Here is a 57671-nt window from a genome sequence, read left to right as displayed (position 1 = left end):
ATAACTTACATTTTGTACCTTAGCTACCAATTGTATGGTACTATAAAAAATGTAAGTAATGACCAAAATAAAGGAAACATCCACCAATTTCTCTAATAAAAAGGTTCTTGCTAGCGAATGTCCGGAAGTCTATACTTCTAATCTTATTGGCGGGCAATGGACCTTGGCCATCTGCTGTTACCTGATTAATGGGAAATTGAGATTTGGAGAGCTCAGAAAAAAGCTTCCTAACATCACCGAACGTATGCTTACCCTTCAGCTTCGCCGGTTGGAAGAAGACAAAATTATCACCAGAACGATCTTTGCAGAAGTTCCTCCACGAGTAGAATATGAACTTACAGAGATCGGATATAAATTAAAACCTATTATTCTTGCGTTTGAAAAATGGGGAAGAGAACATCAATCACTTGTTGAAAAAGATAACAACAAAACTGATTGATTTTGACCACAAAACTTTTGTGGCTTATTTCATATCATGTAAACTTAAAAACTTATTTCGCTTCCTTTTCTTTCCACAAAGGTTTTTGGGCCAATACTTTCGTGTGAATCGGACAACTTTCGGCATGAGCCCCTCTAAGATATCCCGTACTCATCAGAAATTCATTAACAATTTCACCACCGGTAAATTTGAAGGTCTTTTTGAAAAGCTTCATCCACTCTTGCAGTGTTTTGGGATGATGATGTTCCAGCCATTTTTCAAAGGATCCGAATTCTTCTTGAAGTTCAACAATTGTTTTAGCGTTTTCAATGGCTGCATTTACCTTTAGTTTATTTCTGATAATCCCACTATCGTTCAAAAGTCTTTCACGATCTTCTTCCGTATATGCAGCAATTTTTTGAATATTGAAATTATGATAAGCTTTCCTAAAACTTTCTTCTTTTTTTAAAACAGTTTCCCAACTTAAACCTGCCTGATTGATTTCTAAAATCAACCTTCCAAACAATTCATTATCATCATGAATAGGAAATCCATAATAGTTATCATGATATCTTTTGTGTAGTTCCTTTCTGCTTTCGGGTTGCATTCCGTCGATGGCTAAACAATAACTCATTTTAATATCTGTTTTATTAATGGGATAAAGATAAGACAGGATTTTGACAACAGTTAGTCAGTAGTCTGTTTTATTTTTCCGAAAAGAAAGATATGAAATTAGCTTATTTCTTTCCATTAAATTCACATCCTTACTATTTTCCCTTCTATCCGTTAAAGAATATTCAGTAGCTTAGAGGCTGTAAAACTAATGCTATGAAATCATTATTCTGCACGCTTTTTCTTATACTTTTTATTTCTTTTCATGCACAGGATATTTATTCTAAAGCTTATGGAAATCAAAAGAATCCTTCCGTTATTTTTATTCATGGCGGACCAAGTGGAAATGCTACTTTATTTGAAGGGACCACAGCACAACAACTTGCTGATAAGGGATTTTATGTAATTGTCTATGACCGACGCGGAGAAGGAAGATCTAAGGATGAAAACGCAACGATGACCTTTAAAGAAAGTTTTGATGATTTACAACAAATTTATCAAAACTACCACATTAAAAAAGCAAACATTATTGCCCATAGTTTTGGAGGAATTATAGGAACACTCTTTACGAATCAGTTTCCGGAAAGAGTACGCTCCCTGACTTTAGCCGGAGCATTATTTACTCAACAAGAAACCTATGATCATATTCTGAAACAGGCCAAAGAACATTTCAAAAATGATCCTGCCGAACTTAAATTAATTACTGAAATAGAAAATTTAGATAAAAATTCTGCTTCTTACCGAAAAAGATGTTACGAAACAGCCGGCAAACTCAATTTTTTTGATATGCCCTCTCCTACTCCTGAAAGCAAAGGTTTAAGGGCTCAATATGAAGCCGGTGAATTTTACAAAAACAACATCCGAAATCCTAATTCTCCTATTAAATTTTACCAAAATGAACCTCTTAATAACTTGGATAATACCTCTGCTTTAAAAGAAATTAGAAAGAAAAAAATTCCTCTTTTTGCTATTTACGGTAAAAATGACGGAATATTTTCCAAGAAGCAATTGAGTGATCTTAAAAATATGGTTGGCGAGGAAAATTTTAAACTGGTTGATAATTGTTCTCATTATTTATTTGTGGATCAACAGGATGAATTTTTAAAGTTTATTAAGCTGAAATTAAAATAAAATGTAGTTTTGTAGAAATGTCAAACGTCAGATTCCATATGAAAACCTATAAAGCAATCATAATGATGCTTGTATTGGTATTTTCATTATCTCCGTGTTCTGTAAAAAGGGATGTTCTTGACATTTTTGACATTCAATATATCAGTGGTTTAAATAAAGTTAAAGCAACATCAGGTTTTTCTGTAAGCTGTGATGCCAACTCCAATACCTCATCCGGAATCTCTATTTCAAAAGCTGAAACTAAGCTAAAAAATAAGGATTTTCTCTATGTAAAACTGATTGTCAAAAGTCCTAAAAAAAAGACTTTCCTCAATGAATATTCAGGACATACGACCGGAAACAGTCCTCCGAAATATATTTTATTTAAAAGATTGAAACTAAGCATGGTTTAGCACGCCCTTACAATCAAACAGCATCAATCATTTTTAAATAAAAACATATCAAATTCAATGAAACATACCTTCAACAGCCAATCTTCTGATCTGGCCGGTTTATATACTTTATCCCTCCGTATGGTTATCGGATGGACTTACTTTTCAGCTTTTTGGCGCAGACTTATCCTTGAAAACAAATTAATCCCGGATGAAAAGGGATATATTGGGGAAAAATTCAATCATTTCCTCCCTAATGCTTTAGGAATAAAACCTGTCATCGAATATCTGGTTACCCATCCGGATGCTTTACAGAGATCGATGATGATCTTTACCATTATTGAAGCCATCGTTGGATTACTGATCATTTTAGGTTTATTTACCCGGTTAATGAGCATCGGAATCTTCAGTCTTGCATTGGGAATTCTTTTGGGGTCAGGTTGGCTGGGTACAACTTGTGTAGATGAATGGCAAATAGGAGTTCTCGGATTAGCAGGTGGATTTGTCCTGTTTCTTACCGGAAGCGGCCCTTATTCCCTGGATTATTTTTTCATAAAGAAGAATAAAAGCTTCACCCACAAAAATTGGTTTAAATGGTTAGGTTCCGGGAGCCTTCCTGTTTCCAATCCAAAAGATCTTGTATTAACCGGTTCTCTGGCTATTTTCGGACTTACGCTTTATACAAATCAATATTTCCATGGAGGAGTTTGGGGAACATTACACAATAAATCTGTAAAACCGAAGGTTGAAATTTCCCATATTTCACAAAGTCATTCTGATTTAAAATTTGAAATTTTCCGAACTGAAGGAGCAGATGTCTATGGTTCATTTCTCATCGGCATTCAAGTCTTAGATAAAAGTGGGAATATCATAAAAGAATTGAATCAAACGAAGCTTTCAAAATTTCCTAAGGAACATATTAAAAATCATTATGTGGCTAAGGTAAAATCCGGAAAACATAGTCTTATTATCCCTCTTGGAGCAAAAGCCGATATTAATATCGATATTCGGGATATTCTTCAAAAAAATGAGATTCATACCTTGAAACTTATCGACATTAGTGGTATTGAATGGACGGCAAAAGTTGAGTAAAATCAATAGTATTTTAAGTTTTGCTAAAGCTTAATGTAGAAAAATATAAAGAAAGAAGACTGTCTCCTATATTTGTATTGATGTAGGAGACAGCCTCTTCTATTGAAGTTTAATGAAAATCTTCTTAATTTCTTTTTGACAGCTTGACAAGATAAACACAAGAACTGTCTGGATTAAGTTCTAGTACTTCTATATTTAATAAAACATCCAGTCCCATAGTGTCGCATACTCCTTGCACAAAAGGTTTTATTACCGGCCATTTCAACAGTCCGGCAATTTCAAAACTTTGTGTAATTCTGTGGTAGCGGTCTACCCCTTTTATCAACATTTCAACTTTTTGATCATTTAATTCTTTAAATTCGAAACTATATTCGGGACTGGATGTAAAAATTGCTCCTATAAGTATTTTAGCGACTGTCGGAATTTCGAGTTGCAAATCAGGCTTTAGGCCAAGAGTTCTTAAGGTCATTTTACTTCCCAGATCATACATAAAAGCACTCGATAACTGCTCAATTGCTTCGGGCCCAAAAAGCTTACCTGATTGTTTAAGCAAACCTCCGTAAAACGCTCCTGTAATATCGGATAACCGTTGAACTAATTCTGTAAAAGTTCCGGGAAAGAAGTCTGAAATGATTTGATCCTGATCCATTTCAGGAAGATAAATATCTTTTTTTCTAAAATCGGACAATGCAATGAAAGTTTCCGGTAGTTGTAAATTATTATTCATTGTAAAAATTGGTGGTTTTCAAAGGTTCTTTAATTTCATAAAACACATATTGTTCATGGGCTGAATCAGAATCAAAATCCATTAACACATGTGATATAAACCTATAATTATTTACTGGTATTTCCTGATCATCTTCCGTTAGTATTGATGATGGAGAGAATATATTTTTATTGTTAATTCTATCCGATTCTGTACTATTTGATTCCGTAAAATTCTGATCCGGAATTGTATTATGAGTTCTTTTCATGGTATAAATTCATTAGTTTTTGATGGATAGGAGGAATAAACATTAATGTCGAAAGTCATCAGTAATGATCTGATCATCTCACTGATGTAGAATGTCAATATCCCGATATGATTTCGGGGAAAACAAAGTAGAATGTTTTTATTTTAATATAAAAACAAGTATACCGTCCAAGGAATGGTTACATTAAAATCGATGCAATCTTAAGAGCTGTGTCGATAAGAGATTGGTATTATGCTCCGGCTTTTTCCTTTGCACAAGGAATTATCTAGATGAGGGAAACTATTCATATTTTTTACATTTGGTAATGTAAAGCTAAAAAAAATAAACAAATTCTCCAACAAGTGAGATTAATTTTATTTTAAAAATATAAATAGTTCGTTATAAATATTTTATATCAAAAATAAATATTAGAATTCATAGAACATTCCCCTAATTGAATTAAAATAATTCATAAAAAATGGATCAAGCGCAAAAGTTGTGGGGCTTAGAATATTTAAATCTGTTTAATTATAAAATTTAACGCAAAGGATTTCTATTATCCTATGTTGTATTTTAGGAAGCAAAGACTGAATCAATTGTATTGATTCTTTCTAAGCGTATGCATATCTACATCGCTTCATCAGCGACCTTTGTCGCTTTCTTAGCTCCCTTATCAATAATCAATTGCATCTTGTCTTTGCGTTTAAATAAAATTTCAGTGTAAAGCTTAGAGAAGTAAAAAGATAATTCTTTTTTTCTTCAGATTAACTGATTTTTTACCTAGTCCCAAGTTTTGCACCTGATCCAAAAAAACCTCCGAAAATTTCGAAGGTTTACGTTTAAATTTAGTGCATGGCTTCACTCAAATCTATCTTTTCTTTACTCTTTCTTTCTTTAATGAATAAGATAAACGGAATACATATTAAAAATATAACCCCGAGATAAAGAAATACATCCATATAAGATAATACCGTTGCCTGTTTTGTTACAGATAAATCAAGCATTTTATAGGCGGCATTCAATGCGGCATCAGGAGTCATTCCCTTTGCTATAAAATTAGCCTTTAATGCATTTACCCTTTGTTGAACATCAAAACTGTTCGAATCCAGATGGGAAATTAAGTTGACCCTATACTTCTGGCTTGCATTCGCAATAAAAGTAGTAATGGCCGCGATCCCGAAAGATCCTCCCAACTGTCTCATCATCCCTGTAAAGGCTGCACCTTGTCCAATTTCCTGACCTTTCAGAGTACTTAATGATAGGGAAGTAATCGGAATAAATAATAATCCCAGACCGGCACCTCTCACAATCAACATCCAGAAAAATGCGTCTTTACTTGTATCCGGTGTCAAAATTTTGTACCCCCAGAAACTATAAATAAAGAAGATAAACAGCCCCAGAGAAACCAAAATCTGTTGTTTTGCCCCTTTTGATAATAATCTACCGATAATAGGCATCATGAAAGCAGTCGTTAAAGCAGCCGGAATCATCAATGCTCCGGATTGCAGGGCCGTCCATCCTAAGATACTCTGTGTATAAAGCGGAACGATAAAGGTCGACCCATACAACCCAAATCCTAATACAAACGACATTACCGTTCCGATTCTTAAGTTACCATTTTTTAATACTCTAAGCTCCACAATCGGATACTTGAAAGTAAGTTCTCTCCAAAGGAATAATATAAATCCTAAAACCGCTGCTACGGTAAACGCTACAATCATTCCACTGGCAAACCAGTCTTCTTCATGTCCTCTTTCCAAAATAAACTGTAGTGAGCCTACGGTAACGGCCAATAGAGCAATTCCAATCCAGTCTACGTCAGATACTTTTCGTTTCTCTGCATATTTCGGACTTCTTACAAATTGAAGCGTCATCAAAGTCGCCGCAATACCAATCGGAATATTGATATAGAAAATATATGGCCAGCTGAAATTATCAACGATATATCCTCCTAGCGGCGGACCTAATGTAGGGCCAATAATTACTCCAAGCCCATAAATCGCCTGAGCCATACTTCTCTTTTCAATCGGATAAGATTCCGTAATGATCGTCTGTGAAGTTACCAATAAGGCTCCTCCACCGATTCCCTGCATCAATCTGAAAAATACCAATTCCCAGATATTTGTGGCATTTCCACATAAAAATGAAAATACCGTGAATATAATAATGGAAGCCGCAAAGTAATTTCTACGTCCGAACTGCTGAGAAAGCCAACTCGTCATCGGTACGATAATTACGTTTCCGATGGCATAAGCCGTAATCACCCAACCTACTTCGGAAAGTGTAGCTCCCAGGTTACCCTTCATTTCGTTCAGGGCAACATTCACAATCGTGGAATCCACAATTTCAAGCAAAGCACAAAGGATCGCTGTAATCGTAATGATTACTCTTCGGGCTCCATATTCTACTAATGAATCTTGCATAAGTTTTTTTACGAGTTTGTATTAATGTAAAATGTACAATGTATTAATGATCTTAATAGGTTTGGGCTAAAGCCAATTGAAGTTTTCTCTTTTATTAAATGGGCTAAAGCCCATTTCTATTGATTCACCTGTCTGATTTTTATTTTCAAAATCAATTATTAATACATTTTACGTAAGTACATGAATACTATTTAAGTGAAACCTCTGCTTTCACGTTCATTCCTGTTCTTAATCTTTTTGCAATGTTTTTGTCAAGGTTTACAAAATCAATTTTTACAGGAAGTCTTTGAACCACTTTTACGAAGTTACCACTCGCATTATCCGGTGGAAGAATTGAAAAAGTTGCTCCTGTTGCAGGAGAGAATGAACTTACCACACCATCAAATTTCTGATCAGGGAAGGCATCAATCTCAATTTTCACTTTTTGTCCTTCTACCATTTTATCTACCTGTGTTTCTTTGAAATTGGCCACTACCCATTTCTGATCATTTTTAACCAAAGCAAACAATTGTGCTCCAGCTTGCAAATATTGACCGGCTTGTGTAGGTACTTTTCCTACATATCCGTCCTCAGGAGCTAAGATAACAGTGTATGATAAGTTCAATCTTGCATTTTCAACATCTACTTCTCTTTGTTTGGCCACGGAATTAGCGACACTGATCTGTTGAGAGCTAGCTGCTGTCTGTGAAGAAGCGATTGTCGTTTGTTGAGCAATTTGATTTCTTTGCTCCACCAATACCTGAAGCTGTTTGTCTGCAGACTGTTTAGCCGCTAAAGCTTGCTCGTATTGTTGTTCTGTGATAGAATGATCTTTTACAAGGTTAGCATATCTCTTCAAATCCTGAGAAGTTTTCCATACATTTACTTTTGCTGCTTCGATCTGAGCATTTGCCGTAGCTACAGCAGCCTCAGAGCTGTTGATATTTTTCGAAGTGGCAGTTGTTGTTGCTTCTGCAGTCGAGATATTGCTTCTTGCCGTTGATAAAGCGGCTTGTGATTGATCAAGAGCCATTTTCTGATCTCTGTTATCCAAAATCACTAGCGTATCACCTTTTTTTACGAACTGGTTATCTTTCACTTTTACTTCAGCAACGTATCCTGAAATTTTAGAAATTACCGGTGCCATATTGGAAGTAATCTGAGCATCATCAGTTTCTTCGTGATATTGTCCATAAGTATATGCTCTGTAACCATAGATTCCTCCTCCGATTACAACAGCTGCTAAAATGATAGGAAAAACTAAACTTTTTTTCTTTTTAGGTTCAGCTGCTTGTGTATTATTATTTTCCATTTTGGTTTCGATCTGATTATTTAATTGTTAAAGTTCCTGTTGTTTGTAATAGTTTTCTATAAGCTAAGGCAGCATCGGCTTTTGCATTGATTACGCCTACATTAGCTGCAATCTGAGCTGCATCTGCATCCAATAGTTCCGTCATGGTTGCAAGGCCGTTGTCATATTTGTTTTTTGTGATTCTGTAGTTTTCATTAGCCTGTTCAGCCGATTTTTCAAATACAGCAATCCTCTTTTTAGAATAATCTGTATTCTGATATTCTCTGTTGACATCAAGCTTGATGTTATCGTTCAAAAGCTCATCAGTAGCAGCCAATTGTTTTTCTCTGGCCTGAGACTGTCTCAAAGATGAGTTTTCTTTCCAGATGTTGGATAAATTGTAAGAAATACCTACTCCTACATTTATCGCGTTGTACACGGTAAGAAACTTAGGAATATCAGCGGCTACATATCCTCCTGTAAATGCTATTGACGGAAGATTTTCTGCTTTTGCCGATTTAGTTCCCAGCTCCGCAGCTTTTCTCTGTTGCGCTAAAGCTTGCAAATCCTTACGATTTTCTTTCGCTTCATTTACATAAAAATCGACAGGCTTTACGTCTGTGCCTTCATCGATATAATTTTGATCTACTTCAAGCGCTGTGGTTTCAGGAAGACCTAATAACAAATCCATATTGATGTTAGCAATATTATAATTATTTCTAGCCTCTAATAACTGTAATTCAATATTTGAAGTCTGAAGGTTTGCTTTTAATCTGTCATTTCTGGCAATCAATCCGTTATTTTCCATTTTAAGGAAAGTCTCATCTCTTTTTTGAGAAGCGACAAGGTTTTCTTCAAAAACTTTAATGGATTGATTAGCTTTAAATAAATTATTATAAGCCTGAGCTACATTATAAGCTATCGCAACTTTATCATTTTCTGTACTCAGCTTAGATGCTTCTACCAAATATTTTGCAGATTGAATTCCGTATTTAATTCTTCCTCCGCTATAGATGGGAACACTAAGGTTAGCCGAACCATAAAGAACCTGATGTACTTCCGGACCGCCTGCTCCACCAGAAAGTCCTGGTAGTTTTATATCAACATTCGGTTTTATGGGAAGGTACATATAGCTCCCGGACACTTTCAATTCGGGAAGTTGTCTGTTTTTAGCTTCCAAAAGATTAGCAGTCGCCTCTTCGATCTTGGCTGCGTCGATCTTAAGATTCTTGCTGTTCTGGATTCCCAGCTGCACAGCTTCGTCAAGAGAAAGTGTTTTTTTCTCCTGAGCATTTGCATTTGCTATTCCTACGAATAGTGATAATGCAATCACTGAGTTATTTATTCTCTTCATAACCTAAAAGGTCTTTTAGTAAATGTTTAATATGTTTATTAAGTTCTGTGTAATAGGTTGCATCAAAAACTTCCTCTTCATCGGTATCTTTGAGGAATTCTTTGTACATTTCTTTGGCATTGAAAGCGTAAAACAAAGTTCCGCTTACTGTTGCATGCAGTAGATAAATAGGAGGATTTTTGGTGAAGATACCATTCTTCAATCCGCTTTCCAATATTTGGGAATACATAGAGATGAATCCCATTTTTGTTTGTTTCAAAAATTCTACAATCTGTGGGTTTTCAGCATGAAGTTGCTCTCTCTGCATAATCCTGTAAAAACATTTCTGATCTCGAATTCTGCTGGAAAACTGGTCTATTATCTTAACAATCTTTTCCCATTCATTAAGGTCTGTTCTCTCCACGATATCTTTTGAGAAAAACTGTCCTTCATTCATTCTGTATTCAACTAATTTTTCATAAAGCTTTTCTTTAGATCCAAAATAGTAAGAGATCATAGAGATGTTTACATTCGCTGCTTTAGAAATTTCTCTGGTGGAAGTTCCTTCAAAACCTTTTTCAGCAAAAAGTTTTTCGGCAGCAAATAATATATTTTCTTCTTTTGAAATCATATCACTTCCATTTTCAGGGCGCAAATTTACATAAGTTTTTATTCAAATCAAACGATTGATTGATTTTTTAATATAGATTTAATTGATGATGCACAGAAGAAAATTTCTATCGAAAAACAATTTCAAAAAAAATATTACATTTACTTACTTTAAAAATTTTATGATCATGAAAAAACTCATCTCAATTTTAGCAATCGGCTTATTCTCACTAAACTACGCTCAGGAAACACCCAAAGAAGGAGGATGTTGTGCAGGCAAAGACAAGAAAGAATGTTCTGTAAAAGATAAAAAAGCATGTTCTGATGCTCATCATAAAGGCTGTGATGCAAAAACAAAAACTGCAGAAAACACATCTAAAATAAAGGATAAAAAAGCTGCAAAAGTGAAAAAAACAGCCTAAAAAGCTTTTAATTTTAAGACATTAAAAAACTTATAAGATCAAGATTAAGGCTATCTACTTAGTAATATACCTTATTGGTATTTGATGGGTTGGACACACATTCACCCACCTTGTCATCTCGTAGAGATCCAGGCAGCATTTTCACATTCTGTTTTTTAGAATGCCGTCTTCCAAGGGTCTGGATCCTTACAGGATGACAATCACAGTAGATCAGAACAGTAATGATAATGGACAAATCTCAAAATTTAAGAACAAAGCATAATTGAGCCCTCACTATAACAGATTAAGACTTTTACAATTGCACTTGATCTATCAACAAGTCTTATCTATGAATTTTTATGAATATACCTCGATAATTTAATTCCAAGATCCGTCCATACAATTTTAGGATTCCCGTTTCTTGTTAAATGCAGATCAGCAGCATTGATTTCTTCTAAAATACTTTCAATATTGGCCCCGCTGATAAATTTTGAAAATCCTGCCCAATTGAATCCATTTGCATTGATCTTTTTGTAGACCAAATTTTCAGACTGATAATTCTGAAGTAGTGCTAATCTGAAAATTTCTGAGCAGTAATTTAAGAAATTCTTTTGCTTTTCCCTGTTCCATCCTGCTATTTCTCTTGCCCAAAAAATAATACTTCTAAGGTATTCTGGTTTCTTTTTTACCATAAAGGCATCACGCACCCATTGTACAAAAAGCTTTTCAAACTCATTGGTTTTGTCTCCTGAATTCAACAGCTTTACGGCTTCATTAAGGTTCCCTTGAGCTTCATGCACAATTTCTCTGACCTTTTCCCCAGAAACAGAAAAATTATGTTTAAGATAAGTCTCAATATCTTCGTCATTAATTCTAGGAACTTCTACAATTTGTGTTCTGGATAGAATTGTTGGAAGCATATCATTGCTACTTTCAGCTGTAAGAAGGATAATGGTTTTCGCGGGAGGTTCTTCCAAAAACTTCAGAAACTTGTTGGAAGCGGCAATATTCATTTTATCGGCACGCCAAACGATGAGAATTTTGGTTCCTCCTTCAAAACTTTTTAAAGAGAATTTTTGGTTTTGATCATCAATCTCATCAGCAGAAATAAAAAGTTGTTTATTTTCTGACTCCAGGAAGGCTGTCCAGTCATCATAACTGGCATAGGGAGACGCAAGGATCATTTCCCTGAATTCTTCAAATTTATTTTTACTTAAAGAGTTTTTATTATCTGTAAAAACGGGAAAACTGAAATGCAGATCCAGGTGATTAAGATGCTCTACTTTTGATGCAGCATGTTCATTTTCCTGACTTAAAATTTCTCTGGCATAGGCCAATACCATAGGCAGTGTTCCATATCCTTCTTTTCCTACAAAAAGTTGGGCATGGCTTACTCTGTTTTCGGCAATGCTTTCTCTAAGAAGTTTTTTCAGGTTTTCCTGTCCGGCGATGTTCTCCCAATTCATGTTTCAAAGATAAGAAATCGGGAGTAAATTTTGGGTAAAGAAATTGATGAGTAATGTGGATTGTCAGTTTAGAATTCCATTAAGTTGAGGCAATGGTCAATTTTTGCTTCGCAAAGTCAATAGTGAATAGGTATCCGATAAAAATTCACGAGCAAGCGGATTGACTATTCACTATTCACATCACGTCCAGTAGTGAATTATAAGACTGAGCATCAAAGTTGACAAAACAAGGCAAATTTGTGATTCACAATTGAGATAAATAATATAGAATGATTAAAAATTCCCCATTATACAGCCCTTAACAAACTTTAACCACATATAATTTTTACAATTCATTAATATTTAAGATATTTGCGCATTGTTTTAAAAAGAAAGAATGAAAAAAATCTTTGTAGTATCATTCATATCAGTTGGATATTTTCTGAATGCACAGAGTCTAAGCAACTCTCCTTATGCGACATACGGAATTGGAGATGTAAAATATGATAATACGATCGAAACTGCTTCTATGGGAGGGATATCAACCGCTTTTATAAGTGACTTCACGAGTAGTTTCAATTTTGCTAACCCTGCAAACAACGCGAATTTCGAGCTTACAAGTATCAGACTGGAAGCAACCAACGAAAACAATTATTTCAAATCGAATTATAACGATATGAAATCTACAAAGCATTCTACGTATCTTTCTAATATTGCTTTGGCGTTTCCTTTATCTGCAAAGATGAAAATGGGGATTTCTTACCAGCCTTACAGTTCTAAAAGCTATGACGTGGTAACGAATACTACCTTCAAAGATGAAAATAATAATAACATTATCTATCAGAACGGATTTAAAGGAAGCGGTACATTAAATACGGCACAAGTAGCATTATCTTACAAAATCAATCAGGAATTTTCTGTAGGAGCAAAAGCTAACCTATATTTTGGAGATTTGTATGACCTTAATGAATTCCGTGCTTCAAATTCAGAATTCATCAATGGTTATGAAACGAAAAACAGAGTCAGAAATTTCAACTTTACACTTGGTACCAGCTATCAAAAACTGAATACCCGTACAGATAAGAAATTAACGATTGGTGCTACCGCTACTTTTGGTAATACCAGCAATATGACTACGGATTATACCAACAGTACTTATCGATATACTGATGCGGCAGGAACAAAAGCGAATGAGACGATTATCGAACAACAAAGTGTAAGTTCCAAAAACCTTCTTCCTCTACAGGCTTCTGTCGGGGTTGGATATGGAAGTGAAAACCACTGGTTCCTTTCCGGACAGATTGATTATAAAAAAGGAGAAAACATCTCTTACTTTGGAAAGACCTTCGACTTCCAGGATACTTACAGAATTTCCGCCGGAGGATGGTATCTTCCTAACTATAACAACTTCAGAAGTTATTTCTCAAGGGTAATTTACAGATATGGTGCCTTCTATGAAAGAGGAAATCTAAAATTAGACGGAAACAGCATCAACAAATTCGGTATTACTGCCGGAGTAATGCTTCCATTCAAGAACAGCAGTATTACAAGAATGAGCGGTCTTGAATTAGGTTTAGAAATTGGTAAAAGAGGAACTCTTAAGGATAACCTGATCAACCAGAACTATATCAATCTTAAAATCGGCTTTAATTTTGCTGATAAATGGTTCAGAAAGGCTCTTTATAACTAGAATGAAATTTTCAAAAAAAATATCATATAAAAATATAGCATACCTTTTTAGTTGTGCTATATTTTTTATATTGACTTCTTGTGAGGAAGATCTTACCAAAGCAAAAGGTAATCAAAGTAAAAATTTTCCCTCGCAAATCATTAATAACGCCAATATCATTCAAAGGGATTCCGGTTTTGTCACATTGAAAGCTAAAGCTCCCATCATTGAAAAATATGAATTGATTGATAGTCCGTATGTAGTGGCCAGAAAAGGGATCAATATTGAATTTTTCGATAAAAAGAAACCGAAAATTCCGGGAAAAATTACAGCCAAATATGCTCGTATTTTTGAATATAAAAAATTCTATGAAGCCAAAGGCGATGTAAGAATTACTACTAATGAAGGCCAGCGATTTGCCATGCAGAGCATCTACTGGGATCAGAAGAAAAACAGAATTTATACAAAAGATACAGTATATGTAACAATGGAAGACGGTTCTACATTGGTAGGAGCCAATGGGATGACTGCCAAAGATGACTTTTCCGAATATACTTTCTATAATAATTCAGGAAACTTTAATTCGAAAAGGATTTCCGAAAACAAAAAATAATTCCATAACGATGAAATTTCGAGTGATTGGGCTTATGTCCGGAACAAGTCTGGATGGTTTGGATATCTGCTTCGCAGAGTTTGAAAAGCTAGATCAATGGACTTTTCAGATTCTAAAAGCTGAAACCCTTCCCTACTCTAACGTTTGGGAAAATAAGCTTAGACATTCCATTCATTTATCTGCAGAAGAATTACTGGAATTGCATACCGAATATGGGTTTTACCTCGGAGAACAAGTTACAGATTTCATCCAAAAACACCGGCTTGACAACATCGACCTTATTGCATCGCACGGACATACGGTTTTCCACCAACCTCAAAAAAAATTCACCCTGCAAATTGGGGATGGCAGAGCAATCAAACTCGTTGCTAAACTACCTGTAGCCTTTGATTTCAGAAGTCAGGATGTACTCATGAACGGAAATGGAGCTCCTTTGGTTCCTATTGGAGATCAACTTCTTTTTTCCGACTATCACGCATGCCTTAATTTAGGTGGATTTTCTAATATTTCCTTAACATCTCAAGGTCAAAGAATAGCCTTCGATATTGCACCCGTCAATATTGTTTTGAATAGATTGGCTCAACAGCTCAATAAAAATTTTGATGAAAATGGTGATCTGGCCCGAAAAGGAAATATAAATGACGAATTATTACAACAACTTAATTCTCTGAACTTTTATCATCAGCCCCATCCAAAGTCTTTAGGTATAGAATGGTGCAATCAATATGTATTTCCATTGCTGGAAAACCAGGACCCTTTGGATTCATTGGCAACCTGTACAGAACATATTGCCCAACAGATTTCAAAAATTATCAATGAGCATAAAGTGAAAAATATTCTTTTCACCGGCGGCGGAGCATATAACACGTTTTTAGTTGATACCATAAGAGCCAAAACTGAAGCTGAAATTATAGTTCCTCACCAAGAAATCATCAATTATAAAGAAGCCCTTATTTTCGGCTTTATGGGTGTTTTAAAATTAAATAATGAAATCAATGTTCTTTCTTCCGCTACAGGAAGTACTCATGACCATTGCTCGGGATTGATGGCCTAGAGGATTTTAAACCAGACTTTATCCTATTATTTGCTGAAATCACATGAAAATATAAAAATAGGTTAGTCTCACCAAATAATGTGATACACACAAACATTGTCATTCCGAAGGAACCTAACCTTATATATTCTATCTTTTATTTTAAACCATTAAGAAGAAATTAAGAGGATAAGAATATTAAGAGAAGCTTCGCTTTAAGGCTACGGCTAAAGAAAATCTTTGATTTTCATCTTAACTATCCTTAATAACTTAATGGTTTTAAAAATATAGTTGAAGTACAATCATTTTTTAACACTTTAGTAATTTTAAGTGACAAGCTTTGCACATAGGAAGCACACTAAAGTTTTTTGAAAATCTTTGATTTTCTTCTTATGTGTACTTTGATACAGCATCATTTTAAACTAACTTAAGTGAACTAAAGTGTTTTAAATAAAAACTTTTGTGACTTTTGTGGTTAATTTTTCCCCACAGATAAAATCGATTTCCACAGATGTTTACGCATAATTTTTGGAGGGTAATTGCTCGTGTTTTTAATGCTTGCAAATAAAATGGGCCAGATTCTTATGGAATGATAATGTTTGTTTCTCCACATTATTTCTTGAAATCAACTTACTTTTGCCATAGAATTTTCCGATTCTATGACATATTTGCTTGCAAGTTAAAGTATCCGAGAGAATAAAATAAAAAACCTTCAAATTTTGAAGGTTTTCTTATTTATAGGCTTCGATTTTATCGGTCAAAGTATTGATAAAGTTCTGGAGTGGTTTTTCTACCATCATTTTGATGAACGGGTTAAATTTCCCTTCAAATAACATCTGAACTTCTGTTTGGTTTTCACCGATCGGATTCAAAGTCGCCGTTAATGAGAAATCTAAACTTGAACTTGCCGATCTCAAAACAGCTTTCTGATCGTCTACTTCATCTATTTTTAATGCGATTTCAGGCATTCCCTGTAATCCAAATTTAAAACCATTATCTCTTGTTTCAAATTTCTGAAGACCGTCCGGCATAAATTCTTTGTAATTTTCAGGAGATTTCAGTAATTCCGTAAGCTCTTTGGATGATTTATTGACAATAATTTTTCGTCCTTCTAAATTCATTTTTTATTTTTGTATTTAAATTCTTAATTCTTACAAATGTATAAAGTTTTTGTCAACGAAAAAAAATTATTACTATCTAAGCATCCTGAAGAACTTGAAAAAAAGCTTGGGTATGAAAGTTACATGACTTTAGAGATTGCATTGGATCTTTTAGAAAATACTTCTGTCCAGGAACTGAATGTTTTTGGTGAGAATATTGATGAAATCTGGCAGGAATTCCAGAAGCTTTTCAGAATCATAGAAGCTGCAGGAGGCGTCGTTAACAATCCGGAAGGTGATACGCTTTTCATCAAAAGACTAGGCAAATGGGACCTTCCAAAAGGAAAAATGGAAAAAGGAGAATCCAGAGAAGAATCTGCCGTAAGGGAAATTGAAGAGGAGACCGGTCTTAGAGATGTAGAACTGGTAAAGTTCATTAATACTACTTACCATATCTATGTAGAAAGAAACGGTGAAAAAATATTAAAATGTACCCACTGGTTTGAAATGAACTTTAATGGAAAGGATACTTCTAAACCTCAGATTGAAGAAGGTATCACAGAAGTTGCCTGGAAAAATGTTTCACAAATTGAGAACGAGGTCTTTCCAAGCACATTCCAAAATATTAAGCTTATTGTAAAAGAATTCTGGGATTCGAAGAAATAGTGCCCTGAGCTGGAAGCTGGAAGAATGAAGCCGGAAGTTATACTTGACGGTTTACTTCCAGTGATCATAATAATTTTAAAGGTGGACAAAAAAGATAGCTCTTCTTGATTCACCTTTAAGATTTCCCCCATCCCAAGCTTCATATTTCTATATGATAAAATTAAATCAAAAGACGACCGGCTACACTCTGCTCTCAAGAACTTCCATCCTCCAGCTCCCAGCTTCCTTTCTATATTCAAAAAACTAAAATTGAATCAAAAGAAAACCAGCTATACTCTGCTCTCAAGAACTTCCGTCCTCCAGCTCCCAGCTTCCTTTCTATATTCAAAAAACTAAAATTGAATCAAAAGAAAAACCAGCTATACTCTGCTCTCAAGAACTTCCTTCTTCCAGCTTCTAACTTCCCTTCACAATCAGATAAACTCAATCACCTTTTCCAAAGCCACTCCCCTGGATCCTTTCAGCAAAATATTATCCGTCTGAATGGTATTATGCTTCAGATATTCTATTAATGCACCAGTATCTTCAAAAGCAAGATGAGAAGAATTCACTGCTTTAAAGTGTTTACCTACCGTAATGATCTCGTCAAAATTGAGTTCTTGTGCCAGTTTTAAGATGTTTTGGTGCTCTTTCTCACTTTCTATACCCAATTCCAACATATCACCAATAATAATGGTTTTACGACCTTCAAAAGTAACAAAGTTATGCAATGAAGCTGTCATTGAACTTGGATTGGCATTATAAGTATCTAATACCAACGTTTTATTTTCTTTTTTAACAACCTGAGAACGCATATTGGTTGGGGTGTACTGTTCAATAGCGTGTTTTATTTTCGTAAAGTCGATTCCGAAATGAAGTCCGAGACTTGCCGCAGCACAAAGGTTGGTAAAATTATACTCCCCTGTCAGTTTTGAAACCGCTTTCACCCCCTGATAAGCCATTCCTACAAAATGATCTTCTGAGAAAGATTCAAAATTATAATCTGATCTTTCTTTTCCAAAACTAATGATAGGAGAATATCCTTTCGTTTTTTCAACCTGAATAGAATCCTTTTCATTGACAAGAATTGTCTGGTGATGGTTTTTAAGATAATCATACAGTTCAGATTTTCCTTTAATCACTCCTTCAAAACCTCCAAAACCTTCAAGATGCGCTTTTCCAAAATTGGTAATATATCCGAAATTAGGTTGGGAAATTGTACATAAGAATTCAATTTCCTTTTGATGGTTTGCTCCCATTTCTATCACCGCCATTTCATGTTCCGGTTTAATGGAGAGAATGGTTAAAGGAACTCCGATATGATTATTCAGATTTCCTGCGGTATATTGAACGTTAAATTTCTCCGAAAGCACAGCATGGATCAATTCTTTTGTTGTGGTTTTTCCATTACTTCCCGTAAGTCCGATAAAAGGAATCGTTAGCTTACTTCTATGGTAAATAGCCAATTCCTGCAAAAACTCAAGAGTGGAAGATACACAGAAAATATTTTTATCTTTATTTTCAAATTCAGGCTGCTCAACAATCGCTGCCAAAGCACCACCATCTATGGCTTTTTCTGCCAAGGTTGCCGCATTAAAGTTTTCTCCTGAAAAGGCAAAGAAAATATCATTCTCTGCTATTTTTCTGCTATCGATCGTTACTTTATTTGCCTGTAAAAATAAAGGATAAAAATGTTCTATATTCATTTGGAAATATATTTTTTAAGAGGTCACATGCAATCACCAAATTTACACGAGTGTTTTATACTTTTGGTCAAAGCGATTTCATGGTTCAAAAATAAAAAAACCTTCCGGAAATCCGGAAGGTTTTTTATAAGTATTTTTTGATAAATATTATCTTCTTGTTCTACTCTTATCGTTTGTTCTGGCATCCTGTGCAACACGGAAACCAATCCAACCATAAGCTTTGCCTTGATTTTTATATCTTCTTTGCCCCGGATCCAGCCAATATGCAGTATCTTGCCAAGAACCTCCTTTTACAACTCTGATGTCGTTAGACATTGCTGAAGTTCTGTCTTTAGAGTCTTTCTGCATTTTAACTCTACCGCTGCCATCTACGATAAATCTCTTTTTAGGAGAATTGTACATATCGAAAGATGAAGCAGAATCTGAAGCTCTGTAATATTCTAAAGAAGATTGTCTGTCACCGTCTCTGAAGTTTCTGTAGTCAGCGATTGTTTCTCTTTCGAATTGTCCAGGAAGGCCTTTATATACTAATCTTCCATCTGCCAGAGTATCATATTTAATAGTACCTTCATCGATCATTTTGTAAGTTCCGTCACCGTTTCTTACAATCGTCTGAGGCATATTTCCTCTATAATAGTTGAAGTCATTGTAATCTTCATCAATGATAGGTCTGTAAACATCTGCCGTCCATTCGGAAACGTTACCATACATACCATAGATTCCTAAATCGTTAGATGGATATTGTCTTACATCTGAAGTTTGTGCAGATCCGTCGTTTTTCCATCCTGCAATACCGGAATAATCTCCTTTACCCATTTTAAAGTTTTCAAGGAACATTCCTCTTTCTTTTCCTTTGGTACCTCTTAATCTTTCAATTTGAGGTTTCTTACCCAGGTATTGGTTGTATTCTCTGTTTTTAGCCATTCCAAGAGCAGCATATTCCCATTCAACTTCAGTAGGAAGTCTGAACTTCTGAACCATTGCAGCATTCGGAGCTCTGTTAGCAGATAATAATCTCTGGTTAGTAGTTTTCATACCAGATTTTTGCTGCATTCTTTTTTCATTGATATATCCTTGCATTTCAGGATCATTCGATTTGAATTTATCCATGTTAAATGCAGTTCCTCCCTGGTTGTTGGATTCGTTGATGTACAAATCCTTAGCAATAATACCTGCTTGCATCAAAGCTTTTTCGTTGGCTCTGTCTGTCAACCATTCGCAGTATCTGTTTGCTTGAGTCCAGGAAACTCCTACTACCGGATAGTAATCGAATTCCGGAGAACGCAGGTATGTTTCATTATAATCGTTTCTAGCTAATTTGTTGTCCCATAATAAGGTATCCGGCAAAGCACCGTTATAGATTTCCTTAAAGCTAGGGTCACTTGGTGGGAATACATACTTCAACCATGTAAGGTATTCGCGGTATTCGTAGTTAGTAATCTCAGTTTCTCCGATAAAGAATGAACTTACCTGCATTCTGCGAGGCGTGTTATTCCAATCATGCATAACATCATCTTTCACTAATCCCATTGTAAAAGTTCCACCTTCTACATATACCATTCCCGGCCAACCTTTCTGCTTCTGTTGCTTTCCTGCAAAAAACCAACCCTGTTTTTCGTTTGGTTTCCAACCTGTTTTACTGACAAATTTTTTGGTACCGCCACCTTTGCTGGTTCCTGATCCGCCACAGCTGGTTAATGCAAGTGTAGAACTTAATGCTATTAATGAAAACAACTTTAGTTTTTTCATAGTCGATATAAATATTTTCAAGAGTACAAAGAAAAAATAAATTATTCAATAAATCAAATAAAGATTTGATTTTTTTGAAAAACGTTAACAAATTAATTTTATTGTATCACAATTTAATTCTAAAATTTTCATTTATTTTGTAATTTAGCAATTTCAATAATAAACATGAGACGAAAAATAACGCTCCTATCCTTAATCGCCTTTACTTCAGCGCTTTACGCTCAAAGAAACACGATCGAATGGAACGGCTCAAAAATTCAAGACTTTGGTGACACAAAATTAAATCTTCCCATTTTCAAAAATGAAGGTTTTTCTTTCAGCCAAAATAACGTTTTTATAGCAACCAAGCAAAAAATCGGAGAAAAGCAATTGAAAGTTTCAGATCTTGCCTGGGAGACAGTTTCCAACAAAGATTTATTTGAATTGAGTAAAGAAACTTTACCTGATCATGATATTGCTGATGTTTCTTATTTTACTTTGGAAGGAGAAAGATATGCCGCCATCAATGTAGCATTATTTAAAAACATTAATGGACGTGTTCAAAGATTATCTTCTTTTAATATTACCGAATCTTCTGCCCCATTAAACACTTCAGGCGGAATCAATAAAATAGGAACAACAAACAATCCTCTATCCAGTGGTAATTTTTATAAAATAAAAGTTGACAAATCCGGGATATTTAAAATTACGTCTCAATTTTTAAGAGATAATGGAATTAATCCGTCTTCTGTAAATCCTAAAAATTTCAGAATTTATGGAAATGGAGGAATTATGCTTCCTGAATTTAACCAGGACCCAAGGTTTGATGCTTTACAGGAAAATGCCATTCAGGTAGTAGGTGAAGATGACGGGGTATGGAATGATAACGACTATGCTCTTTTCTACGCTCAAGGTCCGAACGGATATAATATTTATAGTACCACGAATGGAAATGGCTTCAAAAGAACAGATACCAGATCCGATAGAAGTAACAACGTAAAAAATATATACGAAGACTTTTCATATTATTATATTAACTTCGACAAAGGTCTGGGTAAAAGAGTTCAAACCATTGACGGTAACCTGCCCGCTCAGCTTATTACAAGATATGATGACTATCAAGTCATCAATAACGATCAGAAAAATCTCTTAAAAATAGGAAGAACATGGGTAGAAGATACCCCTTTTACAACTGAAAAGACCGTTACCTTTACTACCAAATCTCCGATACAAGCTACTGATGTCATCAGATATGGCACACGCGTAATAGGTTATACTGCACAACAAAATACACTTGAGTTCAAAATCAACGATCAAAACCCAACTACATTTACAGTCCCTGCAGATCAGTCTACCTATCAGTTTGTTTTCTATCCCATGAAATACCCCAGGACTGCGAATCAGATCACAAACCTGACAGGGAATCAAATTACATTTAAATATACCCCGAATATTTCTGTAAATCCTAACGGAACGTTTTATTTGGATTATGCTGAAGTACAGTATAAAGAAAACCTTGCCTTCAATGGTTCACAGATGAACTTCAGGGATTATTCCATTGTAAGTGGCAGTAATGAAAACTATGGATTCAGTATTTCCAATGCATCTAATATAGAACAGGTATGGGATGTTACCGATATTACCAATGCTAAAAGAACTGTTAATAAAGCAGGTGCAGGATCTTTCAATTTTGCTTATATCGCTGCTGATCAGAATTTTAATAATGAATTCGTAGCATTCCGGGCTGATGCGGCTTTCAGTCCACAATTTGTAGGCAGAATCGGTAATCAGAACCTTTCCGCTTTGCAAAATATAGATTATTTGATACTTACAGTTCCTGAAATGATGGGACAGGCACAAAGACTTGCCAATTATCATCAGAACAAAAACAATTATAAGGTAGAAGTTGTAGATGTTAATAAAATCTATGAAGAATTCGGAAGCGGAAGTAAAGACCTTACCGCTGTAAGAGATTTTGTCACCAAATTAAATGCTCCTCAAGGGAGGCTTAAATATGTGTTTATTCTTGGAGATGCGTCCTATGATTATAAAAACAGAATTTCTAACAACAATAATATTGTAAGCGGATACGAAAGTGAATATTCCAATGATCTTATATCTTCATTTATTACAGATGATTATATAGTCATGACCCAGCCACAAACTGCAGCTATTATTGAAAATAATTTACCAGATTTACCTGTAGGAAGGATTCCGGCAGCCAATGTTACTGAAGCAGGAGACATGATCAACAAAACACTGGCTTATTACAATGCACAACCGGGGCAATCCAGTCCATTTGGTGAATGGCGTATGAAACTGGATTTTGTGGTAGACGATGCAGCTGATGGAGGCGGTCCGTTTCATAATGTGGTAAACAGTACATTAGTAGATACATTTGAGCAGCCCGGGCAACAGGAACTTAAGGAATACAATGTAAAAAAACTTTACCTGGATGCTTTCCCTGCTCAGAGTACAGCTGCAGGACCAAGATATCCACAAGTCAATCAAGCCATTTCCAATGCAATCGGAAACAGCTTATATTTATTATATTTCGGACACGGAGGAATCAATGGGTGGGCTCAAGCCAGAGTATTAACAGCTACGGAAGTTCAAAACGTCAACAACTATTCTAACGTATACAGTAGATTCCCGTTTGTATCTACAATTACCTGTGACTTTACATTATGGGATGATCCGGCTATCAACTCAGTCGGTGAGCAATTTATTAAAACAAAACAAGGAGGTGCTACAACAATGATTACCTCCAGCCGGGCTATTGGTGTAGATTACGGACGAACTTTCACAGATTCTTATATCAAGAATATTTTTAAATTAACCAACGATGACTTCAGTTCTTTAGGATATTCTCATTTAAATGCAAAAAAACAATACGGAGCCAACAGTAATCACTTAAAAGTAAATCTTCTGGGAGATCCTGCTATGAAATTGAGCAGACCTCAAAGATTTTTGGTAATAGATAATATTGAAACTCCAGTTCCAGGTTTAATCAGAGGATTGGATTTTGTAAAAGTAAAAGGACATATCAACAACCCTAACGGGACATTAAACAATACTTTTAACGGAAGAGTTTCCATCAATATTTTTGATAAAAGATTAAACAAACAAACCTTAAACAACAATGGAGCCCTCTCTCCCGTATTAAGTTATACCGAAGAAGGAAGCCCGATTGTAAAAGCTGCCGGAACAGCAGTAAATGGAGTTTTCACTGCTGAATTCTATGTTCCAAAAGACATCAATTATGCTGTAGGACAAGGCAGGATATTAGCCTATGCCGATAACAAGGTGTCGGATGTTTTCAACAATCAGGCTGTACAGGTAGGTGATATCAATCCTAACGGAGTGAATGACAACCAACCTCCAAAAGTAAAATTATACATGAATAACACCAACTTTGCTGATGGTGGAATTACCAATCAAAACCCAATGCTTTTGGCATGTCTTACAGATGATACGGGAATTAACTCTACCGGATCAGGAGTTGGTCATGACATTACCACTTACTTGGATGGACAAATCATCAATACAGTTGTGTTAAATGATTTCTATTCTGCAGGGGAAGGAAACGGATGTTTAAATCCAAGTCTTGCCGACTATCAAAAAGGAAATGTAACCTACCCATTCAAAAATCTGGCAATTGGCCAACATCAGTTAACATTTAAAGTTTGGGATATAAACAATAATTCGACAACTGCTACGTTAAATTTTGAAGTTAAGGATGAATCCGATCAACACTTAGTGATCAACCGACCGTTGAACTGGCCAAATCCTTTTACAAATAAGACTTACATTCAGTTTGAGCATAACTGTGATGATATCCTGAATGTGAATGTACAGATTTATACAATTACCGGAAGATTGGTAAGAACATTATCACAACCCGTAGTTGCAGAACCATTCCTACAAGGCTTTAGAACCCCTCGACAAGCTATAGAATGGGATGGAAGAGATGATTTTGGGTCTACAGTAGCAAAAGGTACGTATATTTTTAAGATATTTGCAAAAAGTCAAAATCAAGAAAAATGCAAAGGAAGTGCTACAGCTGTAGAAAAAATGGTACTTTTGAAATAATTGAATAATACATAGACAATAAAATTAATAAAAAACTGATAATATATAAAAGACAACATATGAATTTAACTACTAAACTGCTTTTAGGATTTGGTTTAAGTGCTGGTTTTCTAGGCTATTCGCAAGATTTAGGTAAAGTTGGCCCAGTACTTACCGGAGCTCCTTTTCTAAGAATTGCACCGGATGCAAGATCTGGAGGTATGGGAGATCAAGGGGTAGTAACATCTCCGGATGCATTTTCACAATTCTGGAATGCTGCAAAATATCCTTTTAGCAGAACAAGTTCTTCCATAGGTCTTAACTATACACCTTATATGGGAAAACTTACCAATGACGTATTTTTACTTTATGGATCATTCCATAAATTCTTGGGGCAGGAAGAAAGGTCTACCATTTCCGCAAGTATCTATTATTTCAATATGGGGCAAGTGGATCTTACCCAGTTGGTAGGTACCGAAGTAGCTTCAATGGGTACATCAAAACCAAATGAATTCTCTATTGACGTTGCCTATGGTTTGAAACTTTCTGATTCCTACTCAATGGCTGTTACAGGTAGATTCATCCGTTCAGACTTAGCCGGTGGGTTCAATACAGATACAACACTTAAAGCTGCTAACTCTTTCGCAGTAGATGTTTCAGGATACTATACTTCACCAAGATTCTCAAGTATCGGAGGATATGACGGAAAAGTAAATGCAGGTTTTGCCATCCAGAACCTGGGTCCGAAATTGGATTATACTGGAAATGAAGAATCAAGATCCTATCTTCCGACTATGGCAAGATTAGGGGTTGGATATGATATGTATCTGGATGATATGAACAGAATCGGAATCAGCGTTGAAGGTTCAAAGCTTTTAGTTCCGGGAGCTGAATATGTAGGAATAAACCCTAATACAAGACAACCTGATTACCAGATTCCCAACGTAGGGGTAATGGCAGGTATTGGAAAATCTTTCAAAAATAAGAACAGTATCATGTATAGCGGCGCTATTGAATATTCATATGATAATGCTTTTTCCGTAAGAGGAGGTTACTTCAATGAAAGTGCAGAGCAAGGAGCAAGACAGTTTGCTACAGCTGGTATTGGCCTAAAATACCGTTCTTTCGGACTGGATCTTTCTTACCTGATTAATATGTCTAAGATCAATACTGCTCTAGACAATACACTTCGTTTCGGTCTTACATGGAACATCGGAGATGAAACATCAAACAATGATCGTTAAAATAACATCAATTATATAAAAGCCTCATCATCATGAGGCTTTTTTGTTGGAATCAAATAAAGCTTATGAAAAAACGTTCCATTATACTTTTGTTCTTTTTAAGCTGCTGTCAATACTACTTAGCACAGACCAATCTGGTTGGAAAAAGTTTTAGAGCCGTCATAGGAAGTGTATGTGAAGAAACGACAAAACCGGACCCGTGTGCCGGATATATGATTTACCTGGTATTAGATTTTCAAAAAAATCATGTGAACATCACCGAAAAAAATGTAAGATCCTGCAAGGAATTTATCAAATATCAGATTAATGCAACCTGGAAATTGAATTCAAACGGTGAAATTATATTCTCCTACTCTTCTCCACCTTCTAAAGAGAGTTTTTTACATGGATTCCGTTTACAACAAAAAGGGAATACCTTACTTGGATACAGAAAAGACTGGCAAGACGAAATGATTGAATATACCTTTGAAAAAGTTCAATAGATGAATGGTCAGTCTGCTTTGTCAGTTAATTTTCAATATCCCTTTACAGACAAAAGCCCGCCCATTAATAATTACAAAAAACAATTATTAAAAAAATATAACATTTAAGTGTATAAAAGTATCTTCTTTATAGGGCATTTTTTGTTTTCAATAGTTATTTTTGTAGTATGAACTATTCGGCGGAGCTAAAAAAATTTGTAACGAGTCAATATGTATATTCTGCCATCAGAATTACATTAGCCACCGTTCTGCCTTGTTTAGTCCTTGCCCACTTTGGAATTCTAAAGGAATACTTCCTTTTCCCGCTTGGAACCAGTTTTGTAGCCCTTACCGATCAACCCGGACCTTTCATTCGAAGAAGAAACGCCCTTGCTTTTGCTATTTGCTGTTTTGTTTTTGTCGCCACCATTGCCAGTCTGGTAATGAACTTCAAAATATTAGTTCTTCTTGAAATCGTTGCTTTTGGAATGTTCTTCTCGCTGATTGGTGTCTATGGCCAAAGATTGGCTGCTGTAGGGTCATTATCCCTGGTAGTACTTGCCATTTTTATTGACGGTCACCTTACAGGAAACAATATTTTAAAAAGTTTATTAATCTTCGCCAGCGGTTGTATATGGTTTTTACTTATCTTCCTTGTAGTAACCACTATCCGTCCATACAAACTGGCAGGACAAATGATTGGAGAAAATTATCTTCAACTCGCAGAGTTCTTAAAAATTAAAGCCAACTATTACCAAAAAAGCCCGGATTTCGATAAGCTTACAACGCAGGTTATTGCGAAACAAATAGAAATCAAAAATCTTCAGGAAGATACCAGAGAGACTGTTTTTAAAACCAGAACGATTGTCAATGAATCTACGACCACCAGTCGTCTATTAATGTTGATGTTTCTGAATTCTATGGACCTTCATGAGAAGCTGATGACTTCCGAAAGTGATTACCAAAAGCTACAACAGAGTTTTGAGGACAGCATGATTCTGGTCAACATCCACGATTACCTCAACCTTTTAGCCGAAGAAATTACCAATATCGGAATTGCCCTCCAAAGCGGAACCAGAGCAAAACCAATGTTCAATCTGGAACTTGAATTAAAGAATCTTAATTACAATTATTTCGAACTTAGAAATAAACAACTGTCTTCTGATAATCTGGAAAACTTCATGATCCTGCGTCAAATTCTGATGCGCATCAATGAAATTACCAAAGAGATCAATGAGATTTATAAAGTATTTTCTCAAAACGTAAAACTGGCAAAAAGTTTATCCACCGGATTAGACTTGAAAAAATTTATGCCCAATGAGCCTAAACTTAATGCCAAAGTTTTAAGAAATAATATATCACTGTCCTCCTCCCACTTTCGCCATGCGATAAGGATTACCACTGCTTTATTGCTAGGATATCTTTTCTCTATGTTTGACTTTCTGGGACTAGGCCACACCTATTGGATATTAATTACCATTACAGCGATCTTAAAACCCGCATACTCCATTACCAAACAACGAAACCTGCTTCGACTTTACGGAACAGTTACCGGGGCTACAATTGCTTATATCATCCTGCATTTCATACACATTAATAGTGTGTTATTAGCCATTCTCCTGATCAGTATGATCATGTGCTTCAGCTTTTTGAAAGGACGATATTTTTGGGCTGTATTATTCATGACCATCTATGTTTTCCTTAGTTTTAATTTCTTAAATCCGGGAAAAGTAAATATTATTTTCAAAGACAGAGTTCTAGATACAGCGATTGCCGGAATTATAGCTTTTGCTGTTTCTTATATTGTATTGCCGGTTTGGGAGCATACCCAGAACCTGGATCTGATGAAAAAGTCGGCTGAAGATAACCTCATCTATTTTCAGAGTGTGATTTCTAAATTCTTAAAAGGAAATTTCGATATTGAAGATTATAAAGTAAAGCGAAAGAATGCTATTATTTCTTTGGCCAATCTTTCGGATAATTTCCAAAGGATGATTTCGGATCCTAAAAACCAGCAAAAAAAATTAGAAGTTGTCCACCAGTTTGTAGCCACCTCACATCTTATTACAGCTTATACAGCTTCTCTTTCTCAATACTCTAAAAGCAATGAACAATACCCTGAAGTAGATGCAGAAAACTGGAGCAGAAAAATTGAAGCAGAAATGCAGCAAACCTCAACGTTATTAAATGGAGAGGACATCAGCGAAACCCTTAAAATGGAAAGCCGCCTGGAACCAGAAGATTCTTTCATTGAAGATATGCTCATGAAAAGAAAAACAGAGATCGAGGAAAATGATATCGTCGACAGAAGGGATCCGGATAAGATTTCACATTTAACAGAACTTAAAAATATCCTGGATATCCTCGAACTGATCTATGATGTTGCCAAAGAACAACGAAAAGTGATTGAAAAATATAGAAATGAGAAACACGCTACTCCTCCACAATCGTAAAACAGTAGTCGTCAAAAAATTCAACTCTCGCTTTAAATTCATCCGAAAACTGATCATCATAAACTCTGCAGCTTATTTTATGAAGATGCTTCAACTCAAAAGGCTTTACTTCATAATTTTTTTTCAAAGACCAGTATTTTGAGTGGTGAATCTTGTACATACTCTCCTTTACACTCCAGATAATGGTATAAAAAGTATCAGCCTTATCCTCAGGAATAAATCCACGCTCATTTTCATACGTGAATTTATCAATTACCCTCATAATTTTAGCGTTAAACTTTTCTACATCAATCCCAATTTTATTCCTGGAAATAGCAATTGCAGCAAAAGGAAAAGAATGAGTAATGGAAATTTCCGCATCTTTGGGAGAAAGAAAAGGTTCCCTTTCTTTGTATAAAATCTTAGAATTGGGCTTTAAACCCTTCAAAAGTTTACGCACCATCAATACCTCCAATAGCTTCTTAGGATGGTAATCCTTTACTTTTTCGGCATTTTCCGGCTCAAGAAGCTCATTGATATCAAGTTCGTCGCTCTCATCATACTTCCAAACAAGGATTGTGGCATTGTCATCTGAAAAATCTCGGTAAAGGGGCATATTTTTGGTCAGCAGGATTTTAGTTTGTAAATTTGCGAAAAATTTTTCAGATAGATGGAATCAACAACTCAATACCTTCCTTATAAAGTTAAGGATATCTCCCTAGCAGAATGGGGAAGAAAAGAAATTACTCTTGCAGAGGCTGAAATGCCCGGTCTAATGGCTATCCGTGAAGAATACGGACCGTCTCAACCCCTTAAAGGAGCAAGAATTGCGGGATGTCTTCACATGACAATCCAAACAGCGGTACTTATCGAGACATTAGTCGCTTTAGGAGCTGAAGTTACTTGGTCTTCTTGTAATATTTTCTCTACTCAGGATCACGCTGCTGCTGCTATCGCTGCTGCAGGAATTCCGGTTTACGCTTGGAAAGGTCTAAATGAAGAAGAATTTGACTGGTGTATTGAGCAGACTTTATTCTTCGGAGAAGACAGAAAACCATTAAACATGATCTTAGATGATGGTGGTGATTTGACAAACATGGTTTTTGACAGATACCCTCAATTCACTAAAGATATTAAAGGTCTTTCTGAAGAAACAACGACAGGAGTACACAGATTGTACGAAAGAATGAAGAATGGAACTTTAGTAATGCCTGCAATCAACGTAAACGATTCAGTAACTAAATCTAAGTTTGATAACAAATACGGATGTAAAGAATCTGCAGTAGATGCTGTAAGAAGAGCTACAGACGTAATGTTAGCAGGAAAAAGAGTGGTAGTTTGCGGATACGGAGACGTAGGTAAAGGTACTGCTGCATCTTTCAGAGGAGCAGGATCTATTGTTACGGTTACAGAAATCGACCCGATCTGTGCCCTTCAGGCTGCTATGGACGGTTATGAAGTAAAAAGATTGGATACTGTAGTAGATAACGCAGATATCATCATTACTACAACCGGTAACTTTAACATCGTAAGAGGAGAGCACTTCCTTAAAATGAAAGATAAAGCGATCGTTTGTAACATCGGACACTTCGATAATGAAATCGATATGGCTTGGTTAAACCAAAACTACGGTCACACTAAATCTGAAGTGAAGCCACAAGTAGACATCTACAACGTAGAAGGAAAAGAAGTAATCATCCTTGCAGAAGGAAGATTGGTAAACTTAGGATGTGCAACAGGACACCCAAGTTTCGTAATGTCTAACTCTTTCTCTAACCAGACTTTGGCTCAGATCGAATTATGGAACAACTCTGCTGCTTATAAAAACGAAGTATACATGCTTCCTAAGCACTTAGATGAAAAAGTAGCTGCTTTACACCTTAAGAAATTAAGCGTAGAGCTAGAAACTCTTTCTCCTGAACAAGCTGAGTACATTGGAGTAGATGTAAAAGGACCATTCAAACCTGAGTACTACAGATACTAAGATTTTTAATCTTTATAATACAAAAGACTTTTCAATATTTTGGAAAGTCTTTTATTTTCTTTAAGAAGCTATTCTCGCTATCCGCTCATACTCCTCGCTCCAAAGCTAACACCAAGACATGCTGCGGGGTAACCGCTACTATCGAGGCTAGGATGATGAGTAATGAGTAATGAATAATCATTGATAATTGATGAATGATGAGCGCTAGTGAATGAAAACAACAGCAGACATTCCATACAAAAAAGTAAACGTTGCATATCCGTAAACATCTGTGAAAATCTGTGTAATCCGTGGTTGATCTAAAATCATCAAAATAAATTTTCTCTACGCTTCTTTATTTTCCTCATACTCCTTTTCTATTATAAACATTGGAGGTTGTCTAAAAAGTCAAATAATTTTGGCTTTTGTCATTCTGACGTAGGAAAAATCTCATTGATTATCATTCATTTGAGATTCTTCACTCCACTTCATTTCGTTCAGAATGACACTTTTTAGACAGCCTCTCATTAAAAACAAAATTCCGTTGGCTTTAAACTTATGATAAAGTAACGATCCAGAGCACAATACGTTCACTTTTAAAGCTGTTGCTTCATCCGTATTTTACCCATATTTTCCCTTTATTATAGCTAAGTTTATAAAAAATGGATATATTTAGCCTTTTAAATAAAACATTAAATACATGAAAAAACAAAGAGTATCGAATGCATTCGTCGCAGCATCGTGGGTCGCATTAGGAGCAGGAATGATCGGCTATATTGTAGGTCTTGCAAGAGCTGAAATGCTGCTGAATGAAAAAGGTTATTATTTTACCATCCTCCTTTATGGCTTATTTGCCGTAGTTTCATTGCAGAAAGCCGTTCGTGATAAACTAGAGAATATTCAGGTAACAGATATTTATTATGGAATTTGCTGGTTTGCTACCTTATCTTCAATTGTTCTACTCGCTATCGGACTTTGGAATGCAACCATACTTCCAAGTGAAAAAGGATTCTATGCATTTGCATTTCTCCTCGCTCTTTTCGGAGCAATTGCCGTACAGAAAAATACACGAGACAATATGATTCAGGAATAATAAAAAACTCTCCATTTTTGGAGAGTTTTTTCATAATTTACTTCAAATTATTGATCAAAATGATTAGGGTGTTGATTTTTGATATCATCTACTGTCCCCAATACTTTATCTTTCAAAGAGTCCTGATATTTTTGAAGATTTTCAGCCACCTGAACATCTGCACTTCCTAAAATTTTAGCAGCTAAAATCCCTGCATTTAAAGCTCCGTTCAAAGCTACTGTGGCTACCGGAATTCCACCCGGCATCTGAAGAATAGACAAAACAGAATCCCATCCGTCAATAGAATTACTGGATAAAATAGGTACTCCGATTACGGGAAGCGTCGTACAGCTCGCTACCATCCCTGGAAGATGTGCAGCCCCTCCTGCTCCGGCAATAATCACTTTTAAGCCTCTTTCCTTAGCTGTTTTAGCATAATCGAACATTCTTTCCGGCGTTCTGTGTGCTGAAACAACAGTCAATTCATAAGGGATATCCAGGCTTTTTAGAAAATTTGCGGCCTGTTCCATGATCGGCAGATCACTCTGACTGCCCATAATAATTCCTACCATCTTCAATTTTATTAGATGTTCAAAGATAAAAAATTTAAAACTGACGTTAAAATTTAGTGTAAAAGTTTAAAATTTACATTAAAAATAATTTTTTCAACGTAAATAATAAACACCATTCACCACTGTACAATAAAAATCTACTTATCTACAATCTGTATCTGTGAAAAATAAACCATCTGCATCCATAACATTTATTTTAAAACAGGTAAATTTGCCTATTACACCACATTTTCCTTGAAAGATTATAAACTTATTTTTGCTGTTTTTACTGTTGCTATTGTCTGGGGAACCACATTTTTAGCTATCCGTATTGCTGTAGAAACCATCCCTGCATGGTTTGTTGCTGGAATCCGCCAGCTATTCGCTTCAATTATTATGCTTGTTATACTCCTTTCAAGAAAAGAGTTTAAATGGATTGGATGGAAAAATCTGAAATATCAGATTATTTTTTCTTCCCTTATGTTGATCATCGCTAACGGTATGGTTACAGTAGCCGAAGAAAGTGTATCCAGTAGTCTGGCATCACTCATCAGTGCCTGTGCTCCTATTTTAGTCTTTTTGGGAAGTCTTGCTATCGGATTACAAAAATTCAGTTTTCGCGCTATGTCCGGAGTACTAATATGTTTCAGTGGGGTACTTTTTGTTTTCTGGGACGGACTTAAAGATTTGGCCAACCCTGACTACAGAACAGGAATGCTTTTTCTTTTTTGTGCCATTTCAGGATGGGCATCGGGAACCATTTTTACTAAAAAATTGAATATCCAGAGTGGAAATATCACTTTAAACCTATTTTATCAGTTTTTATTTGCAGGAATTGTTCAGGTAATCTTTGCGTTTCTGTTTTCAGAGAATTACAATTTTGGAAACTGGACATTGAAAAGCATTTCTGCTATGCTATATCTTTCTGTATTTGGGTCTGTAACTGCATTTTTTGCATTTCATTATGCTTTAACTAAAATTTCACCGGTACAGGTTTCTATTCTTGCCTATATCAATACCATCATTGCAATATTTTTGGGTTGGCTTATTATGGATGAAAAGATTTCCTTTAAATTTATTCTTGCTACAGCATTAATTATTTGTGGAGTTTTCATTATCAATTACAAACCCGGAATGTTTAAAAGACAGAGCATCGAATAATTTCATATTCAATCTAGCACCCTGTTTTTTACAGCTAAATGCCCAAAGATGCTTGTATATTTTTTCGCTCGCTGATTAAGCAGATGCAGCAGATTCATAAAAAATCTTTGATTTTTAAAGCTTAAGTGAACTTCTATGCACAAAGCTTGTCACTTAAAAAACTTAAGTGTTCAGAAACTTTTGTCCCTTTTGCGGTTATTCTTTTCCCACAGATGCCACGGATTTACACAGATATTACCGCATAATTTGAGACTCGCAGATTAAACAGATAAAGCAGATCTACATAAAAATCCTTGATTTTTAAAGCTTAAGTGAACTTCTATGCACAAAGCTTGTCACTTAAAAAACTTAAGTGTTCAGAAACTTTTGTCCCTTTTGCGGTTATTCTTTTCCCACAGATGCCACGGATTTACACAGATATTACCGCATAATTTGAGACTCGCAGATTAAACAGATAAAGCAGATCTACATAAAAATCCTTGATTTTTAAAGCTTAAGTGAACTTCTATGCACAAAGCTTGTCACTTAAAAAACTTAAGTGTTCAGAAACTTTTGCGACTTTTGTGGTTAAATCTTTCCCACAGATAGTACAAATTTTCACAAATCTTCATACAAAAAACACATCACATCCCTTCCTTCAAAAAAAGATTTTAAGATCATGAATTATTCTATTTCTCCTCTTTTCAGAGAACGAAGGACAGGAACATCTGTACAGTCGTAATTTGCCTCATTTCCATTTTTTCCTTATATTGTATACTCAACCCATACAACATGCTAAAAAACACATTTTTTATTCTTCTTGCAGGCTCTTTTCTTTTGGTAAGCTGTGATTACAAAGAAAAAGAAAAGAATCTGACGGATAGAGAAAAACAACTCCTCGAGAAAGAACAATTATTTGCAAAAAAAGAATCCGAATATCAATCACTTTTAAAAATGAGAGACAGCATTTTTACCAAAAAAGATTCAGTGATTGCTACGGCTATATGGCCAACAGAAATTTCAGGAGCCTGGAATGGAAAAGTAATCTGCACAGAATCCAATTGTAGTGATTATGCTATAGGAGATCAGCGTACAGACATCTGGGAATTTGATAATGATTCCACTCAACCTATTGCCAAGATTATCAACAACAATAATCTTGTAAGGGTATATTCCGGTAAATTTGAAAATAACGAAATTAAACTTTCCTTTAAAACTGACTCTACGGCTAAAAAAAATGTAGAAATGAATGTTCTGCTGAATGATATTTCTGCCAACAAAATCAAAGGGACAAGAAGCGTTACCTCTGACGGCTGTACTGCTAAGTTCTCTGTTGAATTAGTACGTTCTACAAAATAAGCACATATGATTTTACTGAGTATACACAATCTGAGTCTTCCTATAGAAGATCCCGTACTAAAGTTCCTATTGGTACTGGTCATTATTCTTGCGGCTCCCCTACTGCTGAATAAAATTAAAGTTCCTCATTTACTTGGACTCATTATCGCCGGAGCCATTATAGGTCCCAATGGTTTTAATGTATTATCAAGAGACAGCAGCATTGTGGTAACCGGAACTACCGGGCTGCTTTACATCATGTTTCTGGCCGGACTGGAAATTGATATGGGTGATTTTAAAAAGAACAAATGGAAAAGCCTCACGTTTGGACTTTACACCTTTATTGTTCCTTTCGTTTTAGGATATTTAGGAGGATATTATATTTTGCATTTTTCAATGCTTACCTCGATCCTATTTGCCAGTCTTTTTTCTTCTCATACCTTAATTGCCTATCCGTTAGTCAGCAAGTTGGGAATTGCCAAAAATAAAGCTGTCAATATAACGGTTGGAGGTACAATGATCACCGATATCCTTGCTTTATTGGTTCTTGCGGTAATTGTAGGAATGTCTCAGGGAGATGTAGGTACGGAGTTTTGGGTAAAACTATCTGTTTCCTTTATTCTGTTTGCATTGATTGTATTAATTGTCTTTCCTATTATAGGCCGTTGGTTTTTCAAAAAAGTGGATGATAAAATTTCACAATATATTTTTGTATTGGTAATGATTTATCTGGCTGCCATGCTTGCCGAATTAGCAGGTGTAGAAGCCATTATTGGGGCCTTCTTCGCAGGACTGGCATTAAATAGACTTATTCCTCATACCTCATCTTTAATGAACAGGGTTGAATTTGTAGGAAATGCCATCTTTATTCCTTTTTTCCTGATTAGTGTAGGAATGCTAATCGACTTCAAAGTCTTTGTTCAAAGTTGGGAAACCCTTGAGGTAGCCGGAATTATGCTGGTAGCTTCTATCGGGGGAAAATATCTTTCTGCTGTGGCCACCCAAAAAACATTCAGATTAACCAAAGAAGAAGGAAAACTGATCTTTGGATTAAGTTCTGCTTCAGCCGCTGCCACCCTGGCTTCAGTAATGGTTGGCTACAACATTATTATTTCTGAGACCGAAACCGGAGAACCCGTAAGACTATTGAACGAACATGTACTGAACGGTAGTATTTTATTGATTTTAATTTCATGTACAATATCGTCATTCATTTCTATGGCTAGTGCTCAGAAAATTGCGGAAACCGACAATGAAGATACTGTTTCCGGCAACAGTCATGAAGAAGAAAGTATCTTATTGGCTATTAATCATGAAGAAACGGTGGAAAGAATGGTCAATCTGGGGATTCTGATCAAAGCCCATTCCAATACAGAAGATTTATTTGCATTGAATGTTATTAATGAAGATAAAAATGAATCTTCCGTAAAAAATGCGGAAAAGCTTCTTCATCAGGCAGCAGACGCCGCAGCCGCAGCCGATGTCAAATTACAATCACTCAAAAGATATGATAATGACGTCATCAACGGGGTAAACAATGTCATTAAAGAACAAAAAATCACAGATCTTATTATTGGACTAGAGGATGAAAAGGGATTCTCTCCGTCCTTTGTGTACAATTTGTACAATGGTTACCTTCAGAATGATGATGTAAATGTATTGGTATACCATGCTGCACAGCCATTATCTACCATTAAAAAATATGCGGTTATGATTCCGGAAAATGCCCATAAAGAGGCCGGGTTCTTCCACGCTCTTCTAAGAGTCTGGAACATTGCCAGAAATTCCGGAGCCACAGTAGTTTTTTATGCTCCTGAAAACATTCTGGACATTCTTCAGAAAATCATTAAAAAAGCCAATATAGAAGCAGAATTTATCGTTATGAATACCTGGCAGGATGGTGAACAAACCGCTGCCCAGCTTAAAGATGATGAAGCCCTTATCATTTTCATGGCTAAACGTGGAATGCAGTCTTATATTCCTAGAATGAGACTGATTCCGGAACTGCTGAACAGATATCTGAATGATAACAATTATTTACTGATTTTTCCATTCTCCGAATATGATAAAAACAGCCCTGAGATACGGTCTGTGGGTAATCATGGCGATTTTATGGAAATCGGAAATGTGATTCAGAAGATATTCAAGTAAGGAAGAAAGGGAGAAAGGAAACTGGAGGCTGGAAGTTATTGAATAGGATAAAGAATAAATGATTCTTATTTTGTTTATTTTTTTCTTAAGAAAATCGGGAGATAATTACCCGTCTATAAGTAACTTCCTGCCTCACTTTTCCAGTTTCCAGTCTTTTTACCTATTTTTATCCAAAATTAAAATTCATTGAAAACAAAGAAGATATTCCTTTTAACAGCCGCTTTAAGCGCACAATTATCATTTGCTCAGTTTGCAAAGATTGTAGATAAAGACGGCTACGTGAATCTAAGGGAAAATGCAGATGCAAAAAGTAAAGTTATAGGAAAGATCAATTCGGAAGAAATCGTTTATATCCTTGAACATGCCCCCTCTGATAAAAACTGGCTTAATGTAGACCATCATGAAACCGGAGGATACATCCACAATTCAAGAGTGAAATATATAGGATCTTATGAACCTGTTCCTCCCATTGTTCGTGATGGAAACAAAGCTATTTTTAAATCCGGAAATATAAAAGTAGATATTGCCTCTGGAAAATTTAATTTTAAGGAAAATGAAAAGGACTTTTCCTCTACATTACAGGGTGATTTTTATAAAGAACAGCAAATTTGGGGAATAGACGGAACGATTCCTAAAACTCATTATCTCTCCATCACTGCAAAAATTGGTAACAAAACGATCCAGATTCCCACAAAAGAAATCGAAAACCTGTTTGAAGTAAATAACAAATCGACCACCTGTTATTATGACCGCAAAAATGATACGTTGTATATCACAATGAACAATTCAGATGGAGCCGGTGCCTATGTTGCTCTTTTTAAAATTGAGAAAGGAGAATATAAAGAAAGGATTTTAAAGATTCCTTTTTAATGTTTGCTTCTCACAAGTTTAGCAGATTATAAAAATCAGAATAATCGCTCGCAGATTCTATAGATTAAGCAGATAAAATAATACACAAACATTTGCAAAATCTGAATCATCCGTAAGAGTCATAAGAGCATTTAAATACAAAAAGAGAGCTATTTCAAGATAGAAACAGCTCTCTTTTTGTATTTTTATAGCTTGATTATTCCGCAATCACTCTCACCATACCTTTCACCATCACAAGCTTCTCCATCAATTCTTCTCTGGAATCAGCAAGAACATTAATGTGTCCCATTTTTCTCCCTGGTTTGGTTTCTGTTTTTCCATATAAATGAATATATGTTTCAGGAAGTCTTAGCACATCTTCTATTCCTTCATATATTACTTTTCCGGCATATCCTTCTGCTCCTACCAGATTTAGCATTCCGCTGTAAGTGATGGCATCCGTATCTGCCAAAGGTAAATTCTTCACCACGCGATACATCTGCTCAAACTGTGAATTGGTGTTCCCTTCCTGGCTCTGATGCCCGGAATTGTGTAATCTTGGAGCCGTTTCGTTCACCCAAACCTTTCCTTCTTTATCTAAAAATAATTCGATAGCAAATAAGCCCGGAGAATTTACAGCGTTCAAAAACTTGGCTGTAATAGTATCAATTTGTTCTTGAACGTCTTCCGTCAGAAGAACCGGACAAACATTGAAGTCTAATAGATTCAATTTTGGATCGGCAACCATTTCAGTCACAGGAAAAGTATTGGTTTCCCCTCTTTCATTCCTGGCTACAATTACAGAAAGTTCTTTATCAATATCCACGAGACTTTCAATCACAGAAGCTTCTGTCCAAAGGTGCTGATAATCATCTTCAGTTTTGATGACCTGTACTCCCTTTCCGTCATATCCACCCGTATTCATTTTCTGAACAAATGGCAATGGCATCATGATCTTTTCATCACTATTCCATACCACCTGAAATTCCGGACTTGGGATATCATGAGCCTTATAAAACTCTTTCTGAAGAATTTTCTGCTGAATCGTTTTAATAATATTGGCATTGGGAACCACTCTTATTCCCTGTTTTTCAAGTTCAGCCAATGCATCGGCATTTACATGTTCAATTTCAATGGTAACCACATCTTTATCCTTCCCAAAGTTTAAAACGGTTTCATAATCATTGAAGTTTCCTTGTGTAAAATACGATATATTATGACATGGTGCATCAGAAGCAGGATCCAGAGTATAAAACTCATCATCATACTTCAAAGCACTCTGTATCAGCATTCTTCCCAGCTGTCCGCCTCCCAGAATTCCTATTTTCATTTTTATTTTTATTAGATTTATCTCTTATTGAATTTTATCAATTTTTAAATATCCAAGTCCCATTGGATTTACCTGATTTTCTGCATCAGACTTTTTAAGAACGATTGAATATTTTTCTTTCATTTTTTCGGGAAGAATATCATTCACATTGAAAATATCATCGATATCCACACCATGTTTATCATCAATATGGCTCACAGCTCCTTCAAATCCCATTGTTTTGTAAAACTCGGTAGCTTTTGCCCTCTTAATGATTTCTCCCATAGAAGGTCCCACCATTAAATGTTGCTCATGAAACTCTTCAAAAAAACCTGGTTTATAACCACCTAAATTGAGAAAAAACAACTGTTCTTCAGAAGAATTTTCGCCTTTCTCTACAATTTTCACTTCATAACCATCGGCAAATTTCACTTCCTGATGGCAATCTACGTGAATTTTTCCATCCGCCTCAGGCCAGAATTCTTTCATATTCGGAACCAAGTCTTTAAGACTTTCCGCAATTCCAAAAAACACATCGTGTTGCTCAATGTTTCGTCCTTTAGGTGTTGCCCCAAGGATAACATAAAATAATTTCATTTCACTTTTCATGCATACAAAAATACGTTAAATTTATCTTTTTCAAATGTTTGGCAGACTACTACAATAATTTTATATTTGTAACATTAATTGTATCATGTCAGAAATCATCATTCTCTTCCTTGGCGCAATTTCCGCCGGTCTTTTAGGATCACTTACAGGTTTAGGGGGGGGAGTTATTATCATTCCTTTATTAACCCTTGGGTTCGGTGTTCCAATGCATTATGCCATCGGAGCATCCTTAATCTCTGTTATCGGAACTTCTTCCGGTGCAGCAGTAGCTTTTGTTAAAGAAGGCTTTACCAATATGCGAATTGGAATGTTTCTCGAAATAGCTACTACAGCCGGAGCTATTATTGGCGCTCTTGTTTCGGGGATGCTTAATCCTAATACGATCGGAATTATTTTTGCGAGTATCCTTCTTTTAACTGTTGTTTTAAACCTTAAAGGGAAACCTGACCATCAGGAACCTTTAATAAAAGGAAGTCTGGAAGAAAAGCTTAAACTTTACGGCACTTTTCCGGACAAGGGAGTATTAAAAAGTTATTCTGCAAGAAATACAGTTCCGGGATTTTTAATGATGATGTTTGCCGGTGCCATGTCCGGGCTCTTAGGAATAGGTTCCGGAGCTTTAAAAGTATTGGCTATGGACAATATGATGAAGCTTCCTTTCAAAGTTTCTACCACGACAAGTAATTTTATGATCGGAGTAACAGCAGTGGCCAGTGCACTGATCTATTTCCAAAGAGGTGAGATTATCCCGGTAATCGTAGCCCCTGTTTTGATCGGTGTGGTTGTTGGAAGTTTTATCGGTTCTAAAACATTGATGGTATCTAAAACAAAAAAGTTAAAAGTCTTTTTTGCCATTGTGATCACGATTTTGTCAATTTATATGATGTATAATGGTATCAATAAAAGCTTCAGATAATGAAAAAGAATTTTACAGACGTTGATCTGAACCGTTCCGTAGGAAATCTTCTGAGACTAGGTGTTATTCTGTCTGTGGCAACTTCATTGATTGGATTTATCAAGCTATTTACCGAAGGTTTTGAAATGCCTAAAAAATACACTTCATTAGATGTAGGTTCTTCATCAGAAAAGGTATGGTCACACTTTTGGTATTCCCTATGTAAAGGGGAAGGTATGGCAATCATTCAATTGGGAATTCTTTTATTGATTTTCACTCCTTTAATGAGGATTATTTTCGCTTTAATAGGTTATTTAAAAGAAAAAGACTACGTATATGTAGTCATTTCTTCCATTGTTCTGACAATTATGGCTGTCAGTTTTTTCGCGGGTTACGCTCATTAATGATTACATTTCATAAAACTCCAGTGGTAACTGGTCGGGATCCTGAGTAAAGAAAAATTCTTTTCCGGTAAATTCGTCTATCCTGATGTCTTCACAGTGTAGTCCTTTTTTTACCAGCTCGTTTCTTTTCTCTGTGACATTCTCAACAGAAAAAGCCAGATGCCTTAAACCACAAGCTTCCGGGCGGGAAGGTCTATGAGGAGGGGCCGGAAAAGAAAACAACTCAATGACATAATGATCCCCAATAGCCAGATCAAGCTTATAAGATTGTCTTTCTTCACGATACACTTCACGAATGATATTCAATCCCAATACTTCTGTATAGAATTTTTTTGAAATTTTGTAATCTGAACAAATAATGGCAATATGATGGATTTTCATTTTAAAAATGGTTTGTTTTATAATGGGTTTCTTTATTTAATTTCTCTACACTTTTCCTTTCTTCTGGTATCAATGATATATTGGATCTTCCAGTCATTATTCTGTTGTACTAACTGAAAACTATTAGCACCACAATGCGACAATTTTCCCTTCAAATAAAAAGAGTAAGGAGTGAATACACTTGTCAGATTTCCATCGGTGTGTATAGCTTCTATCGTAATTCTCTCATCCAGATCTCCTTTTGAAAATTGGGAAACTGATGTTATAAAATCCTGTATACTATCAGTCTTCACTATTCCTTCTTTCGTTATGGTTTGGAGAATCGCATTTTCTGTAAATACAGATTTTAAAAGTTCAGCATCTGCATTTCTCATAGCAAGAAACAGGTTACGAATAGGTTTTTCTATTTCCTGATTCTGCTGCCCGAAACAAAAACCACTGAACAAGAGAAAACTTACTACTATTTTATTCATATACGTGGGTTTATAGGATAAAAATAAGGAAAATATGTTTTGGCTAAAGCCATGGGACTTTATTCTTCATAAAAAGGTGGGCTAAAGCCCACCTCTATTGAGTTCATTTTTATAACAATCAAAAAATCCCTGGTAAAAAATTACCAAGGATTACTTTATATTTTTTTCGTTTTAAAACCTCATCATATCTTTTACTACTCCATTCTTCTGGGTATGTTGTAGTAATTCTGCTTCGATAAATGATTGGATCTTCTCTCGAGAGCTATCATTCGGAAATAGAAGGTGTACGTTTGCTCCGGCATCCAGTGTAAAGAATAGAGGAAGTCCGGTTTCTTTTCTAAAATCCCAGATCTTATTGATGACTTCCAATGTTCCTGTTTTCATTAAAATAAAAGCAGGATCACTCATCATCATCATGGCATGGAGAGTAAGTGCTTCGTGTTCCACCAATTTCATGAAGCGTTCCATATCACCATTCTTCAGAATTTCTTTCATAGGAACAAAATTTTCTCTTGCTTCCTGAAATCTTCTTTCTGCATAAGGATTCGTTTTCATCAGGCCATGTCCTACTGTTGAAGAAACACTTTTTTGCCCTTCGTGAATTAATAAAACCCAATCGTTAAAATTCTTGAATACTTCATGTATTTCAGAATCGGGATATGGCACTGCAAACAGATCGGAACTTCCTTCAACCTCCGTAGTTTCTCCCCAGACAATAAGTCCGTTATATAAACTTCTGCAGGCACTTCCACTTCCTAATCTTGCTAAAAATGAAGCTTTTTTCAAAGTTTCTTCTTCAGAAACTTTTCCTGTAAAAGTTTCATCCAATTTCATCAGGCATTTTGCAATCGCTCCGAATCCTGAAGCAGAGCTCGCTATTCCTGAACTATGCGGAAAGGTATTTTCTGTTCTGATGATATATTTACCCTTTAAAATCCAAGGGAGGTATTGTTCAATATTTTTGAAATATTTTTCGATTTTTTCAGCAAATTTCACTTCTTCATTTCCAACCAGATAAGTTTGAACAGAAAAAGGCTCATCAGCTATAAATTCCATTGAAGTATTCGTTTTACAATGATTTAAAGTATAACTGATACTTGGATTTGCCGGAATCTGATAGTCATATTTGCCCCAATATTTAATCAAAGCAATATTAGACGGACAGCTTTCTGAAACCGTTTGTGTATGAACTGTAAAATTTTGTTTTCCTATAAATTGTGTTGTCATAGTTTGATTTAAGTGATAAAACTTCTTTTTAACCACCCCGTCAAAAATTCTTTGAATTTTTGCCACCCCTCCGGAGGAGGGGAATTTTCACACTTCAGTTGTAATGAAAGTGAAAACTGGAGATCAAAAAACTTTTAATACATCTTTTCTATAATATCTGCATATTTCTTAAGAACCACATTTCGCTTAACTTTCAATGTTGGGGTGATTTCTCCGGTATTGATATCAAATTCTGCAGGCATCAATGTGAATTTTTTCACTTTCTCATAATCAGCAAGGTGATTTTGTAGCTCTTTCACTTTTTCTTTATAAAAATTGATCACTTTATCATTTTTTACAATCTCTTCCCAATTGGTAAAAGCAATATTATTATTTTTGATAAAGTCATGCAAAAATTCGAAGTTAGGAACGATCAGGGCAGAAACAAATTGTCTACCTTCTGCAATCAGCATAATCTGCTGGATGAAATTATTATTGGTTAAAAGGTTTTCAATCTGTTGTGGAGCAATATATTTTCCATTGGAGGTCTTCATCAGATCTTTGATTCTGTCCGTAATGATCAGATTACCTTTTTCATCAAATTTACCGGCATCCCCTGTCTTGAACCATCCGTCTTCTGTAAAAACTTTTTGTGTTTCTTCAGGTCTATTGTAATACCCTTTCATAATCCCATTTCCTCTCGCCTGAATTTCATCACTTTCTCCGATACGAAGTTCTACTCCGGGTAGCGGTTTTCCACTGGTTCCATGTTCAAAATGAGTCAGAGGAAAAAGAGTTAAAGTAGCCGTTGTTTCTGTTAACCCATATCCTACTGTTACGTGAATTCCCACAGATTCAAAGAATCTGGTCACTTCAGGAGATAAAGAAGCTCCTCCGCAAGGTAAGAACCATAATCTCCCACCCATTTTCTCTTTGATCTTACTGAAGACCAACATATCGGCAATAGATTCTTTGAACTTTAATCCAAAAGAAATCGGCTTTTCATTTCTTCTCAATTCTGCGGTTTCCCATCCGGTTTTTAGAGCCCAATTAAAGATTTTTTTCTTCAATGAAGAACTTTCTTCTGCTTTTTCCAAAACTCCGGCATAAACTTTCTGGAAGAATCTAGGAACGGCACACATCGTTGTAGGCTTAACCTCTTCCAATGCTTTGGCCACATTTTTCGGATCTTCGAGGAAATAAACTCTTGCTCCACCATACAGGCAAAGTAAGCTCCAGCTTCTTTCAAAAACATGACTTAAAGGTAAAAATGCCAATGAAAGCTCTTCTTCAAAGTTTTTAAATTTAAAAAATTCAAAATGGGAATCAAAAGCTTTGATGAAGTTCCCATGAGTAAGCATTACTCCTTTAGGTGTCCCGGTTGTTCCGGAAGTATAAATTAACGTCGCTGTATCTTCGTATTCTTTTTTACAGATTTCCAATTTGGGAGAAGCTTTCGCTATAAAATCTTCAAGATAAAAGCTATTGAACTCTTTCTTGATCCAAACCGCTTTCTTAGAAACGACAATCGTTTCCAGATTATTTTCTTCTTTATGTAAAAACTCAAGGCAAGCATCGTATTGAACCTGATTTCCTACTAAAACAACTTTAGCTCCGGAATCGTTAATGATATATTCTGCCTGCTCAGCATTATTTGTGGAATAAATAGGGACCGTAATTGCTCCGACCGCCATAGTAGCCAAGTCAAAAATCATCCATTCCGAAGAATTATCCGAATAGATGGCCACTTTATCATCTTCCTGAACACCTGCATTTTTTAATGCATTGGCTGTTTTAAAAACAATTTCACTGAATTTTTTCCAGCTCAGCTCTTTCCAGGCTTCATCTTTCTTTTTAAATCCAATCGCAGCTTTTACTGGATGCTTTTCTACATTTTTAAGGATAATTGCCTCTGCAAGATTCATTTCTTCAGCTTTTTGTCGTTAATATAATTATTCAGGTGAAAGTCGATACTTTCTTTTACAGGAATAAACCGATAATTCAGTTTATTTTGGATTTTGTGATTGGAAATGGTGTTGAAGGTAGATATTGCTTCAATATTCGATTTGGTAATCATTCTTAATTTTGGAATCAACCACCCAAAGAGTGTATTGGCTATTCTTCCAATATTCAATTGAGACGATGTAAGAATTTTTGCATCCTTCAATCCCAGTCTCGTTCTGATCTGTTTTCCAAGTTCTGCATATCTTTTATTTTCGGAAACAATGATAAAACGCTCCCCAAAAATATTCTGCTCCAAAAGTTCTATGGCAATTTTGGCAACATCTCTGACATCTACGTAAGTAGAACCGCCAGCAAATGTAAAGCTATTGTCTTCAAAAGTAGAAAAAAGTTCTCCACTGCTTTGATTCCAATTTCCGCTTCCTACAATCATTCCCGGATTGATAATCGCCACATTTAATCCTTCCGCAGAGGCTCTCCAGGCTTCCATTTCAGACAAATGTTTAGAAATTGCATATGCAGAATGTTCCAATTTAGGATTAAAATCAGAATCTTCGTCCAATTCTCCTTTTTCGTTAAAGTTATCCAGAACGGCTACAGAACTTACATGCAGAAATTTTTTAACTCCCGATCCTTCACAGGCAAACAAAAGACTTTCTGTACCTTTGATATTGGTCTGGTACATTTCTTTCTCATCTTTAGGATGAAAACTTACTTTTGCGGCACAGTGATAAACCTCATCAATTCCTCTTAAGGCATTATCCAGAGAGTTTTGATCATCAAAATTGACATCCACCCATTCAATTTTATTAAAAAAATCATCAGGATTTTCCGTATAAAAACTGTATGAATGCCTTACTTCGTTTAAATTGCTGCCCGGTCTTTTGGAAGCTCGTACGTCTTTACCTCTCTTAAGAAGTTCCAACACAATGATCCTCCCCAGGATTCCGGTTGCACCCGTTACAAAAACCATTAATTATGTTACTTGATTGCTGACTAAAATATGACAATATTTTCTATCCGACAATTCTTCAAACTCTTATCAAAATTCTTTGAAAAACTGTTTTTGCAAATTTGCGATTTTTAAAGCATAATTCAACTTTATTTAACCAATATTATCATTCTGAAAACGAGAAAAGATGAATTTGAAGAACAAAAACTTTAATGGTCAACCACAAAAGGCACAAAAGTTTTTAAACACTTAAGTTTTTTAAGTTTAAAGCTTTGTGTTGAGAAGGTCACATAAGCTTTAAAAATCAAAGATTTTTAAGTAGGTCTGCTTGATCTGTTTTATCTGCAAGCAAAAATTTCTGTGAAGATTTGTGGCTTCTGTGGGAAAAACAAAAAAACAAAAGAAATAAAACACTTAAGTTTTTTGAAGTTAAAAAGCTTAGTGCTGAGAAGAACACATAAGTTTAAAAATCAAAGATTTTTAAGTAGATATGCTTAATCTGTTTTATCTGCGGGCGAAATTAAGATATCTGTGTAAATCCATGTATATAAAAGTCCTGAAAGAAATTAAACTTTCAGGACTTTCACGATATTAATTTTATTTTTAAGCCATCACCATATTGTTTCTTCTTGATGCCTTATCACAAAGAACATCTGCAATACTTTTAGAAATAAGATTTCCTTCTGTAAGATTATCCAACCAAAAGAATTCTCCTGCTGCATTGATCTCGATGAAATAATATTCATCTTCAGGAGAAACAATCATGTCTATCGCACCATAATCTACGTGATAGACATCCAAAAGTTCTAACAATTTTTCTTCAATATGACTTGGCAATTCTGTTCTGTTCCATTTATTGATCAGATTAATACCGTCTTTTCTCCAGTCAATTTTTGCGTCCTCAGACTGCTGGGAATCGATTTCAAAAGCGTAAACATCTCTCCCTACAATGGTAATACGGAGTTCTTTTTTCTTTTGAATCATTTGCTGGAACTGCATTGGACAATATAAAAGTGAATCCAGTTCTTCTAACTTATCTTCACTAACAACGTTTGTAAAAACCACATTTTCCACGCCGTCTTCATAAATAGCAAAGCCGGTTTGCATTTTAGCAACGACATTTTGATGTTTCACAATAAATTTTTTCGCTTCTTCAGGATTATTAGTGATACAGGTTGCCGGAATGGTCAAGCCTAATTTATCAGCGATTTTTAATTGCTCTTCCTTACTGTCAAGTCTCCTATAAATACTAGGTTTGCCTAATGAATAAGCATCCACCGATTCAAAAAAGCCAAAAAGGGTATTACGGATCTCTCCCATGGCTGCCCCGTAAAATTTTGAATCCATTTCATCTTTCAATCCTTTTCCAATGTTGTAGGCACGTCTGTACCAAATTGATGAAATATCATCCAAACGGTATTTAGTATTTGGAGTTTCAAGAATACTCACCCATTCTCCATTCTGGAAAACAGTTGACAAGTTGTTTTGTAAAGGATATAAATCAACATCAAAGCGAATGACTTCACAATTATTTTGTTCAATATATTCTGTTACTTTTTCAATCGAAAAATTATCTGCGGTATGGGTTATAATTAAAATTTTATTCATGGAAATTAATTCTTTTGATAAGGTTGTCGGCAATTCTTTCTGCTATGGGAAATCCTAATTCTTTCTGTAACATTCCCCATTCTCCCTGTGGATTGACTTCAAGGAAATAATATTGTCCATCCATTCCTTTCATGATATCGATGGCTCCTATATAAAGCCCCATTTCTTTCATCATAGAAGTCAGATTTACTTTGATAAGGCCAGGTAACTCGTAAGCTTCCCAGAAATAGCCTTCTCTGGCAATTCTCCAATCGGAATTTTCATTATTATTGATCTTTCCGGTAAAGAATTCACCATCTACATAGACAATTCTTAGCTCATATTCTTTATCAATATAAGGCTGAAAAATCATAGGACAATACACGATATCCGAAAGATGTTCCAATGTGCCTTCTTCGATTATTGTAGTGGCCACCAAGTTTTCACCACTCATTGTCTTTGTCGTTACACCATGAAGTTTGGCAATAGCTTTTCCTTTACAGTACTGATGAAAAAAAGAAGTTACCTGCTCTCCATCGTTGGAAAAAATGGTCTTAGGAGTAGTCAAATGATTTCTCTGTGCTATTTTGAGCTGAAGCATTTTATTCCCGTCGATCTTTTTTTCATTCTCATAAGGATTGATCCATGGCAAATGCTCCAAGATGGTCAATAAATTATATCGAAGACTTCTGTATTCTTTCAGAAATATTCTCTCATAGTCATCATCCAGTTCTTCAGGTACATTTATTTTCCAGGCTTTTCTATGCCATATCCCTTTAATTTGATCAGAATGAATTGTATTTCCATATTCATCAGTCAATTCAAAAGAATCTTCATGGATACTGATCTTCTGGAAATGATTCAAACGATCAGAATTTAATCTGAAATAAGGGATTTCTTGAGAGGTAAGGTATTCGAAAAAAATATCGATATTATAATAATCCTGGGAATGGGTGATGCAGAGAATCATTAGCCGGTTTTTATTGAAAAGGGAAACTTAAATAGTAAGTTTCCCTTTGATCTTGTTATGTACTTAATTGTTTATTTTATACATATTGAACATCATCGTCACCATCAGAAGGATATTTCAAAGTGTGCATCATATCATCCTGTGGAGTCGTTACGATATCGTAATCCGGTTTTGTAACGACATCTCTTTCAGGAATTGAGATGTCTGTTCCTCCTTTTATAGTTTCAGTATCTTTAATTTGCTTTTCTAAGAAAGAGGCAAAAAAAGGTTTCTTTTTAGAGTTCTTATTTTCCATAATGACCTTTTTTACGTTTTATTGAACTTCTAAAACATCATCGTCCCCATCGGATGGGTATTTCATGGTCACATTATCATTATCCGGCTTGGTAACCCCATCTTTAAGAGCTGTAGTTACATCATCTAACAATAATGAAGTAACACTTCCCCCTTTCACTGTTTCAGGGTCTTTAAGTTGTTTTTCTAAAAATGTTGCGAAAAACGGTTTCTTTTTTGAATTTTTGTTTTCCATAAGTTAATAATTTTATTTTTTTGACAATCCAAAGTACAAAAATTTCAACTTATAGAGAAATAATATTAATTTTTAATAAAATTTTAACATCAATACCTAAAAATAGGTATAAAATTAATTTAAATCAAGAAAATTCTTAACAACACTTGCAAAATCAACAGGGTTTTCGGCTTGCACCCAATGTCCGGCATTTTTTACTGTAATAATTTTCGCATGTGGGAATTGCTGCTTAATTCCATATTCATCTTGTGGTAAAATATAATTAGATCTATCTCCGGCAATAAATAAAGTTTCTCCTTCAAAGACTCCGAACTTTATTGCATTCGAAACAAATTCATTATATTTTTCGGATAATGTTTTAAGATTAAATCTCCAATTAAGTTTCTTATTATCATCCCAATATAAATTTTTGGTTAAAAATTGAACCGTAGATCTTTCCGGGATATATTGATTCAGAACAGCTTCTACCTCATTTCTTGAACCCACAATATTAAAATCAACACTTTCCAATGCTTTAATGACCCCTTGGTGATGTGGAGGATAAGCTTTTGGTGAAATGTCTACAACGATTAATTTTTCTACCCTCTCAGGGTATTTTATAGCAAACTGCATCACGGCTTTTCCACCCAAAGAATGTCCTAGAACATGAGCTTTTTGAATTCCGTAATGATCCATATAATGGGCGATATCATCGGCCAGATCATCATGAGACATACTTTCAGAGTGAAAGCTTCGTCCGTGGTTTCGAAGATCAATTAAATGTACCGGAAGATATTCTCCCAGATCTTTTCCGAAACTTCCCCAGTTATCAAGCATTCCAAACAATCCGTGAAATACTAAAAGTGGTGTTGTTGTTAAATTTTCACCGAATATTTTTGAGTTTAAAATTTCCATATTTTTTAGATAATAGATTTCAGATATCAAAGTTTAGATCATCAACTCAACCCTAATAATTGGGTATAGAATGTGATTTCTAGCTTTTTAATCTATTTTACCATTTTGCCAGTCTCTTCAAATAAGCCTGAACCGTATTTTCCAATCCCATATACAATGCTTCAGAAATTAAAGCATGTCCTATGGAAACTTCTAATAGATTAGGAATAGTATCTGAGAAGTATTTTAAATTTTCTAAGCTTAAATCGTGGCCAGCATTAATGCCTATTCCAAATTCATTAGCAACAACTGCGGTATCGTAATAAGGTTTTATCGCCAACTCTTTGTTACTTACATAGTTTTTAGCATATGCTTCGGTATACAATTCAATCCTGTCCGTTCCGGTTTTGGCAGCATACTCCACTAATTCCGGTAGAGGATCAAGGAAAATAGAAGTACGGATTCCTGCATTTTTAAACTCTGCAATAATCTCTGTAAGGTAATCCAAATGTTTTTTGGTGTCCCAGCCCGCATTGGAAGTAATGGCATCATCCGCATCAGGAACTAATGTCACCTGCTCGGGCTTCACGTCCAACACCATATCAATAAAGTGTTGATGGGGATTTCCTTCAATATTAAACTCAGTCGTAACCAATGGTTTCAGATCGTAGACATCCTTTCTTGTAATATGCCTTTCATCAGGTCTTGGGTGGATGGTAATTCCTTGCCCTCCAAATTCCTGAATTTTTATCGCTGCTTCTGTAACACTCGGTGTTTCTCCTCCCCTTGCATTTCTTAATGTCGCAATTTTATTAATGTTTACGCTTAGTTTTGTCATTTTTTTATTTTGATGTTAGATATCCGAAACTAGAAGATGGAAGTTAGAAGCTGAAGGTTTATCCAGACTTACTACTTCTTTTTGTTTTCTAATTTCTTTATCATTTAAATTGAATTTGTTTTTTGAGAAAAGTTAAGTTTTCTGTTTTTATACTTTAACGCTTACCTGCATTACCTGAAGATCAAATTCCTTTGATGCCACCAGGAGATGATCAAAAATATCTGCCTGAATCTGTTCAAAACGTTCCCATTTTGAATCATTGGCAAAGCAATAAATTTCAAGAGGAAGACCTTGTGGCGTTATATCCAACTGGCGAACCATTCTGGTTCCTTTTTTGTCAACATCCGGATCATTTTCTATGTATCGTTGAGCATAATACCTGAAAACACCAATATTGGTAAGTTGTCTTCCATTGACGATTTTATCACTGTGTTCCAGACTTTCTTTTTCTTTTTTAATCTCGATACTTTTCTCTTCAAGATAATCTGAAATGAGGTTTACATCTTTCAATCGTTCAATATCTTCATCCGTCAAAAACTTGAAAGAATTAATATTGAAATAGATTGATTTTTTAATCCTTCTTGTATTGGATTCAGACATGATCTGAAGGTTTTTAATCTCTGTAGTCATCAAATCATAGGTAGGAATGGTAGAAACCGTTTTATCAAAATTGGTGATTTTGGTAGTCAGAAGGCTTATTTCCGTAATATTCCCTTCAAGACTGTACTTGGGAATGCTTACCCAATCACCTACCTTCAGAATCTTAGATGTGGCCACGTGCAATCCGGTTACAAATCCCAAAATAGTATCCCTGAAAACAAGTACCAAAACTGCTGTAATCGCCCCCAGACTACCTACGATAGTAGTCCCTTTTATTCCAAAAACCACACAGATTCCCACTACAGTAAATACAAAAAGACCCAGAATTTTAACAGTTTCCGAGATCGCATTAAGTGCCATAATCTTATAAAAGTCTTGCTTTATGCTAAAATAATTTCTGAAAGCAGTTAATGATCTATACAGCATCCCTGCAAGGATCAGTACCAACCCTAAGTTTACACATCTTATAATAAAGATTGTTGTTTTAGGGAGAGCATTCTCAGGAAATATAGAGCCTTGTATTGCCCCAACAACAATTAATGCGGCAAAGTGTGCGACAGAATTAGTGATTTTAGCTTGATAAATTGATTTGAGGACCGGAAACTTTTTTTCGTCATGAAATAAGCGAAAAACAGAATTAATCGTAAATTTAAAAACAAAATCTGTAACTAAAAACAGAACAACAAGTAAACTTAATTTTACAATAATATGAAAAATCCAATCCATTCCAGATGGTGAAATCTGAGTGATATAAATGTAAAGCTGCTCACTCAGCTCTTGTATAAAATTTTTAGTTTCTTGTAATTGGTCATTCATTACAGCAAATTTATGAAATTAAGAGTGATGATTTTACTATTCCCCATCAATTTTCATCCCAAAAAACATCTATTAGCAAATATTTAACGAAAATGAGCTATAAAGAAAAAACAGATAGTTTAAGCCGGGAACTGAAGGAAGGAAGTTGTAAATGTTAATAAGAAAACAATATTATTTTGCTGACAAACCTAACAGGTTTTAGAAACCTGTTAGGTTTTTATGACTATAATTGATGGTTAAGCTTAGTTTCTATGGATCAGATGCAAAACTTAGGACTTCTTTATACTGAATTTTTATATAAACGCAAAGACAAGATGCAATTCATTATTGATAAGGGAGCTAAGAAAGCGACAAAAGTCGCTGATGAAGCGATGTAGATATGCGTACGCTTAGAAAGAATCAATACAATTCAGTGTCTTTGCTTCATAAAATACAACACCGGATAATAGAAATCCTTTGTATTAAATTTAAATACTCTAACTTCACAAGTTTTGCTCTTAATCCGTTTCTATACGAAAAATATCCATCTCCGGCAATAATCATTAAAAGCGGTGTATTGGTTTATTTTTCATTTTCTTCCTTCAGTCCCTCTTAATCTTTAATAATTTTTTTTAACTTCAACCTAAAAGTCACTTTTATAAAGTCACTTTTTTTATCTTGCACTTATATTTTTTAAAGAATGGATAACACAGTCATTAATATTCTATGTCTCATTTTATTATTTATTGGAATATTGGGAACTTTCCTTCCTGTTCTCCCAGGATTATTATTAAGCATCTGCGGGCTTTTAATATATAAATTCGGAACAGATGCTGACCTGTCGATGATTTATATCTGGGCATTTGGTATTCTGACCGCAGCATCAGTAGTGCTTAGCTATGTGATTCCGGCAAGAACCAATAAAAAATATGGAGGGACGCGTTGGGGAAGCATCGGTTCTGTTATCGGGACTATTGTAGGAATATTCCTTCCTATCCCTTTAGGCTTTTTGATAGGAATGTTTGCGGGAGTATTTATTGGAGAATTATTGCACGACAGCAAGGATATGAATAAAGCATTACAATCTACCAAAGGTGCTCTTATCGGGTTTCTTTACGGAACCGGCTTCAGCTTTGTAGTAGGAGTGGCAATGTTTTTGGTAGTACTACTTAATATGTTTAATATTATTTAATTAAAAAAACAGAAACTATGTTCCATAAAGCCATTATATTAAGTCTGGGAGTTTTAGCATTAACGGGATGTGATGCTCAAAAAAAAGTAAAAACAGATACGAAAACTCCTGTAAAGATATCCCAAACAGATATGACAAACCCAACCCAATCACAAAACGAAATCATCTACTTCAATGAAGGAGAAAATAAATTTCTGGAGAAGTACAAAATGAATGTTACCTTCAAGGGAATTTCAGAAGACAGCCGTTGCCCTGAAGGAGTCAATTGTATCTGGGCAGGAGTAGCTGTTGCTCAGGTTGAAGTAATGGGAATAGCCACAAGACCAATGATTTTAAATCTGGCCAGTATGGATTTCCCTGCAAAAAATTATCATCAATCTGCAGGATTCAACGGATTACAATTCACATTACAGGAAGTCACTCCTTATCCGAAATCAGAAGGGACAAAAGCACTTGCCGGAAAATATAAAATCGGGATTACAATAGGTAAAGCTGAAGCACCATCGTCTACCACGAAATAGGTTTCTTTCCTTTGGAAATGAGATATTCATTAATCTTTGAAAAAGGCTTGCTTCCAAAAAATCCTCTGTATACAGAAAACGGTGACGGGTGCGCCGATTTTAAAATAAAATGCTTAGCCGGATCAATGAATTCGGCTTTTTTCTGCGCAAAAGCACCCCATAACACAAATACTACATTTTCTTTTTTATCAGAGATTTCTTTAATGATATAATTGGTAAATGTTTCCCAACCCAAATCTTTATGCGAATTGGGAGAATGAGCACGAACAGTAAGCGTTGCATTCAACAATAAAACACCTTGTTTTCCCCAATCATCCAGTTCTTTGGAAGTTCTTACCACACCAAGATCATCTTTCAGCTCAATAAAAATATTTTTAAGTGAAGGCGGTGCAGCAACTTGTTCTGAAACAGAAAAACACAACCCATTCGCCTGATAATCGTTATGATAAGGATCCTGGCCGATAATCACCACTTCAATATCTTCAAAAGGAGTAATTTCCAATGCTCTGAAGATTTGATTTTTAGGGGGAAAAACTTGAGTTGTTGCATATTCATTCTTTACTTTTTCCCATAGGGTTTTAAAGTATTCCGTGCTTTTTATTGGTGCTAAAACTTCTGTCCAGGTCATAATTCAATTTGAAATTTGAAAATGAATATAATTTGAAATAAATAGATTGACAAATTAATTCATTTTTTTAAACTAAAAATAGCATTTTCAAGATTCTTCTCATCTTTTATGTTTTCCTCTAAAACAAATTGATGTTGTAAAAGCAAAGCCTGAGAAGCTTCATTAAGTTTGTGGGTAAATGCTAAAATTTTGTGTAAATTTAAGGTATTAAATCCATACTCTAAAACAGCAGTCAGTGCTTCACCCATAATTCCCTTTCTATGGTAATCAGGCAATAGTTCATATCCTACTTCTGCAGTCTTTTTATCTTCTGAAAAATTCCACAGGCAAATGGTGCCGATCAAATTTTGCCGATCTTTAAAAGAGATACCCCAAAAAGCAATTTCTCTGTTTTGAACTTCTTTTTTAATATGTAAAATAAAATTCAATGAATCATAATTGGTTTTCGGAGAATTCCTTTTCACATATTGATTCGTTACTTCATTACTTCTGATCCGCAGAATATCTTCCACATGACTTTCGTTGATTTCTTTTAAAATTAATCTTTCGGTTTCCAGTTTCATATTCCAAATGTAATAAAACCAAAGCCATTTCTCTATGATTAAAAAGTAGGATAGTATAATTTTAATGCAACGACCACAAGGTTATATATTCTTATGTTTTATTTTCTGTTCGCAAGGACGTTTTACTCAGCAAAAACAAGAATCAATCTTTGCTAAGCGGAGTGCCTTAGCTACCGAAAAAAGCATTCCTATCTATTACTTTGTGAGCAGTGCGTTGAAAACATATCAAATTCACTCATTTTCAAACCTCCACCTCCCTAACATTCACATTTTCTCACTAAATTTGCAATGTGTATATAGATAAAGAAGATTTAGACGAATTAGAGTTTCCGCAATTGCTCGCGGAAATCTCCCCATTTGCGTATTCTCCGAAAACAAGAGAAAAAATTCTTCAACTTCGTCCGATGGAAATTGACGAGGCGGAACTTTCATTAAAAAAAACATCAGAATATCTGTCGAGTTTTGAAAGTTCAAATGCGATTCCGTTTGATGAATATGAAGATATTGAAAGTGAGCTGAAATTGATGCTGATTGAGAACTACCGTCTGGAAAACAATGCTTTCATCAAAATAAAAACCATCACGGAGCAGATCGGAAGATTACAAAAGTTCTTCCCTACCATGCCGGAAACCTTTCCTACATTAATAGAAGAAGTTTCTGTACTGGAATTCAGAAAAGAGATCATTGAAAAAGTAGATAAAGTTTTTAATCGTTTTGGTGAAGTAAAAAGTGAGGCTTCTCCGGCTTTAAAAGGGATAAGAACAGAAATCCAACATGCCAAAAAAGCCATTCAGGAAAATTTCAATCGTGCGCTTACCACTTACGGACAAAGCGACTTTTTGGATGATATACGAGAAACGATTATTGATGATCAAAGGGTTTTAGCGGTAAAATCGGGATTCAAAAAAAGAGTTCCCGGAAGAACATTAGGAATATCAAAAACAGGTTCCATTACTTACATTCAGCCGGACAGTGTTGTAAAACATTACTTCAAACTCCGTGAAAATGAAGAGGAAGAGAAAAAAGAAATTGATAAAGTCCTTAGAAAGCTGACTGCTGAGCTCGCAGAATTTCAACCTCAACTTTGGAGATATCAGGTATATATTTTTGATCTTGACCTTACGAGAGCAAAAGCAAAGTTTGCAGAACTGATTAACGGAGTTCTTCCCAAAATCAACCATCATAAAACGTTAAGGTTAAGAGATGCCTATCATCCATTATTATGGTTAAGAAACAAAGCTGAAAACAAAACGATTCATCCGCAAACATTGACTTTAACGGAACATAACAGGATCATCTGTATTTCCGGACCTAATGCCGGTGGAAAGTCGATTACATTGAAAACGGTTGGATTGTTACAATTGATGATTCAGAGTGGTATTCTTGTGCCTGTTCATCCTAAGTCTGAAATGTTTTTCTTTGAAAAAATCATGACAGATATTGGGGACAATCAGTCGATTGAAAACCATTTATCAACCTATTCATCAAGGCTAAAGAAAATGTCTGGAATCATTCGTGAAGCTGACGCAGATACTCTTTTACTAATTGATGAGTTTGGAACAGGTTCTGATCCGGAATTAGGAGGTGCCCTGGCGGAGAGCTTCATGGAATATTTCTATGACAAAAAGAGTTTTGCTATTATCACAACGCACTATACTAATATTAAACTGGTCGTAGAACAACTTCCGAATGCTCAGAATGCTGCAATGCTATTCAATGAAGAAACATTGGAGCCAATGTACAAGCTCGAAGTAGGCCAGGCAGGAAGTTCATTTACATTTGAAGTAGCTGAAAAGAACAGGATTCCAAGGTTTATCATCCATTCTGCCAAGAAAAAGGTAGAACATGATATTGTCAACCTTGATAAAACGATTGTAAAGTTACAACAGGAAAAATTCGAAGTTGAAAAATTGAAATACGATCTTGCAGAAAGAAAAGAGTCCGTTGAAGACAAGCGGGATAATCTTCAGAAACTGAATGATCAGCTTCAGCAGAAACTCTTCAATTTCCAAAAGCTGTATGAAGAAGAACATCGTAAACTTCAGTTTGGAAATAAGATTGAAACCTTCATTGACAGCTATACAAAAGGAAAATCCAGAAAAGATGTTGTAAAAGACTTCGTGAAGCTTCTTGAACAGGAAAAATTCAGAAAGCTAGGAGCTGATAAAGATGAATCAAAACGTCTTCAGGTTGTTAAAAGGAAAATTACGCAACAGCTAAAAAAAGAAGAAGTAATTGAAAAAATTGCCGAAACCAATGAAAAGCTGGAAGAAAAACGCAAAAGTGACCGTGCCGTTTGGATGAAAATCGGACAACGTGTTCGTATTACCGGAAGTACCAGCGTAGGAACTATTGAGAAGATTTCCAAAAACAAAGTTATTGTCAACTACGGCACCTTCAAGACGACGATTGATGCCGATGAGCTTGAGAGAATATAATTAATTTGAAAATGGATTAATTTGAGAATTTGAAAATTAATAAAATGACTAGTCCTGAAAATCTGATACAGATTATATTACAAAAATAAATAATTAAACCAGAGTAATTTTACTATTGCTTT

53 protein-coding genes are annotated in these 57671 nt (G+C 35.3%); 24 read left to right on the top strand and 29 right to left on the bottom strand.

All coding sequences use genetic code 11. The features are described from left to right. Positions 1-58: 58 nt before the first annotated feature. On the top strand, positions 59-439 hold the full coding sequence (locus CW752_RS11535) for a winged helix-turn-helix transcriptional regulator (protein WP_101239863.1): 381 nt from the start codon (positions 59-61) through the stop codon (positions 437-439). Between the two features lie 52 nt (positions 440-491). On the opposite strand, the gene CW752_RS11530 is transcribed toward CW752_RS11535, so the two are convergent. Further along, on the bottom strand, positions 492-1052 hold the full coding sequence (locus CW752_RS11530; protein WP_101239862.1) for a DNA-3-methyladenine glycosylase I: 561 nt from the start codon (positions 1050-1052) through the stop codon (positions 492-494). A gap of 194 nt (positions 1053-1246) precedes the next feature. Here CW752_RS11530 and CW752_RS11525 point away from each other — a divergent pair, with 194 nt between their 5' ends. The 3 genes from CW752_RS11525 to CW752_RS11515 are packed head-to-tail and all read left to right on the top strand — an operon-like array spanning position 1247 to position 3624. Beyond that, positions 1247-2161, top strand: a complete 915-nt coding sequence (locus CW752_RS11525; protein ID WP_101239861.1) for an alpha/beta hydrolase — start codon at positions 1247-1249, stop codon at positions 2159-2161. Between the two features lie 17 nt (positions 2162-2178). Then, positions 2179-2553 (top strand): hypothetical protein, encoded by a 375-nt coding sequence (locus tag CW752_RS11520; protein WP_133121684.1) that lies wholly within the window; start codon positions 2179-2181, stop codon positions 2551-2553. A gap of 57 nt (positions 2554-2610) precedes the next feature. Beyond that, positions 2611-3624 carry a TQO small subunit DoxD gene (locus tag CW752_RS11515; protein ID WP_101239859.1) on the top strand — a complete coding sequence of 338 codons (1014 nt, stop codon included), beginning with the start codon at positions 2611-2613 and terminating at the stop codon, positions 3622-3624. A 124-nt stretch (positions 3625-3748) separates the two neighbouring features. Here the strand turns inward: CW752_RS11515 and CW752_RS11510 are convergent, their stop codons facing one another. From CW752_RS11510 to CW752_RS11485, 6 genes are all read right to left on the bottom strand, one after another. Continuing rightward, a complete protein-coding gene (locus tag CW752_RS11510) occupies positions 3749-4351 on the bottom strand; it encodes a hypothetical protein (RefSeq protein ID WP_101239858.1) in 603 nt (200 codons plus the stop codon). Further along, a complete protein-coding gene (locus CW752_RS11505) occupies positions 4344-4598 on the bottom strand; it encodes a hypothetical protein (RefSeq protein ID WP_101239857.1) in 255 nt (84 codons plus the stop codon). Before CW752_RS11505 ends, CW752_RS11510 begins: the two co-directional genes overlap by 8 nt. 824 nt (positions 4599-5422) lie before the next feature. Continuing rightward, positions 5423-7000 carry a DHA2 family efflux MFS transporter permease subunit gene (locus CW752_RS11500; RefSeq protein ID WP_101239856.1) on the bottom strand — a complete coding sequence of 526 codons (1578 nt, stop codon included), beginning with the start codon at positions 6998-7000 and terminating at the stop codon, positions 5423-5425. Positions 7001-7187: 187 nt separating this feature from the next. Continuing rightward, a complete protein-coding gene (locus CW752_RS11495; protein ID WP_101239855.1) occupies positions 7188-8291 on the bottom strand; it encodes an HlyD family secretion protein in 1104 nt (367 codons plus the stop codon). A 16-nt stretch (positions 8292-8307) separates the two neighbouring features. Beyond that, positions 8308-9624, bottom strand: coding sequence for a TolC family protein (locus tag CW752_RS11490; RefSeq protein WP_101239854.1), 1317 nt, complete (start codon positions 9622-9624; stop codon positions 8308-8310). Continuing rightward, positions 9608-10234, bottom strand: a complete 627-nt coding sequence (locus CW752_RS11485) for a TetR/AcrR family transcriptional regulator (protein ID WP_101239885.1) — start codon at positions 10232-10234, stop codon at positions 9608-9610. The genes CW752_RS11490 and CW752_RS11485 overlap by 17 nt, the downstream gene beginning before the upstream one ends. A 166-nt stretch (positions 10235-10400) precedes the next feature. On the opposite strand from CW752_RS11485, the gene CW752_RS11480 reads away from it, so the two are divergent. After that, entirely contained in the window at positions 10401-10634 is a 234-nt protein-coding gene (locus CW752_RS11480) for a hypothetical protein (RefSeq protein ID WP_133121683.1), read from the top strand. Between the two features lie 326 nt (positions 10635-10960). On the opposite strand, the gene CW752_RS11475 is transcribed toward CW752_RS11480, so the two are convergent. Further along, positions 10961-12079 carry an ATP-binding protein gene (locus tag CW752_RS11475; RefSeq protein WP_101239852.1) on the bottom strand — a complete coding sequence of 373 codons (1119 nt, stop codon included), beginning with the start codon at positions 12077-12079 and terminating at the stop codon, positions 10961-10963. A gap of 376 nt (positions 12080-12455) precedes the next feature. Here CW752_RS11475 and CW752_RS11470 point away from each other — a divergent pair, with 376 nt between their 5' ends. Genes CW752_RS11470 through CW752_RS11460 form a run of 3 tightly spaced genes read left to right on the top strand, consistent with a single transcriptional unit; the run spans position 12456 to position 15394 of the window. Next, a complete protein-coding gene (locus CW752_RS11470; protein WP_101239851.1) occupies positions 12456-13748 on the top strand; it encodes a hypothetical protein in 1293 nt (430 codons plus the stop codon). Between the two features lies 1 nt (position 13749). After that, the gene (lptC, locus tag CW752_RS11465; RefSeq protein WP_101239850.1) at positions 13750-14340 is read left to right on the top strand and encodes an LPS export ABC transporter periplasmic protein LptC; all 591 of its coding nucleotides are present in this window, start codon (positions 13750-13752) and stop codon (positions 14338-14340) included. A 10-nt stretch (positions 14341-14350) separates the two neighbouring features. After that, on the top strand, positions 14351-15394 hold the full coding sequence (locus CW752_RS11460) for an anhydro-N-acetylmuramic acid kinase (protein WP_101239884.1): 1044 nt from the start codon (positions 14351-14353) through the stop codon (positions 15392-15394). Between the two features lie 710 nt (positions 15395-16104). Here the strand turns inward: CW752_RS11460 and CW752_RS11455 are convergent. Next, positions 16105-16494 carry an orotate phosphoribosyltransferase gene (locus CW752_RS11455; RefSeq protein ID WP_101239849.1) on the bottom strand — a complete coding sequence of 130 codons (390 nt, stop codon included), beginning with the start codon at positions 16492-16494 and terminating at the stop codon, positions 16105-16107. 36 nt (positions 16495-16530) lie between these two features. Here CW752_RS11455 and CW752_RS11450 point away from each other — a divergent pair, with 36 nt between their 5' ends. Continuing rightward, positions 16531-17139: an NUDIX hydrolase gene (locus CW752_RS11450; protein ID WP_101239848.1), complete on the top strand. Its 609-nt coding sequence runs from the start codon at positions 16531-16533 to the stop codon at positions 17137-17139. Positions 17140-17552: 413 nt separating this feature from the next. Here CW752_RS11450 and CW752_RS11445 read toward each other — a convergent pair whose 3' ends face one another. Beyond that, a complete protein-coding gene (locus CW752_RS11445; protein ID WP_101239847.1) occupies positions 17553-18824 on the bottom strand; it encodes a UDP-N-acetylmuramoyl-tripeptide--D-alanyl-D-alanine ligase in 1272 nt (423 codons plus the stop codon). 147 nt (positions 18825-18971) lie between these two features. After that, positions 18972-20573: a gliding motility lipoprotein GldJ gene (gldJ, locus tag CW752_RS11440; RefSeq protein ID WP_101239846.1), complete on the bottom strand. Its 1602-nt coding sequence runs from the start codon at positions 20571-20573 to the stop codon at positions 18972-18974. Between the two features lie 165 nt (positions 20574-20738). On the opposite strand from gldJ, the gene porU reads away from it, so the two are divergent. The 4 genes from porU (at position 20739) to CW752_RS11420 (ending at position 28781) form a co-directional block, all read left to right on the top strand. Beyond that, entirely contained in the window at positions 20739-24644 is a 3906-nt protein-coding gene (gene porU, locus CW752_RS11435; RefSeq protein WP_101239845.1) for a type IX secretion system sortase PorU, read from the top strand. A gap of 59 nt (positions 24645-24703) precedes the next feature. Then, positions 24704-25867, top strand: a complete 1164-nt coding sequence (gene porV / locus CW752_RS11430; protein WP_101239844.1) for a type IX secretion system outer membrane channel protein PorV — start codon at positions 24704-24706, stop codon at positions 25865-25867. 65 nt (positions 25868-25932) lie between these two features. Beyond that, a complete protein-coding gene (locus CW752_RS11425; protein ID WP_101239843.1) occupies positions 25933-26349 on the top strand; it encodes a hypothetical protein in 417 nt (138 codons plus the stop codon). A gap of 167 nt (positions 26350-26516) precedes the next feature. Next, positions 26517-28781 (top strand): FUSC family protein, encoded by a 2265-nt coding sequence (locus CW752_RS11420; protein ID WP_101239842.1) that lies wholly within the window; start codon positions 26517-26519, stop codon positions 28779-28781. On the opposite strand, the gene CW752_RS11415 is transcribed toward CW752_RS11420, so the two are convergent. Further along, entirely contained in the window at positions 28762-29376 is a 615-nt protein-coding gene (locus tag CW752_RS11415; protein WP_101239841.1) for a 4'-phosphopantetheinyl transferase family protein, read from the bottom strand. The two genes, CW752_RS11420 and CW752_RS11415, sit on opposite strands and share 20 nt — an antisense overlap. Before the next feature lie 54 nt (positions 29377-29430). Between CW752_RS11415 and ahcY the strand changes: the two genes are divergently transcribed. Further along, the gene (gene ahcY / locus CW752_RS11410) at positions 29431-30744 is read left to right on the top strand and encodes an adenosylhomocysteinase (protein WP_101239840.1); all 1314 of its coding nucleotides are present in this window, start codon (positions 29431-29433) and stop codon (positions 30742-30744) included. A 679-nt stretch (positions 30745-31423) separates the two neighbouring features. Continuing rightward, positions 31424-31816, top strand: coding sequence for an inner membrane protein YiaA (gene yiaA, locus CW752_RS11405; RefSeq protein WP_101239839.1), 393 nt, complete (start codon positions 31424-31426; stop codon positions 31814-31816). A 47-nt stretch (positions 31817-31863) separates the two neighbouring features. Here yiaA and purE read toward each other — a convergent pair whose 3' ends face one another. Then, entirely contained in the window at positions 31864-32367 is a 504-nt protein-coding gene (gene purE / locus CW752_RS11400) for a 5-(carboxyamino)imidazole ribonucleotide mutase (protein WP_101239838.1), read from the bottom strand. Positions 32368-32601: 234 nt separating this feature from the next. On the opposite strand from purE, the gene CW752_RS11395 reads away from it, so the two are divergent. The 4 genes from CW752_RS11395 (at position 32602) to CW752_RS11380 (ending at position 37845) form a co-directional block, all read left to right on the top strand. Continuing rightward, positions 32602-33507: a DMT family transporter gene (locus CW752_RS11395; RefSeq protein WP_101239837.1), complete on the top strand. Its 906-nt coding sequence runs from the start codon at positions 32602-32604 to the stop codon at positions 33505-33507. Between the two features lie 771 nt (positions 33508-34278). After that, on the top strand, positions 34279-34845 hold the full coding sequence (locus tag CW752_RS11390; protein ID WP_101239836.1) for a hypothetical protein: 567 nt from the start codon (positions 34279-34281) through the stop codon (positions 34843-34845). Between the two features lie 6 nt (positions 34846-34851). Next, the gene (locus CW752_RS11385; RefSeq protein ID WP_101239835.1) at positions 34852-36975 is read left to right on the top strand and encodes a cation:proton antiporter; all 2124 of its coding nucleotides are present in this window, start codon (positions 34852-34854) and stop codon (positions 36973-36975) included. A gap of 186 nt (positions 36976-37161) precedes the next feature. Then, positions 37162-37845, top strand: coding sequence for an SH3 domain-containing protein (locus CW752_RS11380; RefSeq protein ID WP_101239834.1), 684 nt, complete (start codon positions 37162-37164; stop codon positions 37843-37845). A gap of 196 nt (positions 37846-38041) precedes the next feature. Here CW752_RS11380 and CW752_RS11375 read toward each other — a convergent pair whose 3' ends face one another. Together CW752_RS11375 and CW752_RS11370 are read right to left on the bottom strand one after the other, a co-directional pair. Then, positions 38042-39154 (bottom strand): 5-(carboxyamino)imidazole ribonucleotide synthase, encoded by a 1113-nt coding sequence (locus CW752_RS11375; RefSeq protein WP_101239833.1) that lies wholly within the window; start codon positions 39152-39154, stop codon positions 38042-38044. 24 nt (positions 39155-39178) lie between these two features. Beyond that, positions 39179-39730, bottom strand: a complete 552-nt coding sequence (locus tag CW752_RS11370; RefSeq protein WP_101239883.1) for a DUF1543 domain-containing protein — start codon at positions 39728-39730, stop codon at positions 39179-39181. 97 nt (positions 39731-39827) lie between these two features. On the opposite strand from CW752_RS11370, the gene CW752_RS11365 reads away from it, so the two are divergent. Beyond that, positions 39828-40658, top strand: coding sequence for a sulfite exporter TauE/SafE family protein (locus tag CW752_RS11365; RefSeq protein ID WP_101239832.1), 831 nt, complete (start codon positions 39828-39830; stop codon positions 40656-40658). After that, on the top strand, positions 40658-41041 hold the full coding sequence (locus CW752_RS11360; protein WP_101239831.1) for a DUF1634 domain-containing protein: 384 nt from the start codon (positions 40658-40660) through the stop codon (positions 41039-41041). Before CW752_RS11365 ends, CW752_RS11360 begins: the two co-directional genes overlap by 1 nt. A 3-nt stretch (positions 41042-41044) precedes the next feature. Here the strand turns inward: CW752_RS11360 and CW752_RS11355 are convergent, their stop codons facing one another. The 12 genes from CW752_RS11355 to CW752_RS11300 form a co-directional block, all read right to left on the bottom strand. Further along, positions 41045-41422 (bottom strand): VOC family protein, encoded by a 378-nt coding sequence (locus CW752_RS11355; protein ID WP_101239830.1) that lies wholly within the window; start codon positions 41420-41422, stop codon positions 41045-41047. Between the two features lie 32 nt (positions 41423-41454). Then, positions 41455-41895, bottom strand: coding sequence for a nuclear transport factor 2 family protein (locus CW752_RS11350; RefSeq protein WP_101239829.1), 441 nt, complete (start codon positions 41893-41895; stop codon positions 41455-41457). Positions 41896-42066: 171 nt separating this feature from the next. Next, the gene (locus CW752_RS11345) at positions 42067-43122 is read right to left on the bottom strand and encodes a diphosphomevalonate/mevalonate 3,5-bisphosphate decarboxylase family protein (RefSeq protein ID WP_101239828.1); all 1056 of its coding nucleotides are present in this window, start codon (positions 43120-43122) and stop codon (positions 42067-42069) included. 134 nt (positions 43123-43256) lie between these two features. Further along, entirely contained in the window at positions 43257-45026 is a 1770-nt protein-coding gene (locus CW752_RS11340) for an AMP-dependent synthetase/ligase (protein ID WP_101239827.1), read from the bottom strand. Next, a complete protein-coding gene (locus CW752_RS11335) occupies positions 45023-46036 on the bottom strand; it encodes an NAD-dependent epimerase/dehydratase family protein (RefSeq protein ID WP_101239826.1) in 1014 nt (337 codons plus the stop codon). The genes CW752_RS11340 and CW752_RS11335 overlap by 4 nt, the downstream gene beginning before the upstream one ends. Positions 46037-46618: 582 nt before the next feature. Next, positions 46619-47623 (bottom strand): MvdD family ATP-grasp ribosomal peptide maturase, encoded by a 1005-nt coding sequence (locus tag CW752_RS11330; protein WP_101239825.1) that lies wholly within the window; start codon positions 47621-47623, stop codon positions 46619-46621. Continuing rightward, positions 47616-48572, bottom strand: coding sequence for an MvdC/MvdD family ATP grasp protein (locus CW752_RS11325; protein WP_101239824.1), 957 nt, complete (start codon positions 48570-48572; stop codon positions 47616-47618). The genes CW752_RS11330 and CW752_RS11325 overlap by 8 nt, the downstream gene beginning before the upstream one ends. 76 nt (positions 48573-48648) lie before the next feature. After that, entirely contained in the window at positions 48649-48867 is a 219-nt protein-coding gene (locus tag CW752_RS11320; RefSeq protein ID WP_101239823.1) for a microviridin/marinostatin family tricyclic proteinase inhibitor, read from the bottom strand. Between the two features lie 18 nt (positions 48868-48885). Continuing rightward, entirely contained in the window at positions 48886-49101 is a 216-nt protein-coding gene (locus CW752_RS11315) for a microviridin/marinostatin family tricyclic proteinase inhibitor (protein ID WP_101239822.1), read from the bottom strand. 114 nt (positions 49102-49215) lie between these two features. After that, a complete protein-coding gene (locus CW752_RS11310) occupies positions 49216-49995 on the bottom strand; it encodes an alpha/beta fold hydrolase (protein ID WP_101239821.1) in 780 nt (259 codons plus the stop codon). Positions 49996-50092: 97 nt separating this feature from the next. Beyond that, complete coding sequence (locus CW752_RS11305) at positions 50093-50812, bottom strand: pyridoxine 5'-phosphate synthase (protein ID WP_101239820.1); 720 nt, start codon at positions 50810-50812, stop codon at positions 50093-50095. Between the two features lie 147 nt (positions 50813-50959). Beyond that, positions 50960-52228 (bottom strand): mechanosensitive ion channel family protein, encoded by a 1269-nt coding sequence (locus CW752_RS11300; protein ID WP_101239819.1) that lies wholly within the window; start codon positions 52226-52228, stop codon positions 50960-50962. Positions 52229-52907: 679 nt separating this feature from the next. Here CW752_RS11300 and CW752_RS11295 point away from each other — a divergent pair. Together CW752_RS11295 and CW752_RS11290 are read left to right on the top strand one after the other, a co-directional pair. Further along, entirely contained in the window at positions 52908-53399 is a 492-nt protein-coding gene (locus CW752_RS11295; RefSeq protein ID WP_101239818.1) for a DUF456 domain-containing protein, read from the top strand. 17 nt (positions 53400-53416) lie between these two features. Then, positions 53417-53920 carry a hypothetical protein gene (locus CW752_RS11290; protein WP_101239817.1) on the top strand — a complete coding sequence of 168 codons (504 nt, stop codon included), beginning with the start codon at positions 53417-53419 and terminating at the stop codon, positions 53918-53920. Here CW752_RS11290 and CW752_RS11285 read toward each other — a convergent pair. Further along, positions 53907-54548 carry a uracil-DNA glycosylase gene (locus tag CW752_RS11285; RefSeq protein ID WP_101239816.1) on the bottom strand — a complete coding sequence of 214 codons (642 nt, stop codon included), beginning with the start codon at positions 54546-54548 and terminating at the stop codon, positions 53907-53909. The genes CW752_RS11290 and CW752_RS11285 overlap by 14 nt on opposite strands. A gap of 59 nt (positions 54549-54607) precedes the next feature. Further along, on the bottom strand, positions 54608-55111 hold the full coding sequence (locus CW752_RS11280) for a GNAT family N-acetyltransferase (RefSeq protein ID WP_101239815.1): 504 nt from the start codon (positions 55109-55111) through the stop codon (positions 54608-54610). Between the two features lie 290 nt (positions 55112-55401). Between CW752_RS11280 and CW752_RS11275 the strand changes: the two genes are divergently transcribed. After that, on the top strand, positions 55402-57549 hold the full coding sequence (locus CW752_RS11275) for an endonuclease MutS2 (RefSeq protein WP_101239814.1): 2148 nt from the start codon (positions 55402-55404) through the stop codon (positions 57547-57549). The last annotated feature ends 122 nt before the right edge of the window (positions 57550-57671 follow it).

It is taken from the genome of Chryseobacterium sp. PMSZPI, from assembly GCF_002835665.1.
GTDB lineage: Bacteria > Bacteroidota > Bacteroidia > Flavobacteriales > Weeksellaceae > Chryseobacterium.
Note: the sequence above shows the minus strand (reverse complement) of the source record. Positions and strands in the feature narration are given on the sequence as shown.

Coding starts and splice junctions, on each gene's coding strand:
- CW752_RS11480 (WP_133121683.1), top strand. CDS start 10,401: ATGAAAAAACTCATCTCAATTTTAGCAATCGGCTTATTCTCACTAAAC.
- CW752_RS11420 (WP_101239842.1), top strand. CDS start 26,517: ATGAACTATTCGGCGGAGCTAAAAAAATTTGTAACGAGTCAATATGTA.
- CW752_RS11310 (WP_101239821.1), bottom strand. CDS start 49,995: ATGGAAATTTTAAACTCAAAAATATTCGGTGAAAATTTAACAACAACA.
- CW752_RS11375 (WP_101239833.1), bottom strand. CDS start 39,154: ATGAAAATAGGAATTCTGGGAGGCGGACAGCTGGGAAGAATGCTGATA.
- CW752_RS11520 (WP_133121684.1), top strand. CDS start 2,179: ATGTCAAACGTCAGATTCCATATGAAAACCTATAAAGCAATCATAATG.
- CW752_RS11390 (WP_101239836.1), top strand. CDS start 34,279: ATGCTAAAAAACACATTTTTTATTCTTCTTGCAGGCTCTTTTCTTTTG.
- CW752_RS11475 (WP_101239852.1), bottom strand. CDS start 12,079: ATGAATTGGGAGAACATCGCCGGACAGGAAAACCTGAAAAAACTTCTT.
- CW752_RS11330 (WP_101239825.1), bottom strand. CDS start 47,623: ATGAATAAAATTTTAATTATAACCCATACCGCAGATAATTTTTCGATT.
- CW752_RS11285 (WP_101239816.1), bottom strand. CDS start 54,548: ATGACCTGGACAGAAGTTTTAGCACCAATAAAAAGCACGGAATACTTT.
- CW752_RS11525 (WP_101239861.1), top strand. CDS start 1,247: ATGAAATCATTATTCTGCACGCTTTTTCTTATACTTTTTATTTCTTTT.
- CW752_RS11500 (WP_101239856.1), bottom strand. CDS start 7,000: ATGCAAGATTCATTAGTAGAATATGGAGCCCGAAGAGTAATCATTACG.
- CW752_RS11305 (WP_101239820.1), bottom strand. CDS start 50,812: ATGACAAAACTAAGCGTAAACATTAATAAAATTGCGACATTAAGAAAT.
- lptC (WP_101239850.1), top strand. CDS start 13,750: ATGAAATTTTCAAAAAAAATATCATATAAAAATATAGCATACCTTTTT.
- CW752_RS11505 (WP_101239857.1), bottom strand. CDS start 4,598: ATGAAAAGAACTCATAATACAATTCCGGATCAGAATTTTACGGAATCA.
- CW752_RS11325 (WP_101239824.1), bottom strand. CDS start 48,572: ATGATTCTCTGCATCACCCATTCCCAGGATTATTATAATATCGATATT.
- CW752_RS11295 (WP_101239818.1), top strand. CDS start 52,908: ATGGATAACACAGTCATTAATATTCTATGTCTCATTTTATTATTTATT.
- CW752_RS11510 (WP_101239858.1), bottom strand. CDS start 4,351: ATGAATAATAATTTACAACTACCGGAAACTTTCATTGCATTGTCCGAT.
- CW752_RS11425 (WP_101239843.1), top strand. CDS start 25,933: ATGAAAAAACGTTCCATTATACTTTTGTTCTTTTTAAGCTGCTGTCAA.
- CW752_RS11365 (WP_101239832.1), top strand. CDS start 39,828: ATGTCAGAAATCATCATTCTCTTCCTTGGCGCAATTTCCGCCGGTCTT.
- CW752_RS11415 (WP_101239841.1), bottom strand. CDS start 29,376: ATGCCCCTTTACCGAGATTTTTCAGATGACAATGCCACAATCCTTGTT.
- CW752_RS11345 (WP_101239828.1), bottom strand. CDS start 43,122: ATGACAACACAATTTATAGGAAAACAAAATTTTACAGTTCATACACAA.
- CW752_RS11530 (WP_101239862.1), bottom strand. CDS start 1,052: ATGAGTTATTGTTTAGCCATCGACGGAATGCAACCCGAAAGCAGAAAG.
- CW752_RS11340 (WP_101239827.1), bottom strand. CDS start 45,026: ATGAATCTTGCAGAGGCAATTATCCTTAAAAATGTAGAAAAGCATCCA.
- CW752_RS11460 (WP_101239884.1), top strand. CDS start 14,351: ATGAAATTTCGAGTGATTGGGCTTATGTCCGGAACAAGTCTGGATGGT.
- CW752_RS11280 (WP_101239815.1), bottom strand. CDS start 55,111: ATGAAACTGGAAACCGAAAGATTAATTTTAAAAGAAATCAACGAAAGT.
- CW752_RS11335 (WP_101239826.1), bottom strand. CDS start 46,036: ATGGTTTTTGTAACGGGTGCAACCGGAATCCTGGGGAGGATCATTGTG.
- yiaA (WP_101239839.1), top strand. CDS start 31,424: ATGAAAAAACAAAGAGTATCGAATGCATTCGTCGCAGCATCGTGGGTC.
- CW752_RS11300 (WP_101239819.1), bottom strand. CDS start 52,228: ATGAATGACCAATTACAAGAAACTAAAAATTTTATACAAGAGCTGAGT.
- CW752_RS11495 (WP_101239855.1), bottom strand. CDS start 8,291: ATGGAAAATAATAATACACAAGCAGCTGAACCTAAAAAGAAAAAAAGT.
- CW752_RS11535 (WP_101239863.1), top strand. CDS start 59: ATGACCAAAATAAAGGAAACATCCACCAATTTCTCTAATAAAAAGGTT.
- CW752_RS11315 (WP_101239822.1), bottom strand. CDS start 49,101: ATGGAAAACAAAAATTCAAAAAAGAAACCGTTTTTCGCAACATTTTTA.
- porV (WP_101239844.1), top strand. CDS start 24,704: ATGAATTTAACTACTAAACTGCTTTTAGGATTTGGTTTAAGTGCTGGT.
- CW752_RS11370 (WP_101239883.1), bottom strand. CDS start 39,730: ATGAAATTATTTTATGTTATCCTTGGGGCAACACCTAAAGGACGAAAC.
- CW752_RS11290 (WP_101239817.1), top strand. CDS start 53,417: ATGTTCCATAAAGCCATTATATTAAGTCTGGGAGTTTTAGCATTAACG.
- porU (WP_101239845.1), top strand. CDS start 20,739: ATGAGACGAAAAATAACGCTCCTATCCTTAATCGCCTTTACTTCAGCG.
- CW752_RS11320 (WP_101239823.1), bottom strand. CDS start 48,867: ATGGAAAATAAGAACTCTAAAAAGAAACCTTTTTTTGCCTCTTTCTTA.
- CW752_RS11490 (WP_101239854.1), bottom strand. CDS start 9,624: ATGAAGAGAATAAATAACTCAGTGATTGCATTATCACTATTCGTAGGA.
- CW752_RS11515 (WP_101239859.1), top strand. CDS start 2,611: ATGAAACATACCTTCAACAGCCAATCTTCTGATCTGGCCGGTTTATAT.
- CW752_RS11385 (WP_101239835.1), top strand. CDS start 34,852: ATGATTTTACTGAGTATACACAATCTGAGTCTTCCTATAGAAGATCCC.
- CW752_RS11360 (WP_101239831.1), top strand. CDS start 40,658: ATGAAAAAGAATTTTACAGACGTTGATCTGAACCGTTCCGTAGGAAAT.
- CW752_RS11450 (WP_101239848.1), top strand. CDS start 16,531: ATGTATAAAGTTTTTGTCAACGAAAAAAAATTATTACTATCTAAGCAT.
- ahcY (WP_101239840.1), top strand. CDS start 29,431: ATGGAATCAACAACTCAATACCTTCCTTATAAAGTTAAGGATATCTCC.
- CW752_RS11355 (WP_101239830.1), bottom strand. CDS start 41,422: ATGAAAATCCATCATATTGCCATTATTTGTTCAGATTACAAAATTTCA.
- CW752_RS11455 (WP_101239849.1), bottom strand. CDS start 16,494: ATGAATTTAGAAGGACGAAAAATTATTGTCAATAAATCATCCAAAGAG.
- CW752_RS11445 (WP_101239847.1), bottom strand. CDS start 18,824: ATGAATATAGAACATTTTTATCCTTTATTTTTACAGGCAAATAAAGTA.
- CW752_RS11350 (WP_101239829.1), bottom strand. CDS start 41,895: ATGAATAAAATAGTAGTAAGTTTTCTCTTGTTCAGTGGTTTTTGTTTC.
- gldJ (WP_101239846.1), bottom strand. CDS start 20,573: ATGAAAAAACTAAAGTTGTTTTCATTAATAGCATTAAGTTCTACACTT.
- CW752_RS11485 (WP_101239885.1), bottom strand. CDS start 10,234: ATGATTTCAAAAGAAGAAAATATATTATTTGCTGCCGAAAAACTTTTT.
- CW752_RS11470 (WP_101239851.1), top strand. CDS start 12,456: ATGAAAAAAATCTTTGTAGTATCATTCATATCAGTTGGATATTTTCTG.
- purE (WP_101239838.1), bottom strand. CDS start 32,367: ATGGTAGGAATTATTATGGGCAGTCAGAGTGATCTGCCGATCATGGAA.